At 47.2% G+C, this 57528-nt stretch carries 60 protein-coding genes and 1 pseudogene (2 of these 61 cut by a window edge); 56 read left to right on the forward strand and 5 right to left on the reverse strand.

The features are described from left to right. The 22 genes from fliL to I4W93_RS01475 form a co-directional block, all read left to right on the forward strand. Window positions 1–343 carry the 3' portion of a flagellar basal body-associated protein FliL gene (fliL, locus tag I4W93_RS01370; protein ID WP_205310220.1) on the forward strand. Its footprint begins 170 nt before the window's first position, so the window shows 343 of its 513 coding nt (coding positions 171–513); the start codon falls outside the window, past its left edge; its stop codon occupies window positions 341–343. A 12-nt stretch (window positions 344–355) separates the two neighbouring features. After that, window positions 356–1444, forward strand: coding sequence for a flagellar motor switch protein FliM (gene fliM / locus I4W93_RS01375; RefSeq protein WP_205310219.1), 1089 nt, complete (start codon window positions 356–358; stop codon window positions 1442–1444). A 6-nt stretch (window positions 1445–1450) separates the two neighbouring features. Further along, window positions 1451–1843, forward strand: a complete 393-nt coding sequence (gene fliN, locus I4W93_RS01380) for a flagellar motor switch protein FliN (protein WP_205310218.1) — start codon at window positions 1451–1453, stop codon at window positions 1841–1843. After that, window positions 1843–2421, forward strand: coding sequence for a flagellar biosynthetic protein FliO (fliO, locus tag I4W93_RS01385; RefSeq protein ID WP_224673209.1), 579 nt, complete (start codon window positions 1843–1845; stop codon window positions 2419–2421). Before fliN ends, fliO begins: the two co-directional genes overlap by 1 nt. 8 nt (window positions 2422–2429) lie before the next feature. Then, window positions 2430–3176 carry a flagellar type III secretion system pore protein FliP gene (gene fliP / locus I4W93_RS01390; protein WP_205310217.1) on the forward strand — a complete coding sequence of 249 codons (747 nt, stop codon included), beginning with the start codon at window positions 2430–2432 and terminating at the stop codon, window positions 3174–3176. After that, window positions 3173–3442 carry a flagellar biosynthesis protein FliQ gene (gene fliQ, locus I4W93_RS01395; protein ID WP_205310216.1) on the forward strand — a complete coding sequence of 90 codons (270 nt, stop codon included), beginning with the start codon at window positions 3173–3175 and terminating at the stop codon, window positions 3440–3442. The genes fliP and fliQ overlap by 4 nt, the downstream gene beginning before the upstream one ends. 6 nt (window positions 3443–3448) lie before the next feature. After that, window positions 3449–4222, forward strand: a complete 774-nt coding sequence (fliR, locus tag I4W93_RS01400; RefSeq protein WP_205310215.1) for a flagellar biosynthetic protein FliR — start codon at window positions 3449–3451, stop codon at window positions 4220–4222. 15 nt (window positions 4223–4237) lie between these two features. After that, the gene (gene flhB, locus I4W93_RS01405) at window positions 4238–5365 is read left to right on the forward strand and encodes a flagellar biosynthesis protein FlhB (RefSeq protein WP_205310214.1); all 1128 of its coding nucleotides are present in this window, start codon (window positions 4238–4240) and stop codon (window positions 5363–5365) included. Between the two features lie 97 nt (window positions 5366–5462). Beyond that, window positions 5463–7565: a flagellar biosynthesis protein FlhA gene (gene flhA / locus I4W93_RS01410; protein ID WP_205310213.1), complete on the forward strand. Its 2103-nt coding sequence runs from the start codon at window positions 5463–5465 to the stop codon at window positions 7563–7565. A gap of 12 nt (window positions 7566–7577) precedes the next feature. Continuing rightward, window positions 7578–8948 carry a flagellar biosynthesis GTPase FlhF gene (flhF, locus tag I4W93_RS01415; protein ID WP_205310212.1) on the forward strand — a complete coding sequence of 457 codons (1371 nt, stop codon included), beginning with the start codon at window positions 7578–7580 and terminating at the stop codon, window positions 8946–8948. Then, window positions 8941–9819 (forward strand): MinD/ParA family protein, encoded by an 879-nt coding sequence (locus tag I4W93_RS01420; RefSeq protein ID WP_438646771.1) that lies wholly within the window; start codon window positions 8941–8943, stop codon window positions 9817–9819. The genes flhF and I4W93_RS01420 overlap by 8 nt, the downstream gene beginning before the upstream one ends. Next, window positions 9816–10535 carry an RNA polymerase sigma factor FliA gene (locus I4W93_RS01425; protein ID WP_205310211.1) on the forward strand — a complete coding sequence of 240 codons (720 nt, stop codon included), beginning with the start codon at window positions 9816–9818 and terminating at the stop codon, window positions 10533–10535. The genes I4W93_RS01420 and I4W93_RS01425 overlap by 4 nt, the downstream gene beginning before the upstream one ends. A gap of 52 nt (window positions 10536–10587) precedes the next feature. Beyond that, window positions 10588–10959 (forward strand): chemotaxis response regulator CheY, encoded by a 372-nt coding sequence (cheY, locus tag I4W93_RS01430; RefSeq protein WP_205310210.1) that lies wholly within the window; start codon window positions 10588–10590, stop codon window positions 10957–10959. 24 nt (window positions 10960–10983) lie between these two features. After that, window positions 10984–11739, forward strand: a complete 756-nt coding sequence (locus tag I4W93_RS01435) for a protein phosphatase CheZ (protein ID WP_205310209.1) — start codon at window positions 10984–10986, stop codon at window positions 11737–11739. A gap of 15 nt (window positions 11740–11754) precedes the next feature. Beyond that, on the forward strand, window positions 11755–13935 hold the full coding sequence (locus I4W93_RS01440; protein ID WP_205310208.1) for a chemotaxis protein CheA: 2181 nt from the start codon (window positions 11755–11757) through the stop codon (window positions 13933–13935). 12 nt (window positions 13936–13947) lie between these two features. After that, window positions 13948–15087 (forward strand): protein-glutamate methylesterase/protein-glutamine glutaminase, encoded by a 1140-nt coding sequence (locus tag I4W93_RS01445; RefSeq protein ID WP_205310207.1) that lies wholly within the window; start codon window positions 13948–13950, stop codon window positions 15085–15087. After that, on the forward strand, window positions 15080–15823 hold the full coding sequence (locus tag I4W93_RS01450) for a flagellar motor protein (protein ID WP_205310206.1): 744 nt from the start codon (window positions 15080–15082) through the stop codon (window positions 15821–15823). The genes I4W93_RS01445 and I4W93_RS01450 overlap by 8 nt, the downstream gene beginning before the upstream one ends. 3 nt (window positions 15824–15826) lie before the next feature. Beyond that, window positions 15827–16807, forward strand: coding sequence for a flagellar motor protein MotB (locus I4W93_RS01455; protein ID WP_205310205.1), 981 nt, complete (start codon window positions 15827–15829; stop codon window positions 16805–16807). Between the two features lies 1 nt (window position 16808). Beyond that, window positions 16809–17585 (forward strand): ParA family protein, encoded by a 777-nt coding sequence (locus tag I4W93_RS01460; protein ID WP_205310204.1) that lies wholly within the window; start codon window positions 16809–16811, stop codon window positions 17583–17585. Between the two features lie 3 nt (window positions 17586–17588). Then, the gene (locus I4W93_RS01465) at window positions 17589–18401 is read left to right on the forward strand and encodes a chemotaxis protein CheW (protein WP_205310203.1); all 813 of its coding nucleotides are present in this window, start codon (window positions 17589–17591) and stop codon (window positions 18399–18401) included. 30 nt (window positions 18402–18431) lie between these two features. Further along, complete coding sequence (locus tag I4W93_RS01470; protein ID WP_205310202.1) at window positions 18432–18926, forward strand: chemotaxis protein CheW; 495 nt, start codon at window positions 18432–18434, stop codon at window positions 18924–18926. 1 nt (window position 18927) lies between these two features. Beyond that, window positions 18928–19359, forward strand: a complete 432-nt coding sequence (locus I4W93_RS01475; RefSeq protein ID WP_205310201.1) for a DUF2802 domain-containing protein — start codon at window positions 18928–18930, stop codon at window positions 19357–19359. Window positions 19360–19371: 12 nt separating this feature from the next. On the opposite strand, the gene I4W93_RS01480 is transcribed toward I4W93_RS01475, so the two are convergent. Then, on the reverse strand, window positions 19372–19686 hold the full coding sequence (locus I4W93_RS01480; RefSeq protein ID WP_205310200.1) for an EscU/YscU/HrcU family type III secretion system export apparatus switch protein: 315 nt from the start codon (window positions 19684–19686) through the stop codon (window positions 19372–19374). A gap of 8 nt (window positions 19687–19694) precedes the next feature. Then, the gene (locus I4W93_RS01485) at window positions 19695–21956 is read right to left on the reverse strand and encodes a flagellar hook-length control protein FliK (protein WP_205310199.1); all 2262 of its coding nucleotides are present in this window, start codon (window positions 21954–21956) and stop codon (window positions 19695–19697) included. Between the two features lie 65 nt (window positions 21957–22021). Between I4W93_RS01485 and ccmA the strand changes: the two genes are divergently transcribed. The 14 genes from ccmA to I4W93_RS01555 all read left to right on the forward strand — a co-directional run bounded on the left by ccmA (window position 22022) and on the right by I4W93_RS01555 (window position 33112). Then, entirely contained in the window at window positions 22022–22720 is a 699-nt protein-coding gene (gene ccmA / locus I4W93_RS01490) for a cytochrome c biogenesis heme-transporting ATPase CcmA (RefSeq protein WP_205310198.1), read from the forward strand. Beyond that, window positions 22714–23379, forward strand: coding sequence for a heme exporter protein CcmB (gene ccmB, locus I4W93_RS01495; protein ID WP_205310197.1), 666 nt, complete (start codon window positions 22714–22716; stop codon window positions 23377–23379). The genes ccmA and ccmB overlap by 7 nt, the downstream gene beginning before the upstream one ends. Window position 23380: 1 nt before the next feature. Further along, window positions 23381–24118, forward strand: a complete 738-nt coding sequence (locus tag I4W93_RS01500) for a heme ABC transporter permease (RefSeq protein ID WP_205310196.1) — start codon at window positions 23381–23383, stop codon at window positions 24116–24118. After that, entirely contained in the window at window positions 24118–24318 is a 201-nt protein-coding gene (ccmD, locus tag I4W93_RS01505) for a heme exporter protein CcmD (RefSeq protein WP_205310195.1), read from the forward strand. The genes I4W93_RS01500 and ccmD overlap by 1 nt, the downstream gene beginning before the upstream one ends. Continuing rightward, window positions 24318–24809, forward strand: a complete 492-nt coding sequence (gene ccmE / locus I4W93_RS01510) for a cytochrome c maturation protein CcmE (protein WP_205310194.1) — start codon at window positions 24318–24320, stop codon at window positions 24807–24809. Before ccmD ends, ccmE begins: the two co-directional genes overlap by 1 nt. Further along, complete coding sequence (locus I4W93_RS01515) at window positions 24810–26774, forward strand: heme lyase CcmF/NrfE family subunit (protein WP_205310193.1); 1965 nt, start codon at window positions 24810–24812, stop codon at window positions 26772–26774. Continuing rightward, entirely contained in the window at window positions 26767–27339 is a 573-nt protein-coding gene (locus I4W93_RS01520; protein WP_205310192.1) for a DsbE family thiol:disulfide interchange protein, read from the forward strand. Before I4W93_RS01515 ends, I4W93_RS01520 begins: the two co-directional genes overlap by 8 nt. Then, window positions 27336–27794: a cytochrome c-type biogenesis protein gene (locus tag I4W93_RS01525; RefSeq protein ID WP_205310191.1), complete on the forward strand. Its 459-nt coding sequence runs from the start codon at window positions 27336–27338 to the stop codon at window positions 27792–27794. The genes I4W93_RS01520 and I4W93_RS01525 overlap by 4 nt, the downstream gene beginning before the upstream one ends. After that, window positions 27791–28987: a c-type cytochrome biogenesis protein CcmI gene (gene ccmI / locus I4W93_RS01530; protein ID WP_205310190.1), complete on the forward strand. Its 1197-nt coding sequence runs from the start codon at window positions 27791–27793 to the stop codon at window positions 28985–28987. The genes I4W93_RS01525 and ccmI overlap by 4 nt, the downstream gene beginning before the upstream one ends. Window position 28988: 1 nt before the next feature. Further along, window positions 28989–29780 (forward strand): MlaA family lipoprotein, encoded by a 792-nt coding sequence (locus I4W93_RS01535; RefSeq protein ID WP_205310189.1) that lies wholly within the window; start codon window positions 28989–28991, stop codon window positions 29778–29780. A gap of 140 nt (window positions 29781–29920) precedes the next feature. Beyond that, a complete protein-coding gene (locus tag I4W93_RS01540) occupies window positions 29921–30562 on the forward strand; it encodes an energy transducer TonB (protein WP_224673210.1) in 642 nt (213 codons plus the stop codon). A gap of 35 nt (window positions 30563–30597) precedes the next feature. Further along, entirely contained in the window at window positions 30598–31191 is a 594-nt protein-coding gene (locus I4W93_RS01545; protein WP_205310188.1) for a sigma-70 family RNA polymerase sigma factor, read from the forward strand. After that, the gene (locus I4W93_RS01550; protein WP_205310187.1) at window positions 31178–31783 is read left to right on the forward strand and encodes a hypothetical protein; all 606 of its coding nucleotides are present in this window, start codon (window positions 31178–31180) and stop codon (window positions 31781–31783) included. The genes I4W93_RS01545 and I4W93_RS01550 overlap by 14 nt, the downstream gene beginning before the upstream one ends. Window positions 31784–31954: 171 nt before the next feature. Further along, window positions 31955–33112, forward strand: a complete 1158-nt coding sequence (locus tag I4W93_RS01555) for a serine hydrolase domain-containing protein (protein WP_224673213.1) — start codon at window positions 31955–31957, stop codon at window positions 33110–33112. A 47-nt stretch (window positions 33113–33159) separates the two neighbouring features. Here I4W93_RS01555 and rlmA read toward each other — a convergent pair whose 3' ends face one another. Next, the gene (gene rlmA, locus I4W93_RS01560) at window positions 33160–33954 is read right to left on the reverse strand and encodes a 23S rRNA (guanine(745)-N(1))-methyltransferase (RefSeq protein ID WP_205310186.1); all 795 of its coding nucleotides are present in this window, start codon (window positions 33952–33954) and stop codon (window positions 33160–33162) included. A gap of 265 nt (window positions 33955–34219) precedes the next feature. Between rlmA and I4W93_RS01565 the strand changes: the two genes are divergently transcribed. Beyond that, window positions 34220–34543, forward strand: coding sequence for a DUF440 family protein (locus tag I4W93_RS01565; RefSeq protein WP_205310185.1), 324 nt, complete (start codon window positions 34220–34222; stop codon window positions 34541–34543). A 145-nt stretch (window positions 34544–34688) separates the two neighbouring features. Here the strand turns inward: I4W93_RS01565 and I4W93_RS01570 are convergent, their stop codons facing one another. Together I4W93_RS01570 and I4W93_RS01575 are read right to left on the reverse strand one after the other, a co-directional pair. Next, complete coding sequence (locus I4W93_RS01570) at window positions 34689–36245, reverse strand: peptide MFS transporter (protein WP_205310184.1); 1557 nt, start codon at window positions 36243–36245, stop codon at window positions 34689–34691. A 148-nt stretch (window positions 36246–36393) separates the two neighbouring features. Beyond that, window positions 36394–36693: a DUF6170 family protein gene (locus I4W93_RS01575; protein ID WP_205310183.1), complete on the reverse strand. Its 300-nt coding sequence runs from the start codon at window positions 36691–36693 to the stop codon at window positions 36394–36396. A 101-nt stretch (window positions 36694–36794) separates the two neighbouring features. On the opposite strand from I4W93_RS01575, the gene wecB reads away from it, so the two are divergent. The 19 genes and pseudogenes from wecB to I4W93_RS01665 form a co-directional block, all read left to right on the forward strand. Further along, window positions 36795–37931: a non-hydrolyzing UDP-N-acetylglucosamine 2-epimerase gene (gene wecB / locus I4W93_RS01580; RefSeq protein ID WP_205310182.1), complete on the forward strand. Its 1137-nt coding sequence runs from the start codon at window positions 36795–36797 to the stop codon at window positions 37929–37931. A 17-nt stretch (window positions 37932–37948) separates the two neighbouring features. After that, complete coding sequence (locus I4W93_RS01585; protein WP_205310181.1) at window positions 37949–38953, forward strand: SDR family oxidoreductase; 1005 nt, start codon at window positions 37949–37951, stop codon at window positions 38951–38953. 56 nt (window positions 38954–39009) lie between these two features. Continuing rightward, the gene (gene tviB, locus I4W93_RS01590) at window positions 39010–40299 is read left to right on the forward strand and encodes a Vi polysaccharide biosynthesis UDP-N-acetylglucosamine C-6 dehydrogenase TviB (RefSeq protein WP_205310180.1); all 1290 of its coding nucleotides are present in this window, start codon (window positions 39010–39012) and stop codon (window positions 40297–40299) included. 171 nt (window positions 40300–40470) lie between these two features. After that, complete coding sequence (locus I4W93_RS01595) at window positions 40471–43266, forward strand: SLBB domain-containing protein (protein WP_205310179.1); 2796 nt, start codon at window positions 40471–40473, stop codon at window positions 43264–43266. A gap of 27 nt (window positions 43267–43293) precedes the next feature. Then, complete coding sequence (gene gspG, locus I4W93_RS01600; RefSeq protein WP_205310178.1) at window positions 43294–43713, forward strand: type II secretion system major pseudopilin GspG; 420 nt, start codon at window positions 43294–43296, stop codon at window positions 43711–43713. 11 nt (window positions 43714–43724) lie between these two features. Continuing rightward, window positions 43725–45422 (forward strand): GspE/PulE family protein, encoded by a 1698-nt coding sequence (locus I4W93_RS01605; protein WP_224673214.1) that lies wholly within the window; start codon window positions 43725–43727, stop codon window positions 45420–45422. Beyond that, a pseudogene (locus I4W93_RS20600) lies at window positions 45422–45535 on the forward strand (hypothetical protein); the annotation flags it as partial. The gene I4W93_RS01605 and the pseudogene I4W93_RS20600, both read left to right, overlap by 1 nt. A gap of 3 nt (window positions 45536–45538) precedes the next feature. Continuing rightward, window positions 45539–46612: a type II secretion system F family protein gene (locus tag I4W93_RS01610; RefSeq protein ID WP_205310177.1), complete on the forward strand. Its 1074-nt coding sequence runs from the start codon at window positions 45539–45541 to the stop codon at window positions 46610–46612. Continuing rightward, the gene (locus I4W93_RS01615) at window positions 46599–47018 is read left to right on the forward strand and encodes a pilus assembly FimT family protein (RefSeq protein WP_224673216.1); all 420 of its coding nucleotides are present in this window, start codon (window positions 46599–46601) and stop codon (window positions 47016–47018) included. The genes I4W93_RS01610 and I4W93_RS01615 overlap by 14 nt, the downstream gene beginning before the upstream one ends. Continuing rightward, window positions 46987–47388, forward strand: a complete 402-nt coding sequence (locus I4W93_RS01620) for a PulJ/GspJ family protein (protein ID WP_205310175.1) — start codon at window positions 46987–46989, stop codon at window positions 47386–47388. The genes I4W93_RS01615 and I4W93_RS01620 overlap by 32 nt, the downstream gene beginning before the upstream one ends. Continuing rightward, a complete protein-coding gene (locus I4W93_RS01625) occupies window positions 47367–48047 on the forward strand; it encodes a PulJ/GspJ family protein (RefSeq protein ID WP_205310174.1) in 681 nt (226 codons plus the stop codon). Before I4W93_RS01620 ends, I4W93_RS01625 begins: the two co-directional genes overlap by 22 nt. Next, window positions 48037–48933: a type II secretion system protein GspK gene (locus I4W93_RS01630; protein WP_205310173.1), complete on the forward strand. Its 897-nt coding sequence runs from the start codon at window positions 48037–48039 to the stop codon at window positions 48931–48933. The genes I4W93_RS01625 and I4W93_RS01630 overlap by 11 nt, the downstream gene beginning before the upstream one ends. After that, window positions 48930–49991 carry a hypothetical protein gene (locus I4W93_RS01635; RefSeq protein WP_205310172.1) on the forward strand — a complete coding sequence of 354 codons (1062 nt, stop codon included), beginning with the start codon at window positions 48930–48932 and terminating at the stop codon, window positions 49989–49991. The genes I4W93_RS01630 and I4W93_RS01635 overlap by 4 nt, the downstream gene beginning before the upstream one ends. Then, the gene (locus tag I4W93_RS01640) at window positions 49988–50536 is read left to right on the forward strand and encodes a hypothetical protein (protein ID WP_205310171.1); all 549 of its coding nucleotides are present in this window, start codon (window positions 49988–49990) and stop codon (window positions 50534–50536) included. The genes I4W93_RS01635 and I4W93_RS01640 overlap by 4 nt, the downstream gene beginning before the upstream one ends. Continuing rightward, window positions 50533–51009: a hypothetical protein gene (locus I4W93_RS01645; RefSeq protein WP_205310170.1), complete on the forward strand. Its 477-nt coding sequence runs from the start codon at window positions 50533–50535 to the stop codon at window positions 51007–51009. The genes I4W93_RS01640 and I4W93_RS01645 overlap by 4 nt, the downstream gene beginning before the upstream one ends. A gap of 14 nt (window positions 51010–51023) precedes the next feature. Further along, a complete protein-coding gene (locus I4W93_RS01650) occupies window positions 51024–53012 on the forward strand; it encodes a secretin GspD/PilQ domain-containing protein (RefSeq protein WP_205310169.1) in 1989 nt (662 codons plus the stop codon). Window positions 53013–53324: 312 nt separating this feature from the next. Further along, complete coding sequence (locus I4W93_RS01655; RefSeq protein WP_205310168.1) at window positions 53325–55250, forward strand: hypothetical protein; 1926 nt, start codon at window positions 53325–53327, stop codon at window positions 55248–55250. 140 nt (window positions 55251–55390) lie between these two features. Continuing rightward, a complete protein-coding gene (locus tag I4W93_RS01660; RefSeq protein WP_205310167.1) occupies window positions 55391–56299 on the forward strand; it encodes a Wzz/FepE/Etk N-terminal domain-containing protein in 909 nt (302 codons plus the stop codon). 12 nt (window positions 56300–56311) lie between these two features. Next, window positions 56312–57528, forward strand: the 5' end (the start) of a protein-coding gene (locus I4W93_RS01665) for a glycosyltransferase (RefSeq protein WP_205310166.1). Its footprint extends 1330 nt past the window's final position; only the first 1217 of its 2547 coding nucleotides appear in the window; its start codon is at window positions 56312–56314; the stop codon falls past the right edge of the window.

Consider the following 57528-nt stretch of genomic DNA (forward strand, 5'->3'; position numbering starts at 1 on the left):
CACTGAAACTGCACAGGCAACCGGAACCGCGCTGTACGTGCCGTTACCCCGGCCTTTTGTGTTTAATGTACCGGGTGCCTCTCGTGACCGAATGGTGCAAATTAAAGTGTCGTTGCTAGTGCGAGGCGACAATAACGAAACCATCGCTATGCGGCATATTCCACTTATTGAAGGTAGTTTGCTACAAACATTCAGCTCGGCCAATGCCGACGAAATGGTTACAGTGACCGGGCGTGATGCCTTGAAAAACAAAGCGTTAAGTGATTTGCAGCAAGCAATGATAGAAGTGGTAGGTTCGGTGGTGGTAGAGGAAGTCCTTTTCACCGGTTTTGTTATGCAATAAGAGTGAGCAGCCGTGACCGATTTACTGTCACAAGATGAAATTGATGCGCTGTTACATGGTGTTGATGACGTCGAAGAAGAAGAAATAGATGACGCTGGCGAGGGCCGGGGCCGTTCTGCAACGCAATACGATTTCTCGTCACAGGATCGTATTGTTCGTGGGCGCATGCCAACGTTGGAAATGGTGAATGAACGTTTTGCCCGCCATATGCGCATTAGCTTGTTTAATATGATGCGCCGCACCGCCGAAGTGTCAATTAACGGCGTACAAATGATAAAGTTTGGCGAGTATGTACACACCTTGTTTGTTCCAACCAGTTTGAATATGGTGCGTTTCCGGCCGCTAAAAGGCACCGGCTTGATCACCATGGAAGCGCGGTTAGTGTTTATTTTGGTGGATAACTTTTTTGGTGGTGACGGTCGTTATCATGCCAAAATTGAAGGCCGCGAATTTACCCCTACCGAGCGACGCATTATTCAGATGTTGCTCAAGCTAATCTTTGAAGATTACAAAGAAGCCTGGGCACCGGTCATGGATGTGTCATTTGAATACCTTGATTCCGAAGTTAACCCGGCAATGGCAAACATTGTTAGTCCGACAGAGGTGGTCGTAATAAGCTCTTTTCATATAGAGCTGGATGGTGGCGGCGGTGATTTCCATGTTGCTTTGCCTTATTCTATGCTGGAGCCAATTCGTGAGCTTCTAGATGCTGGTGTGCAAAGCGATAAGGAAGATACGGATCTACGTTGGAGTAAAGCGCTGCGTGACGAGATCATGGATGTGAAGGTTGACCTGACCACCAAGATGCTGGATGTGGATTTAACGCTGCGCGAGATCATGGAGCTAAAAGCTGGCGATATTATTCCGGTAGAAATCCCAGATCATATAACCGTGCTAATAGAAGATTTGCCAACCTACCGTGCCAAGCTGGGACGCTCACGTGATAGCGTTGCGTTAAAAATTATTGAGAAAATTAAACGGCCAGAATCGGTTAAGTCAGAACTGCATGTGTTCACCAAAGGTGGTCGCCGGCTTGACAGTGATGCCGATATCTCCGAATTAGAAGCGGATCTGAACCTGACAGATCGAGAAAGAAGGTAAGTAAAAATGGCTGATGATAAAGACACCATGGACGAATGGGCCGCTGCGATGGCAGAGGCAGAAGGCACTGACGATGGCGCCGAGGCATTAGCTCTGGATGAGCTACGTGACGAAAAAGCCGACATTACCGTTGATGAAAAACGCAAACTCGATACTATTTTAGATATTCCGGTTACCATTTCGATGGAAGTTGGCCGGGCAAAAATTAGTATCCGTAATTTGTTGCAGCTAAATCAAGGTTCGGTGGTTGAGCTGGAACGGGTTGCTGGTGAGCCACTGGATGTGTTAGTCAACGGTACCCTAATAGCCCACGGTGAAGTGGTAGTGGTAAACGATAAATTTGGTATTCGTTTGACGGATGTAATAAGCCAGATTGAGCGGATCAAGAAGCTACGCTGATGAAATTGGACGCTATAGGGAAAACCGTCTTTGTCGCCGCGCTCTTTTATGGAATGCTAAGCAGTGATGCGCTTGTGGCACAGGAGGATGCAACACAGAAGCTTTTGACACAAGATGTCGCTTTGCAGGATGAAACAACAGCGCAGGCTGAAACAGCAGAGCAACTTGAAGAGCTGCAGCCAGCAGCTTCGGCAGTGTCAGACGCTAAGCCTGCCAATAACACTGCTGCTAGTGTGCCTGAAGCACTTAAACCCAGCCCGGTGCGGCCTACTGCGGGCATCAGCCTCGGTAAAATGGCGTTGTCTTTGGCAATTGTAGTTGCCATCGTATTGGTGTTGGGCTGGCTATTCAAAAAATTGACGCTGCGCTTGCCCGGAAACCGGCATATTAAAATTATTTCTACGTTGGCATTAGGGCAGAAAGAGCGTCTGTTAGTTATTGAAATGCAAGGGAAACAGCGTGTCATCGGTGTGACTGCGCACAGCGTTAATTTCCTGTTTGAACTAGAAAATCCACTCCCTGAAGAAAAGTTGGCATCAGACTTTCATACACAGTTGCAATCTTTCCTAAAAAAATAGTGTGAACTATGTTGCGACTGTTGTTCGTGGTACTGGTGATACTGCTAAGTCCCGAGGTGTTAGCTGATAATGGCGTGTTGTCGGCAGTAACGGTAACTACCGCTGCTGATGGCTCGCAGCAATACAGTGTAACGCTGCAAGTGCTGGCGTTAATGACGGCGCTGAGTTTTATACCGGCTATGGTCATTATGATGACCAGTTTTACCCGCATCATCGTTGTACTAGCTATTTTGCGCCAGGCTATCGGGTTACAGCAATCACCGTCGAATCAGGTGCTGATTGGCATCACACTGTTTTTAACCTTCTTTATTATGGCACCGGTGTTTAAAAATATTAACGACAGTGCAATTCAGCCTTATTTAACAGAGCAAATTTCACCGGTTCAGGCGCTGGACGCTGCCATAGTGCCAATAAAAGCTTTCATGCTGCACCAAACCCGCACAAAAGATTTGGATACTTTTGCCCAGATAGCTGGCTTGGAAGTAGCCGAGCAACCACAGGATTATCCCATTACGGTGGTCATCCCGGCGTTTATTACCAGCGAGTTAAAAACCGCCTTCCAGATTGGCTTTATGTTATTTATCCCATTTTTGATCATAGACTTAGTGGTGGCCAGCGTGCTGATGGCGATGGGTATGATGATGTTATCGCCGATGATTATCTCACTACCATTTAAGTTGATGATGTTCGTGTTGGTGGACGGCTGGATTTTGGTAATGGGTACAATGGCAACCAGTTACGGAGTAGGCACATGAGCCCGGAGATGTTTGTCGACGTGCTTCGTGATGCACTGTTTTTGGTGATTTTACTGGTTAGCGCCATTATTTTGCCGTCGTTATTTGTCGGTCTTATTGTAGCGGTATTTCAGGCCGCTACGTCAATCAACGAACAAACCTTAAGCTTCTTACCGCGTTTAATCGTGACACTACTGGCATTAATTTTTGGCGGGCATTGGTTCACCCGGGTCATTATGGAATATACCCACGAACTTATTTTAAGCATTCCAACGGTTGTTGGATAAAAGCAGATGGACTTTCCACTTAGCGTGTTAATGCAAACAGTGGCAGACTTTTTACTGCCGTTGTGTCGGGTAACCGGGATGTTTCTGGTTATGGCCGGTATTGGCGTGCGAAACATTCCAATGCGAATAAAAACCGGCCTGGTGGTGTTTATTACGCTGATTATTATGCCAACCTTGCAGCCGGTACCTAGCCCGGATCTGATGTCAGGTCATATGTTTCTCGAAGTACTGCTACAACTGTTAATTGGTTTTGCACTGGGATTTATCTCACTGATGTTTATTACCACCTTTGTTCTGGCTGGTCAGCTACTTGCAACACAAACTGGTTTGGGCTTTGCATCGATGGTCGACCCGGCCAGTGGGGTTAACGTCGCGGCAATCGGCCAGTTCTATCTGATCCTGGCGACCTTGCTATTCTGGCTGTTTGATGGCCATTTAATTATGATTCAAATGCTGGTTTTTAGCTTTGACACTTTGCCGATTAATGGCCAATGGTGGGACGTGACCCATTACTGGACCGTGGTTGAGTTTGGCGGTTGGATGTTCGCTACGGCCCTGGCCATAGCGTTGGCGCCTATAGTGTCGATGCTGGTCGTTAATTTGTCGTTCGGCATAATGACGCGTGCAGCGCCGCAGTTGAACATCTTTTCTATAGGCTTTCCTATTACCATGCTAGCGGGATTAATCATTTTATGGTTAACGCTGGATACGTTTTTATTTCATTACGACAAACAGTGGCAGCATGCAATAGATTACAGCTGCCGGCTGGTTGGTTGTTAAACGGAGGGCTCTGCAATGGCAGATGATAGCGCCGAAAAAACCGAACAGCCCACCGCGAAAAAGCTGCAGGATGCAGCTGAAAAAGGTCAGGTTGCCCGCTCTAAAGATCTGGGCACGGCCTTTGTACTGATTGGCAGTGCAGCCTCTATTTTGGTGTTTGGTAAAGCACTCGCGATGGGGGTACTAGACGTTGGCCGCAGGCTGATGATGCTAAACCACAAAGACATCTTCGAGACCAATTCCATGTTTACTGCCTGGGGCGCTGTTGGAGAGCGCTTAGCTGCGCCATTAGCAGGCATCTTTCTCATCGTGCTGGCTGCTGCATTTGTCGGTAATACCTTACTGGGCGGCTTTAACTTTAGCTGGCAGGCCGCGGGCCCTAAACTGAGTAAAATGAACCCGCTGACGGGTTTTAAACGTATGTTTGGCTTGAATGCGTTGGTAGAACTACTAAAAAGCATTTTGAAAGTTATTGTGGTGATGGGCGTGGCTTATCTACTGTTGAAGTTTTTTTTCTTCGATATTATGGCGTTGTCGCTTATGAGTGAGCCCAATAATATTGAATCGGCCATGTATATCTTGGCGTGGCTGTTTTTAGGCCTATGTGCAAGTGTGTCAATTATTGCGGTCGTTGATGCGCCTTATCAAAAATGGGACCACATTAACAAGCTAAAAATGTCGATGCAGGAAATTAAAGACGAATATAAAAGTGCAGAGGGGGACCCGCAAATTAAGGCCCGCATTCGTCGAACACAAATGCAAATGTCGATGAAACGTATGATGCAAGAAGTACCCAAAGCCGATGTTATCGTAACTAACCCAACGCATTATGCAGTAGCACTTAAATATGACCAGGGTAAATTCAGAGCGCCGGTGGTGGTGGCCAAAGGGGTAGACGAGGTTGCAATGCATATTCGGCGTATTGCTAATGAACATAAAATACCCGTCATAGAATCGCCGGCTTTAGCTCGCTCCATTTTCCACACTACTGAGTTAGACAAGCCTATACCTGAACAGTTGTTTGCCGCCGTAGCGCAGGTGTTGGCCTACGTATACCAGCTGAAAATGTACAAAAAAGGTAAGGGTAGCCGGCCGAAAACGCTGGCAAAAGAATTACCGATCCCGGCTGACTTCCGCCATTAATATATAACTTAAATACAGCCTGCCAGGCATTGATTTGACGTGTTGGAATAGTTCTTGCTGATATCCAGCATTGCGCCAATTTACTGTCAGGATTGTCATGCAGTTAGCCAGCTATTTTTCCAAGTTCGACCGCTCCCGCTTTGCTTTTGCTCAGGGGCTCGGCACGCCGTTATTTATTCTTGCTGCGTTGGCAATGGTGGTGTTGCCGCTGCCACCGTTGCTGCTTGATGTTTTGTTCTCATTTAATATAGCCTTGGCACTTATTGTACTGTTGGTGACAGTGTATACCCTCCGTCCCTTAGATTTTGGTGCATTCCCTGCGATTTTGTTGGTAGCAACCATTATGCGTTTAGCGCTTAATGTGGCCAGTACCCGGGTAGTATTGCTAGAAGGCCACACTGGTGGTGACGCTGCTGGTAAAGTGATCGAGGCATTTGGTTCTGTAGTTATTGGTGGCAACTATGCTGTTGGTATAGTGGTGTTTTTAATTCTGATTATCATTAACTTTGTGGTGGTTACCAAAGGTGCCGGCCGGATTGCTGAAGTGTCTGCCCGCTTTACGCTAGATGCGATGCCGGGTAAGCAGATGGCGATTGATGCTGATCTTAATTCAGGTTTAATTTCACAAGAAGAAGCAAGAGAGCGGCGTGAAGAAGTCACCAGCGAAGCAGATTTTTACGGCTCGATGGACGGTGCAAGTAAATTTGTAAAAGGTGACGCCATCGCCGGTATCGTTATCCTGGTGATTAACCTGGTGGGTGGTTTGTTTATCGGTATGTTACAGCATGATTTATCGTTCGCGGATGCCATGGAAATTTATACACTACTCACCATTGGCGATGGTTTAGTAGCGCAAATCCCATCTCTATTGCTGTCTATTGGTACGGCTATTATTGTCACACGGCAGAATAAATCAGGCGATATGGGCCAGCAAATGACCGCCCAGCTGGGTAATATTCAAGTGCTGACTGTCGCAGCGTGCGTATTAACACTGATGGGTATTGTGCCGGGTATGCCGCACTTTGCCTTTTTATCGCTGGCAGCCATTGTTGGTGGTGCCGCCTATCTGATGTACAAAACCCGCAAAGATAAAGCCACTGAATTGGTTGGTCGGAACAAGTCAGATCTGGCCCCAGTGGAAACACAAAGTGTGAAAGAAATCGGCTGGGACGATGTGCAGGGCGTCGATACAATTGGTTTAGAAGTAGGTTACCGTTTAATCCCATTGGTCGACAAATCTCAGGGTGGTGAGTTATTAAGCCGGATTAAAGGTGTCCGCAAAAAGCTATCCCAAGAGCTGGGTTTTCTTATTCCGGCGGTACATATCCGCGACAATCTTGACCTGGAGCCCAATAGTTACCGCATGACGTTAATGGGCGTTACCAGTGGCGAGGGCGAATTGCGCCACGATAATGAGTTGGCAATTAACCCTGGACAGGTGTTTGGCACCGTAAAAGGTATCGCCACTAAGGATCCGGCGTTTGGCCTGGATGCGGTATGGATTGGCAAGGATCAGCGTGAGCATGCACAAACGCTGGGTTATACAGTGGTAGATGCCGCGACAGTCGTAGCAACCCATTTAAGTCAGATCCTTACCAATCATGCTGCCAGCTTGCTAGGCCATGAGGAAGTGCAAAATTTATTAGATATGCTGGCCAAGCACTCGCCCAAATTGGTCGAAGGCCTGGTACCCGACACACTGCCGTTAACCGTTGTTGTTAAGGTGCTGCAAAACTTGCTGCAAGAAGGTGTACCTATTCGTGATATGCGCACCATAGTGCAAACGTTAGTAGAGTATGGCGGCAGAAGTCAGGATGTTGATGTGCTTACTGCAGCTTGCCGAATTGCACTGCGGCGTTTAATTGTGCAGGAAGTGGGCGGTAGTCGTAAGGAAATCCCAGTTATTACTTTTGCCCCAGAGCTAGAGCAAATGCTGCATCAGTCTATGCAAGCCGCGGGCAACGATGGCGCGGGCATTGAGCCAGGCTTGGCTGACCGTATTCAGCAGTCGCTACACGATGCACATCAGAACCAGGAGTTGAATGGCGACAGTGCTGTTTTACTTACGTCAGGAATTTTACGCTCAGTAATGGCACGATTCGTGAAGTACACAATTCCCGGACTTAGGGTTCTGTCTTATCAGGAAATTCCGGATGATAAACAAATTCGTATTGTCAGTGTCATTGGTCAGGCAAATTAGGAGAAGTAACTCATGAAAATAAAACGCTTTGTCGCAAAAGATATGCGCAGCGCCTTACAGGAAGTGAAGGAGTTTCTTGGCCCTGATGCGATTATTTTGTCCAATAAAAAGGTAGCTGAAGGTGTTGAAATTGTCGCCGCTATTGACCAGGAGCCTGCCGCAGCGCCAGCTGTGCCGCAAAAGCCACTGCCTGCAGCACAGCAGAGTTTAACGCAGCGCAGCGCAGCAGAGGACACTGAAGCACCTGCGGATTCATTAAAGGCGTTACTTGCCCGGCAAATGATCAAACAACAAAAAACCACGCAGGTTAGCCAACCTACAGCTGAGCCTGCCGCGGTGCAGCGTAGCCCGCAGTTCGAGCGTCAAACTTCCGTCACAACACCTGGCGTAAGCAGCACGCAGCTAGGCGAAATAACGCGACAACAAGAGCAACAGGCTAAATTACTGCAACAGCAGATGAACGCCATGCGTAATGAAATGCTTTCGATGCGACAGTTATTGCAACATCAGGTATCGGGTTTAATGTGGCAGGACCTAGCCCGGCGCGAACCTATGCGAGCGATGGTAATTGAGAATCTTCAGCAGCTGGGTTTGTCTGAACAGGTGGCCGATCAGCTTGCCTGCTTTATGCCAGAAGAGCTCAATGCCACTGATGCATGGGACGCTGGTTTGGAACTGCTGGCTGGCCAGCTTAGCACCACCAATGACGATATTTTATGCCGCGGCGGTCTGGTGGCACTGATTGGGCCAACCGGCGTTGGTAAAACCACAACAGTAGCTAAATTGGCGGCAGAATTTGCCCGTCGCCATGGAGCTGACAAAGTGGCATTAATTACTACGGACAGCTATCGTATAGGAGCTTATGAGCAACTGGCGACATTCGGCCGTATAATTGGCTGCCCAGTGAAGCAGGCAAAAGATAGCGAAGAGCTAGCGTTGTTAATCAATCAGTTACAACAACGTAAACTTATTTTGATCGACACCGCCGGCATGAGCCAGCGAGACCTTAAGCTGGCAGAAAAACTTGCAGGCTTGGTACACAATAGTCGTGTCAAAATAAAAAGTTATCTGGTATTGTCTGCCACATCACAGGCAAAGGTTATGCAAGAGAGTGTCACGCACTTTAAACGTATACCGCTGTCGGGTTGTATTTTCACCAAGCTGGATGAATGTTTAAGTTTGGGCGAAGTGATTAATGTTGCTATTCAAAACGCGTTGCCAGTCAGTTATCTTACCAATGGACAGCGGGTACCCGAAGATATAGCAGTTGCCGACGCAAAAAAGCTGGTGCAACAAGCCGACAAGTTACGTATCGCGCAAAGCAGTACCGGCCATCAGTGGTATAACGACGGGATGAACCGGGCGGAAGGAACCTATGCATAGTCATGACAATATTGATGATCAAGCCAGTGGCCTGAGAAAAATGAATAAGCAGATGGTAAAAGTTATTTCAGTTACTGGCGGCAAAGGCGGCGTAGGTAAAACTAACGTTACGCTTAACCTCGCTATGGCATTGGCTCAGCTAGGTAAACGAGTGCTGGTGTTGGATGCGGATTTAGGTTTGGCAAACTGTGACGTTATGCTGGGCCTGCGAGTAGAGAAAAACCTGTCCCATGTGCTGGCAGGTGAGGTTGAATTGGACGATGTGATTATTGACGGTCCGTTCGGAATCAAAATTATTCCTGCCACTTCCGGCTCGCAAAATATGACAGAGCTGGCTCCGGCAGAGCATGCAGGTCTTATTCGTGCCTTTAGCGAATTAAGAACACAGGTAGATGTGTTGTTGGTAGACACCGCTGCTGGCATTTCGGACATGGTATTGAGTTTTTCGCGTGCATCTCAGGATGTGCTGGTGGTGGTGTGTGATGAACCATCGTCTATTACCGATGCCTATGCACTGATGAAAATTCTCAGCCGCGACCATGGTGTAGAAAAGTTTAAAATTGTGGCCAATATGGTGCGCAGCTTAAAAGAAGGCCAGGAGCTGTTTGCCAAGCTAACCCGTGTAACGGACCGTTTTCTTGATGTTAGCCTGGAACTGGTCGCAACTATTCCTTACGACGAAAACGTGCGTAAAGCGGCACGTAAACAAAAAGCTTTTATTGAAGCCTTTCCCAGAACGCCGGCCAGTATGGCGGTAAAATCTTTAGCCTTGAAAGCAGGGAAATGGCCTTTGCCTGCCAGTGCTTCTGGGCATTTGGAGTTTTTCCTCGAGCAACTGGTGCAACCTCAGGTTGATCGGGGGCTAGTGTGAACAGTAAAATTGCAGCTTATGGCGGTGTTGATCAGATACAACAACTGGTTGAACGTCATGCGCCGCTGGTTAAGCGCATTGCATATCATTTACTGGCGCGATTGCCTGCAAGTGTACTGGTAGATGATTTGATTCAATCGGGCATGATCGGCTTGATTGAGGCTGCAAAAAACTTTGATGGCAGCAAAGGTGCGAGTTTTGAAACCTTCGCTGGCATCCGAATTCGTGGCGCTATGTTGGATGAAATGCGGCGCGGAGACTGGACGCCACGGTCGGTGCACCGCAATGCCCGCCTGATTGCAGAAACCATTGCCGAGCTTGAAGGTTTGCATGGCCGAGATATAAAAGACAGTGAAGTTGCTGAAAAACTTGATATATCTCTGGATGAATACCATCATATGCTCAGTGACATCAGTAGCGGCAGAATAATTGGTATAGAAGATCTTGGTATTTCCGAGGATGTGCTGGTAACGTCGGGCGACTCAGAAGGTGATCATCTGTATGAATCTCAGGCAAACGAGAGCTTCCATCAGGATTTAGTTAAGACAATCAGTAGTTTGCCAGAGAGAGAAGCATTAGTTCTTTCACTATATTATAATGACGAGCTAAACTTGAAGGAGATCGGGGCTGTACTCAATGTGAGTGAGTCCAGGGTCAGTCAAATCCATAGTCAGGCATTGGTCAGATTAAAAGCCAGAATGCAGGATTGGTTGTAACCTATTCTGAGATAAAAATAATATCTCGTCGGAGGGGATTTTGGACAAAAACATGAAGATTCTTGTGGTAGATGACTTTTCAACCATGAGACGCATAATTAAGAATTTGTTACGCGACCTTGGCTTTACTAATGTGTCAGAAGCTGACGATGGCAGCACCGCATTGCCGATGCTGCAAAACGGTGATTTTGATTTTGTCGTAACCGACTGGAACATGCCGGGTATGCAGGGCATAGATTTACTGCGGGCTATCCGCGCTGATGCCAAATTAAAGCATATCCCAGTATTAATGGTGACTGCAGAAGCGAAGAAAGAGCAGATAATTGCTGCAGCCCAGGCTGGTGTTAACGGCTATATTGTCAAACCTTTTACCGCTGCAACCCTGTCAGAAAAGTTAGCTAAAGTATTTGAACGTATCGGCTAGCCGAGCTGACAAAGGAGTGAAGCCATGTCTGCCAACGCAGCACCTGTGATATCTCTGGAGCAGGCTCGGGAACTGGTACAGCTGCTCGAAATGGGCGAGAACGATGCTGTTAACGAGCTGGTACAACAAATTGTTGTACCAGGCTCATCTGAGTTGTTTGCCGAAGTCGGTAAATTGACCAGACAACTGCACGACTCGTTAAAAAACTTTCAAATAGATCCTTCATTGAATAATTTGCTAGCGGAAGATATTCCGGATGCAAAGAAACGTCTTTATCACGTTATTGACATGACTGAGCAAGCAGCAAATCGCACAATGGATGCAGTGGAATCTTGCTTGCCTATCGCTGACCAGTTAAGTCAGCAGCTCAATAAAATCCAACCGCAATGGCAAAAGTTAATGCAACGTCAATTGCAATTTGGAGAGTTTAAGGCGCTTTGCCATACGCTAGACAGTTTTTTTAGCCAAGCAACTGCTGACTCAGCGCAGCTTAATAGTTCGTTGACAGATGTGCTAATGGCGCAAGATTTTCAGGACTTAACCGGGCAGATATTGCGCCGGGTAATTGAACTTGTACGTGAAGTTGAAGAAAGTCTGATCGGTTTACTGACGGCTTTTGGTCAGACGTCAAGCATGATGTTAACTGCAGAGGCAAAACCTTCGAAAAGTAAACCCAAAGCTCATGAAGCCGAGGGGCCTATTATCGACGCAGCAGAGCGGGATGATGTCGTTAGCGGGCAGGATGATGTCGATGATTTGTTGTCCAGTTTAGGATTTTAACAGAGGTGTCGTTGCATGAGCTTTGATATGGATGAGGATATACTGCAGGACTTCCTGGTTGAAGCCGGTGAAATCCTCGAACTACTGCAGGAACAACTGGTCGAGCTGGAGAATAATCCTGACGACGCCAATTTACTAAATGCCATCTTTCGTGGTTTTCATACAGTAAAAGGTGGTGCCGGCTTTTTGTCTCTGACCGAGCTGGTCGACGCCTGTCACGGCGCAGAAAATGTGTTTGATATTTTGCGTACGGGCAAACGCCGTGTTACTCCGGAACTAATGGATGTTATTTTACAGTCGCTTGATAGCATCAACGCGATGTTCGTCGAAGTTCAAAGCCGTCAACCACTCACTCCTGCATCACCCGCCGTATTGGCCGCATTACACCATTATAGTGAGCCAGAGTCTGCGTCTAACCCAGCGCCTGTGCAGGCCAAGCCTGCTGCTCCTGTTGCACCGCCTGTTGTTACGCCAGCGGCGAACGCAACTGCTGCATCCGGTAATGTTGATGAGATGACAGAGGACGAGTTCGATCGGATGATGGACGAGTTACACGGTAAGCAAGGCTCGCCTACTGCCGCTGCACCTGCGGCTGCTGTATCAAAGCCTACCGTTACTGCGGCAGCAGGAGACGACATTACCGATGACGAGTTCGAAGCAATTTTGGATCAACTGCACGGCAAGGGCTCGTTTATTCCAGAGTCAGCGGCGTCATCAGGCGCTGCTATAACGCCTGAAAGTGTGAGTAAAACGCCTGCAAGTGCTGCTAAATCCAGCGATGAAATAGACGATGCCGAATTTGAAGCGCTGCTGGACCAATTACACGGTAAAGGTAAAGCACCAGAAGCTGTTGTACCGAGCCCTACAGCAGCGCCAGCTCCAGTTCCAGCGAAAGCTCCTGCAGCACCAGCACCTGCTCCAGTGGTAGCAGCACCTGCTGCTCCGGCAGCCGCGGCAGATAAAGCTGCAGCTGCACAGCAAGCGGCTCAGGCTGAAACCACGGTTCGGGTAGATACCAAACGGCTCGACCAAATTATGAATATGGTCGGTGAGCTCGTTCTGGTGCGTAATCGTTTAGTGAGTCTGTCCGGCACAGTGCAAAGTGAAGAAATGAGTAAAGCTATTTCTAATTTGGACGTGGTCACTGCTGATATTCAGGGTGCAGTAATGAAAACCCGGATGCAGCCAATTAAGAAAGTATTTGGCCGTTTTCCACGTGTTGTTCGTGACTTGGCTCGCTCGCTGCAAAAAGATATCGAATTGGTGCTGGAGGGCGAAGAAACAGACTTGGATAAAAACCTGGTAGAAGCGCTGGCTGATCCTCTGGTGCACTTAGTGCGAAACTCGGTTGATCATGGCATAGAAATGCCGGAAGTGCGTTTGAAAGCGGGTAAGAAACGTGTAGGTACAGTGAAGCTAGCTGCTGCTCAGGCTGGAGATCATATTTTGCTAACCATCCACGACGATGGTGCCGGTATGGACCCGGAAAAATTAAAAGGTATTGCTATCAAACGCGGCATTCTGGATACCGATGCTGCGGCAAGGATGTCAGACACCGAAGCTTTTAATTTGATCTTTGCTCCTGGTTTTTCGACTAAAGAGCAAATTTCAGATATTTCCGGCCGTGGTGTAGGCATGGACGTGGTTAAAACCAAGATCACCCAGCTTAATGGTACTGTGCATATTCACTCTAAAATGGGTGAGGGCACCTTGTTGGAAATTAAGGTACCGCTAACGTTGGCGATACTGCCTACTTTAATGGTTATTGTTGGCAAGCAAACGTTTGCCTTGCCGTTGGCTGGTGTTAGCGAAATTTTCCATCTGGATTTGAACAAAACTAATGTCGTTGACGGGCAGTTAACTATTGTTGTGCGTAACAAAGCGATTCCGTTGTTTTTTCTTGAGCACTGGCTGGTTAAAGGTTCTGATAAAAAACGTCGGCGTGAGCAGGGCCATGTCGTCATTGTTCAAATTGGCACACAACAAGTCGGTTTTGTTGTTGACTCGCTGATTGGCCAAGAGGAAGTGGTAATTAAACCGTTGGACGCCCTGTTGCAAGGTACTCCTGGTATGGCTGGCGCGACGATTACATCTGATGGTGGTATTGCGTTAATTCTTGATGTGCCTAATTTGCTTAAGCATTATGCGAAAAAATCAAAAATTAAATTTGATCGCTTCAATAAAGTTAACGCTTAAAGAGAGAAACCTATGGCGATTAGGGTGTTAGTAGTTGATGACTCGAGCTTTTTCCGTCGCCGTTTAACTGAGATCCTGGCAAAAGACGGCGACATTGACGTTATCGACACGGCTGTTAACGGCAGAGAGGCGGTTGATAAAGCGCTTGCTCTGAAACCCGATGTGATCACCATGGACGTTGAAATGCCGGTATTGGACGGCATTTCAGCAGTGCGCGAGATCATGCAACAGCAGCGTATTCCGATCCTTATGTTCTCATCGCTAACCCATGAAGGAGCCAAAGCCACGTTTGATGCGCTAGATGCTGGTGCAGTCGATTTTTTGCCAAAGAAATTTGAAGATATTGCCCGCGATAAGAATGAAGCCGGACAATTGCTACGTGACAGAGTCAAAGCCGTAGCACGTAAACGACAGCTTGGTAGAACGACATTTAGTGGTAGCTTATCGGCCAGGGTTGAGGCTCGGCCTAATTTGTCAGATAAGCCTGCACTCACCCGCAGCACCTTCGAGCGGCCTAAATTAAATGAGCGCGTCAGCGCCGCTCCTATCGGGCGGCATCAATGCAGTGGTAAGAGCTACAAACTGGTGGCAATAGGTACGTCAACTGGTGGGCCTGTTGCATTGCAACGAATTATTACAGCATTACCTGCTAACTTTCCATTACCGATAATCTTAATACAGCATATGCCTGCTGCATTTACCGGTGCTTTTGCTTCGCGGCTTAACTCGTTGGCAAAAATTGAAGTACGTGAAGCTCAAGATAACGACGTATTGCGCCCCGGAGTTGCTTACTTAGCACCAGGCGGCAAGCAAATGTTGGTTGAGGGCAATGAAAGTCAGGCCCGCTTACGTATCAAAGAAGATGACTCGCCAAGAATTACCTTTAAGCCTAGTGTTGATATTACTTTTGCTACTGCGGCGAAAGTTTACTCTGATAAGGTGTTAGCAATAGTGCTCACCGGCATGGGCGCTGATGGTCGCGAAGGTGCCAGGTTGTTAAAACAGCAAGGCGCAAAAATTTGGGCGCAGGATGAAGCGAGTTGTGTGGTATATGGCATGCCTCAGGCGATAGCGGCAGCGGGTTTAATGGACGAAGAAGTAGCCTTAAATGAAGTTGCAGGCAGATTAATAACGGAAGTCGGGCATGGATAAACTAGCCATCAGCGGATTTCTGCTGGCGCTACTCGCTGTCGCCAGCGGTTTCATGATCGAAGGCGGTAGTTTAGCAACACTTTTGCACTTTCCTGCATTTTTAATCGTATTCGGTGGCACTGTGGGTGCCGTTATGCTGCAGACGCCGATGAGTCAGTTTAAACTTGGCTTGAAGCTGTTACCCTGGGTTGTGCGGCCGGCGCATTTTCCCTTAGCGAATACGGCACAGCGCATTGTGCAGTGGGGCACGGCAGCAAGAGGCAATGGTTTTTTGGCGCTGGAAGAAGATGCACTGGCAGAGCCGGATGCTTTTTTATATCGCGGACTCAATCTGCTCGTTGATGGCGTTGAGCCGACGGCTATCCAAGACACACTGGATGCCGAATTAACACTGGAGCGCGAGCGGTTACTGCGCGCAGTGCGTATTTTCGATGCCATGGGCGGGTACAGCCCAACTATTGGTATTGTTGGCGCGGTACTTGGCCTTATTCAGGCAATGTCCAATATCTCTGAACCACAACTACTTGGGCAAGGTATTGCCACTGCCTTTGTCGCGACCATATACGGTGTTGGTTTTGCTAACCTGCTGTTTATTCCGGTAGGTAACAAGTTAAAGAGTCTGATACAAGAGCGTACTTTGTATCATGAACTCATTGTTGAGGGCCTGGTATCTATTGCTCACGGCGAGAACCCGCGCAATATAGAGCGTAAGCTGGCCGCTTACCATCCGGATTAAGCCATGTACAGGCACAGGCAGAAGCATACCCAGGTAGAACCGGAACAACTTGATCGTTGGCTGGTGTCTTATGCTGATTATATGACGTTGATGTTTGCTCTATTTGTAGTGCTATACGCTATGTCTATTGTTAAAGAAGAAGAATACAGCGTGCTGGCAGACAGTCTGACGAAAATGTTTGAAAAGCCGGAACAGCGTGGAACGTCTGTGCAACCTGAATCTTTGGTCGAGCTGGCACCACAAAGCGAGCAGATTTTAGACGGTACTTCACTAGAGCAAGCCAGGGGGCCCACACTGTTAGCTGATGCAAGGCAATTGTCAGATATCAACGAGCGCAGATTGGGCAGTCCATTACAGGCGCTAGAGCAACAACTTACGCAGGCTATGGCAAGTTTATTGGAGCAAGGGCTTGCTAAAATTGAACAGGATGATAATTGGTTAACCATAGAGCTTAGCAGCGGGCTGTTATTTGCCAGTGGTAGTGCAACAGCGACGGGTTCAGCGCGTACCTTATTAAACGAAATTACCAAAGTGATCAATCCGGTTGACAATTTTGTTCGGGTACGCGGTTATACCGATGATCTGGCTATTAGTAATGAAGTGTTTTCGTCAAACTGGGAATTGTCAGTTGCCCGTGCAACCTCAGTATTGCGTATTCTGGAACAGTTTGGTACTGCGCCAGCCCGCATGGCTATTGAGGGTTTTGGCCAATATTATCCCAGTGTCAGTAATGATACCGCAGCGGGGCGAGCGTCAAATCGAAAAGTGGTAATAGCTATTTCTCGCTATGCGTACCAGGCACAGGCTAGCGCGGCTAGCGAACCTCAAAGCGCAGGGTCCGCACAACAGTTGCAACAGCAGCTAGAACAAATTACGCAAGAGGATGGTAGTATTCGTGTAATTGCCTTGCCAGAGGGCGGTATTCGGATCACAACCCGGCAGGACAAGCCCAACAGCCCTCCGGCAGAACAACAGGAACCCTGACGTGGTCATTTGGACAGTAGCAAATCAAAAAGGTGGTGTTGGTAAAACCACAACCACAGTAACTCTGGGAGGCTTGCTAGCTGAGCGAGGCTTCAGAGTATTACTTGTAGATACCGATCCGCATGCTTCGTTAACTTACTATTTCGGTATTGATGCTGAAGAGCTGGAAGTCAGTGTTTACGATATCTTTATTCGCGGTAAGGACATCACTCAAGAAGAAATACTGCAGTCAATGTGCCCAAGTGGTGTGGCTAATCTTGATATATTACCGTCTTCAATGTCACTGGCTACACTAGATCGCTCACTTGGCAATAAAGGCGGCATGGGACTGATGCTAAAGAAAGCATTGGACAAAATTCGTCAGGAATATGATTACGTACTCATCGATTGCCCCCCGGTAATGGGAGTGCTGATGGTGAATGCTATTGCCGCTTGCAATCGCATTCTGATCCCGGTGCAAACAGAGTTTTTGGCGTTAAAAGGTCTTGAGCGCATGATTGCTACGATGGCATTGATGCGCACTTCCCAGCAGAAAGACTATGCTTTTACCATTATTGCGACTATGTATGACAAAAGAACCAAGGCGTCACTGGAAGCCTATAAAGATCTGAAGGCGAAATATCAGGATAGCGTTTGGTCGGCGGTGGTGCCTATAGATACTAAGTTTCGTGATGCCAGTTTGGCGCAAACGCCGCCAAATGTTTTTTCGCCCTCCAGCCGTGGCGTTTTTGCCTATAATACCCTGTTAACTTATTTACTGCAGTTAGCGACGGAGTAAGGCATGAGTAATTTAATTGCTAGCCAGAAAGTCATGCAGCACTATTTATCAGCTTTGTTGACTGAGGAAGAGGTTCAAGCTGAGGTCGGTATTGCTGAGCAGCAAAAACAGCAGCTCAATGCTTTATTGGCACAAGCCATAGTTACTAAGGCAGAGCCGCAGCCAAGTAGTAAAACAATCACACCGGTTGAAGTGCTCCAACCCCAGAGCGATGTGAATGCTGATGCGTTAGTGGCATTAAAAGCCAAATTCGCGGCTGCTGAAGCCGCACAGGCGTTACAACAGCGTGATATCCCGGTGAGCGAGCGCATATCCGGCGGCAATAAGCCAGAGCCGGTAGTTGCGGTCCAGAGTATTGAAAAAGAGTATCGGCAAGGCCGTTTTCAGGCGTTATTTTTTGAAATAGCCGGACTTAAAGTAGCTGTGCCGCTAAAAGAGCTTGGTGGTATTCATCAGCTGGGTACCATAAATAGTCTTATCGGCAAGCCCAGTTGGTTTAAAGGCGTTATGCTGTATCGCGAACAAAAAATTTGCATTGTTGATACTGCCCGTTGGGTTATGCCAGAAAAATATGATCAGAATTTGCAGCAAAAGCTAAACTATCAGTATGTTATTATGCTTGGCAGCAGCAACTGGGGCCTGTGTTGTGAATCATTGGTCAACACCTACGTTCTGGAGCAAGACGATGTGAAGTGGCGGGAGGCGGAAGGCAAAAGGCCGTGGATGGCAGGCTTGATCAAAAAGCACATGTGCGTACTGCTGGATGTTGACGCTATGATAGATTTATTAAACCGTGGTCTGGATATCAGTGAATAATCAGCCAAAGGATTTATATAGGAGCTGTGCATGAGTAATTTAACCAAGCAATCGACCAGGAAAAACGATGCTGCAGATATCGTATTGCAATGGGTTACCTTTAAGCTGCAAGAAGAGACCTATGGCATTAACGTTATGCAGGTGCAGGAAGTTTTGCGCTATACCGAAATTGCGCCGGTACCAGGCTCGCCAGACTACGTACTGGGTATCATTAATTTGCGTGGTAATGTGGTGACAGTAATTGATACCCGCTCACGTTTTGGCTTGGAGTCTGCAGACATTACCGATAACAGCCGTATTGTTATTATTGAAGCAGAAAAGCAGGTTATTGGCATTCTGGTTGATAGCGTAGCTGAGGTCGTTTACCTGAAACAGTCTGAGATTGATACCGCACCTAATGTAGGTACGGATGAGAGTGCGCGGTTTATTCAAGGTGTTTCTAACCGTGAGGGCGAGCTACTTATCCTGGTCGATTTAAATAAACTGCTCAGCGACGAAGAGTGGGAAGAGATCGGCGCCATCTGATATGACGCTACCGGTCTACATAGGATTGTTGCTGCTAGCTATATTGGCGTGTGCCGCGGCACTGTATTGGTGGTTTGCACGTATGCAGCGCAGTTTGCAAGAAAAATGGCAGCAATTTGAGCAGCAACTTGACTATCAGGCACAGCAACTGCAGCAAAGCCGGCATGAATTGGAAGAGTTAAGATCAGGGGTTATCGGTGTTGGACAGCGTGTTTTGCAGCTGGATAGTAGTTTGAGTATGTTGTCGCAACAACTCGGCGCACTGGCCGATAAACAACAAGCCCTTGAGCTTGTGGATCCGGAGTCTAAGATATATAGCCGCGCTATGAAGATGGTGCAACTGGGCGCCGATCTGGACGAAATTATGCGCGAGTGTGAGCTGCCTCAGGCTGAGGCTGAACTGCTGTTCAATTTACATCAGACAAAAACATAATCCTTAAGCTCTTCAGCTTTTAAGGTCAATGCGTTGGTGTATGTTATGCCAATTGTCTGGAAATTTCCCCTGCAACACATAGGAAAAAGCAATTAACTCAGCGATGACGATATACAGCTGAGGTGGGATTTGCTCGCCTAACTGTAACTGCGCCAGTAGTTTACTCAGCTCAGTATCCTGATGCACCAATACACCGTGTTGTTTTGCCAGTGCTATAATTTCATCTGCCAGGTCGCCATGACCTTTCGCAGTAACGGTAGGTGCGGTTTTACCTTCGTACTGCAGGGCAGTCGCCGAGCGGGTATTGTGCTCTGGTGGTGATGTCATATGACCTCCTATACTTTTAATGCTAACAAACTGTTAGCTCTGGGAAGAATGCTGTCTGGAATTTTCCCCAGCGTACACTCCGCTTGTGTTACCTCCAAGCCTTGCACACGGCAGCGATCTTTTAACAATGGCAAGAAACGTTGTGCCAGCTGTTGCGTGTGCTGTTGCTCGGTATAGAACTGTAACTGGAGTTGTTGATGTTGCAAGCGCGCCACCACCATAAGCTGCCCGAGACGACGCAAGTCAAATTTTAGCGTGAGTTGCCATAAGGTTTGTTTCTCATTATCTGTTTTGCCATCTGCCTCGCGTTGTTCCAGCATAATTTGGCTGAACACACTGTGTTCGCCCTGCTGCAACGGCAGTTGGAGTAGTAGCTGCTGTTGTTGTGGGCTATCCAGGGTTGCAAGTTGGCTATGTTGTAACTTACTACTATGTCCGGCAAGTTGACGTAACAGGCTACTGGCTTGAGCGGGTTCAAGTTGGCTAACCAGTTGCGCCAGTGGTTTGTTAGCGGGGGCCGCTGAGGCAGCTTGGGGTTTTTGCAACAGATGTCCCAATAGCAACTGAATAGCCACGGCTAAAGCGCCGCCGCTGGTTTGTATTGTTGCGGCAGGTTGTAACGGCTGAAATTGCAGCAAGCTATTTAGCTGTGATGTTAACTGCTGTGGCGACAGCCCTTTATTTACGCTGGGCTGGCTGTGCCGTATTAATTGTAATATGCGTTGCACCGGCTCTGGTAATTGCGGCAGGCTAGCTAATGGATCAGCTTGTTGCGGTAATAACGGTAATAAATTTCGCCACGCTTGTTGTAGTACCGGCAGTGGCTGGTGCGGCGTGCTATTTGCCGACGTGCGTTGCGGTGCCTGTAGTGGTCCCTGTAGCGTCACTTGTAAAGTCTCAGGTGTTTGGCGTGCGTCTATTGCGCCTGCAGTCTGGGGTAAGATTGAAGGCGACTGTGATTGCACAGACGTGCTCAAACTTACTGTTGTAGTCGTGGGCATCAGCTGTAGCGGCTTATTGAATGCAGCGGGTGAAACTGTCATATTGATTTGGCGCGGAATGGTAGTTAGTAGCAGCTGCCATTGCTGGGCGTGGCTTTGCAGTTGCAATTGATGTGTACCAGATGGTAATTGTGCTGCTGGCATTATGTTGCTCAGTATCTGTCGAATTGTAACCTGCTGTGGATCTGTCAACGCTTTGCTGGCTGCGGCCTGAGTCGTGTTTTGTGCTTGCTGATTAAACAGCTGCACCAGTTTTTGCAGAAGTTGCGACTGCTCAGCTTTAGGCAGGGTAATAGCCTTTACTGCTACAGATTTTGGCAAGGGTTGCTGGCGGGGCACAGTGCCAGCCTCGGCCAATGGTGTGGTGGTTTGTAAACGGTTTGCCGTGGCGCCTGGCTGTGCCGGTGTGTTTATAGTTTGTGGGCGGATAATGTTGCCTGGCTCCGCTAATTTGCCTGCTTGCGGCGCTTGTTGTGCTATGCCGGTCTGTGCTTTGTTTGTTTGTACTGTGCCGATTTGTGCTGTGCCTGCTTTAGCTGCAGTTGCTTGTGTTGTGTCTGCTTGTGCTGGTTGGCCCGGCTGCGACGGGCGGTTAAATAAAACCGGCTCAGTGGGTTGCGTGCGCAGTAAGGATTGGCTGCCTTCTGATAAAACAGGCCGCAGCAGTGTCAACTGTATACTCAGTGGCGACATCGTTGATTGCAATTGCAACATTGCACGCAGCCCGGTAGCGGGCATGGCTTGCTCAGATTGCGCCAACTGCTGTGTAATTGCCAACTGGGTTGCAGCAGATAATGGCTGTAGGCTGCCATCGGGTAACCGCATAGTTATACCTTGCGGTTGACGCAGCAGGCTGACGGGTATCTGTAGCAGATTTGCATTGGCAGTTGCCAGGCGACTGATGGTTATTTCTTGCGGGTCAACAAATACGTCCGAGGTTAGCACTGTCGTTAGTAGCTGGCTGGTTTGAGCCGGCGTTAACGGCAATTTCAGTGATTGCGTGACACCTTGTAATGTAAGATGTAATTGGCCGTTGTTAGCAGGTTGCAGTTGTACCTGCACGGCACCGCGCATATCTGCCGGCAAAGACGCTGGCAGTGCAATGCTTAATGCGCCGCCAGCAGTCGGCAGTTTTAAGCTAAAACTGCCTGAACTTAATTGTTGCACCTGAGCCTGATACACCTGTGCCACAATTAGCTTTAGCTGGGCCGTATCGGCTTTTTGTGCCGGGCTCAGTTGCAGTAATTTATCCAGGTTAATCGGGTTCATGTTTTTCCTGTTTTATGGCGTTGTCTGATATCAGTAGATTCGTATTATTACGTCAGTATGGTAATATGCGCCCAATTTTTCCCGTCGTCGATAGTAAGAGACCAGTGATAAAACATCAGCCTTTTTCTGTAATTGTCGGCCAAGAGCTGTTGCAGGCTCAAGCACTTAGCTGTATCCGGCAAGATCGGGTGCTGTTTGAGCAGCTGTCGTTCACAGTTCGGGCCGGCGATATACTGCAGGTCGCTGGCAAAAATGGTGCTGGTAAAAGCTCTTTACTAAGATTGCTGGCGGGGCTATCTGCTCCTGACGAGGGTACACTGCACTACCGCAGTCAGCCACTGAGTGATGTTGTTGATGACTATGCCGCCAATTTATGTTTTATCGGCCACCAAAGCGGAATACATGAGCAATTAACTGCATTAGAAAACCTGGCGTTCTGGCGTGCAGCTGCCGGGGTACCACAGCCGGATGATTACGCTTTGCTGGCGCAACTTGGGCTGGCTGGCTTAGAAGATATCCCGTGTAACATGCTATCGGCAGGCCAACAACGTCGGGTGTCGTTGGCCAGGTTGTGGTTTACATCTTGTCAGGTATGGATCCTGGATGAACCTTTCACGGCGCTGGATCAATCTGCTATTGCCATGTTGCAGCAGTATTTTCTGCAGCATTTAAACCGTGGCGGCGCCATTGTGTTGACAACACATCAAAACCTGACACTGCAATACAATAGCCTGACAACGCTGGAGTTGGCATATCGATGGTAGCACTGGCGACATTTTTGCAGCGAGAGCTTAGGCTACTGGCCCGGCAAAAAGCCGATTGGCTTAATCCGGTGTTATTTTTTGTTATCGTGCTGAGTTTGTTTCCATTAGGTATTGGGCCTGAACCTAATTTGCTACGTATTATCGCCCCAGGTGTAATATGGATTGCAGCGTTGCTCAGCGTGTTGTTGGCGGCAGAGCGCTTATTTAAAGATGATTACCGCAATGGAGTGTTAGAGCAACTGGTGGCTACACGGCAAGCACTTTGGCCTTTTGTATTTGCCAAGCTGATATCAAACTGGCTAAGTACCGGCCTGCCACTGGTATTGTTGTCGCCGTTGGTCGCTTTATTGCTTAATGTCGACAGTGCCAGTTTTTTGGCCATGCTACTGACATTGCTACTTGGCACACCACTGCTGAGCTTGCTTAGTGTGCTTGGCGCAGCACTTACGGTATCGGCCGACAAGGGCGGTATTTTGCTGGCGCTGCTTATTTTGCCGCTGTACATTCCACTGCTGATTTTTGCCAGCGCAGCTATGGAAGCGGCGGCTATGGCGTTACCTTATTACGGTCAGCTGGCAATAATGTTGGCGATGTTATTAGTTGCGTTAGCGCTGGTACCTTTTGCGGTAAACAGTGCCCTGAAAATAAATGTGAGCTGATATGTTTAAATGGTTGCATCCTCTAGCCAAACCCGAAACGGTTTACCAATTATGTGGTCGTTTATATCCGTGGCTGCTAACCGCGGCATTACTGTTATTACTGCTGGGTAATATTTGGGGCCTGGCCTTTACGCCGCCAGATTACCAACAAGGCGATAGTTACCGCATCATTCATATTCATGTGCCGGCAGCTATTATGTCGATGGGTGCCTATTCTGCTATGGCTATAGCTGCTTTTGTTGCCCTGGTGTGGCAAGTCAAAGTGGCACAGTGGTCTGTACTTGCTATTGCGCCAATTGGCGCCGTATATACTGCTATCGCACTGATCACTGGCATGGCCTGGGGCAAGCCAATGTGGGGTACCTGGTGGGTGTGGGATGCCCGATTGACCTCAGAGCTTATTTTATTGTTTTTATATTTGGGGGTTATCGCCTTAAGCGGCGCGTTTTCAGACCGGCAAACGGGAGCCAAGGTTGCGTCTTTGCTGGCTGTTGTCGGGGTGATTAATTTACCTGTGATACATTTTTCTGTGGAGTGGTGGAACACTTTGCATCAGGGCGCGTCTATAACCAAGTTTGCTAAACCCTCAATTGACCCCAGTATGTTGTGGCCACTACTGATTAGCATACTGGCATTTAAAGTTTTAATGCTGGCGTTGATTTGCTTGCGGTTGCGCACAGCAATTTTAGTTAATGAACAGCATAGGCCTTGGGTTCGAGCAATGGCGGGAGACCAATAATGCATTTTCAGTCATGGGCGGAGTTCTGGGCAATGGGCGGTTATGGGCTTTTTGTCTGGTTGTCGTTCGGCACAACGTATTTTTTACTGCTGGCACTGCTTTGTTATAGCCAGTTACAGCAGAAACAATTTAAGCGTCAGCTTGCAGCAAAGCTAGCGCGCGAACAACGAGTTAAGCAGTATCAGGAGCAGTCAGACTAATGCAGCCAAGACGTCAGAAACGCCTGTTAGCCGTGTTAACGGTAGTTGGGTTATTAACCGGTGCCGTTGCCGCCATGTTATATGCTATGCAGCAAAACATTGATTTATTCTATACGCCATCACAATTGGTCAATGGCTTGGGAGAAAAGCAAACTAAACCTCAACCAGGGCAGCGCCTGCGTATTGGTGGCATGGTTGTTACAGGTTCCGTAAAGCGAGATCCAGACTCATTGAAAGTGAGTTTTGATCTGGTTGATACCGGGCCTATCGTTACTGTCACCTATGAAGGCATTTTGCCTGACTTATTCCGCGAAGGGCAGGGTATAGTGGCACAAGGTGTCTTGCTGGATGCAACCACCGTTGCAGCTACTGAAGTTTTGGCCAAGCACGATGAAGAGTATATGCCACCAGAAGTTGCTGAGGCATTAAAAGGCATCAAACACGTACCTCCGTCACGCCAGGTTAATCAGCCAGACAGTGGGAGCTACTAAATGATCGTTGAAGCCGGTCAGTTAGCGCTGACGTTTGCGTTTGCGTTGGCCGTATTATTGGCGATACTGCCGTTGTATGGCAGTTTCGTGGCAAATAAACCCATGCTGTTGCTAGCCAAACCGTTGGCATTTGGCCAGTTTTTCTTCTGTTTACTGGCGATGCTGGCCCTTATTTATGCTTTTCGCACTAACGATTTTAGCGTAATTAATGTGGCACAAAACTCCAGTTCAACCTTGCCATGGTACTATCAAATTACTGCTAGTTTTGGCTCGCACGAAGGCTCAATGCTGTTGTGGGTACTGATGTTGGCGGGCTGGACCGCATTGGTCGCACAATTTTCTAAGGCTTTGCCGCTGCAATTACACGGCCGCATTTTGGGCATACTGGGCCTGATTAATGTTGGTTTTGTTGCATTTTCATTGATTATGTCTAATCCATTTGAGCGTAGCTTGCCGTTCTTTCCGGTTGAAGGGCGTGATCTAAATCCGCTGTTGCAAGACTTCGGTATGATACTGCACCCACCTACGTTATACATGGGCTATGTTGGCTTTGCGGTTGCGTTTGCATTTGCTATCGCCGCCTTAATGGGCGGTCGTTTTGACAGTGTGTGGGCGCGCTGGGTCAGGCCTTGGGCACTGGCCGCCTGGCTGTTTTTAACCCTGGGCATCATGCTGGGTAGTTGGTGGGCTTATAACGAATTAGGCTGGGGAGGCTGGTGGTTTTGGGACCCGGTAGAAAACGCCTCGTTTATGCCGTGGTTGGCCGGTACGGCATTAATTCACAGTTTAGCGGTAACCGAAAAACGCGGAACCTTTAAAAGTTGGACTGTACTGTTAGCCTTGGCGGCGTTTGCATTAAGCCTGGTAGGCGCATTTTTAGTGCGTTCCGGTGTGCTTGTGTCTGTGCATTCATTCGCCACTGATCCGGGCCGTGGGCTGTACTTGTTGGTGTTTTTGTTGCTGGTGGTCGGTGGGTCATTATTGCTGTACGGCATTCGCATGAACGCTGTGCGTTCTCAGGCCCGTTATCAGCTGTTTTCCCGTGAAATGATGCTGTGGGGCAATAACATCTTTTTGTTAACTGCCTGTCTGATTGTGTTTCTCGGCACCTTGTTCCCACTGTTTCACAAAGAGTTGGGCCTGGGCACTATTTCCATTGGCGAGCCGTTTTTTAACCAGATGTTTTATTATCTGACCATTCCGTTTGCGTTATTGCTGGGACTAGCGCCCTGGGTACGCTGGAAACAGCAGCAGTTGCTGCCACTGATCAAACCCTTTAGTTTGATTGCCATAGCCAGTCTAATGCTGGCGCTCGGCGTAATGGCCAGTATGCAAAGTGTGCAAGCTAATTTGGGCTTACTCGGTTTATTGTTAGGCGCTTGGGTGGGCATTTCTGCCCTGGCCGAAGTAATGTTACGCTTAAGGCAGTTTGGTTCTGTCAGTGCTGGGATAAGTAAGCTTAATGCCAGCCATTACGGCATGACACTGGCGCATATTGGCTTTGCGGTGCTGGTAGTCGGGGTGGCAATGACTAAAACTTACACTGTAGAACGCGATGTACGCATGCAAGAAGGCGATAGCACAAGCGTGGCCGGTTACGAGTTTACGCTGACAGATGTATACGATTTGAATGGGCCAAACTATGGCGGCCAGGCGGCAGAATTAGATGTAAGTAAAGACGGTGGCTATGTCACCCATTTGCATGCTGAGAAACGTTTTTATCGCATACAGCGCACTATTATGACTGAGTCTGCGGTGCATGCCCGCCTAAGTCGTGACCTTTACGTGTCGTTAGGTGAAGAGTTACCCGGCAACGCCTGGGCACTGCGCATTCAGGTCAAACCTTTTGTACGCTGGATTTGGCTTGGCGGTGTGTTGATGTCTTTGGGCGCATTGCTGGCGCTGGCTGATAAACGTTACCGGCGCAAGTCTAGTGTGGCAAAGCAAGAGGTTGCCAATGCGTAAACTATTTTTTTATGCGCCGTTGGCGCTGTTTTTACTGCTAGCGCTGTTTTTACTCAGTGGTTTGTTTTCTGATCCGCGCGAGCGTGCTTCGGCAACCCTTAACAAATCTTTGCCAGCGTTTGCTTTGGCAGATTTAATGCAGCCCCAGCACATTTGGACAGCAGAGCAGTTAAAAGGTGAAACTTTTTTATTAAACGTTTGGGGCACCTGGTGCCCAACCTGTAACGCAGAGCTGGGTTATTTAACTGAGTTGCGCCAGCAGGGTGTAAAAATTGTTGGATTGTACTACGAGCTGCCGCGAGATCCGGCGTTTGATGCGCCGTTTAATCTGCAAACCCTGCAGCAAGACGTTAGCCAAAAATTAGCCCAGCATGGCGATCCCTATCAGTTTAATATTTTGGATCTGCAGCGCAGCCTGTCATTGGATTTGGGGGTAAGTGGGGCGCCAGAGACCTTTATTATTGATGCCCAAGGCATAATCCGGCTGCATCATATCGGCGATATTAATTCGCAGGTATGGCGCAGTAAACTGGCGCCGTCATACCAGCAGTGGAGCCAGCCATGAAACGCTACGTAATCGGCTTGCTGTGGCTTATGTGCAACACCGTTAGTGCCGAAGAGGTATTAGCATTTGCCAATGATGCGCAACGTGAGCTGTATTATCAGCTAGCTGCAGAGTTGCGCTGTCCGCAGTGCCAAAACCAAAACATCGCCGACTCCAATGCCATAGTGGCGGTAGATATGCGGCAAAAAACCTACCAATTGGTGCAACAGGGTCAAAGTAGACAGCAGATCCTGCAGTATATGATTAACCGCTACGGTGATTTTGTGCACTACCAGCCCCCGCTAAATCGCGTAACAATATGGTTATGGCTGGCGCCGTTATTATTGCTGCTGGGCCTACTGGCCGTTGGCTTGTATCGGCGGCGCAATGAAGCGGCACAAACGCCAGACAATCTGGCGGGCACCCCGGATGAACTCGAACAGCTAATTGAAAAGTATCGGAGTAAAAAACCATGATCGGGCAGTTAGCCATGGCCGCTGTATTGATGTTGTTTTTCAGTGCAGCAGTATTATTTTGGCCGCGCAGAATAAAACAACTTCCGCAGCAAAGTACGGCGCAATTGTTTGAACAACGCCTGCAATTGTTAGCACAAGCCCGAGATGCCGGCGAGCTGGCCGAGCAAGATTTTGCCACTGCCGCACAAGAACTTAAAAGCCAGTTTATTGCCGGTCAATACACGGTTGTCAATTCCGACACGGCAGCAAGCTGGCGCTTACCGGCCACATTACTGCTAGTAGTAGCGCTGTTGGTTGCTGGCATTTATAGCGTCAACGGCCATTACCGCCAACTTGACGACTGGTTTCAAGCACAGCAGAAACTACAACAATTTGGCGAGCGGGCCTTGCTTAATCAAGGCGAACCGCTATCTGAGCAAGAAGTTGAATGGTTTGCTTTGGGCTTACGCACCCGTCTAGCTAATGAAGGCGATGACGCCGTAGCCTGGATGCTGCTAGGCCGTATCCGCATGTCGCAAGGCGCCGTTGAAGAAGCGGTAGCGGCGTTTGAAAAAGCCTTGCAATTAACACCGGAGCGCACGCCGTTATTGCTTAGCTATGCTCAGGCGTTAATTTTGCTGGGCGATGAAAGCAGTCTGGCACGCGCGGGGCGAGCCGTGGCTCGGATACTCACCGCTGATGCCGAAAACGCCGATGCTTTGTCATTAATGGCATTAATAGCCTACGAGAAGGGCGATTTAACTGAAGCGACAACCGCTTGGCAGTTATTGCTAAAGCGCCTGCCGACAGATGACCCACGTTATGCTGCAGTGCAACAGCGTTTAACTGAGCTGGGGGTTGGTGTGGACCCGGTAGGCCGGCAGATCCGTGTCACGCTGTATGTCGATCCTGCTCTGCAGCAAGCTAACCCGGGCGCGAGTTTATTCTTATTCGCCAAAGCGCTGGATGGTGTCGCCCTGCCACTGGCTGTACAGCGTATTCCTTTGCCTGCTGGTGAGCAGCAGCTGCTGTTAACTGAGCAAATGGCGATGCAGCAGGGCTGGAGTTTGGCCAATGCTGATCAGGTACAGGTTATTGCACGTATGTCGTTATCTGGCACGGTTGAACAACGGCCGGGCGATGTTCAGATTGCATCAGATATCTTGTCTTTTGACACGCCATCGTTGGCTATCTCTTTAACACTGGAACCTTGAAATGTTTAGATTGGGTCGTTTTGTTGCATTGCTTACTATCAGCTCGCTGACACTCGGCTGTGCCAGTAAACACCAGGTTGATACTAAGGCGGCAGCTAACACGGCTGCGGTATCCGGTTATGCTGACCAGCGTGATCCGTTGGAAACCATTAACCGCTCATTGTGGGATTTTAACTACGACGTTTTGGATCAGTATTTGTTACGCCCAGCTACCGTGGGGTATATGGCTGTTGTACCTAAGCCGGCGCGTAAAGGCCTGGTAAATGTAGCCAATAACCTGAATGAACCAGCCAGCTTTGTCAATGGGTCACTGCAGGCTAAGCCAGAACGTGCGGCCATTAGTGCCGGTCGCTTTTTAGTTAACAGCACGCTTGGATTGTTTGGTTTATTTGATGTTGCTACCGTTATTGGTTTACAGGAGCAGAACGAAGACTTTAGTCAAACAATGGCAGTGTGGGGTGTAGGCGACGGGCCGTTTTTGATGCTGCCCGCGCTTGGGCCGACAACGGTTCGCGGCACAACTGGTGGCGTGGTAGACAACCTGTATTTTCCCCTTGGCTTGTTAAATACGCCACTATCCATTACCCGAGCAGTTATTGGTGCTTTGGATAGCCGTGAGCAACTCATGTCGATGGAAAGTTTGTTAGAGGAATCATTAGACCCATACGCCTTCATCAAAGAGTCGTATTTTCAGCGTGCCGATTTTAAAATTTACGATGGAAACCCTCCACAGCAGGCAGAGCCTGAAGTTGATGAAGATCTCTTCGACGATGTATTTGACGATTTAGACTAAACCTTTACGCCGGTTTTATCGTCTTGATACGGCCGGTTACGGTAACCTTTACAGCTGCAGTGCATAAAAGTTTAACCCCTTCTGCCTTTCTGCTACGTCTAATAGGTAATTACAGCAGAAAACCGCGTTGAGGAGGCTTTATGCCAGCATTGAGAACCGCATTTACACCATTACAACCGGGCGTTAAATTCAGCAGTGCGCTGTTGTCCGCGACCGCTATTACATTTTTGTTGTTTGCGGCTATGCAGCAATTGATCAAGGCCGATGGTATGCAGCGCCCGGCGGCAATGAGTTACAAGCCGGTGCAGCTTTACGACATTCCCAAAGATACGCCCACTAACGTGCGTCAGCCGCCACCGAAAATGCCAGAGCCTCAGGTGCGGGATTTACCCAAGCCGCAATTACTGAAAGAAGATTTAACACAGGTAGGTCCGGATAGTATTGGTATCGCGCCGGTAGAATTACCGGCGAATAACGGCACTATGGGCCGCTGGGAACAAGGCGACCGTGGAGCTACACCCTTGGTAAGAGTGGAGCCACGTTACCCGATAGCCGCAGCGCGGGACGGCATCACTGGTTGGGTGCAGTTGAGTTTTACCATCGATAAAACGGGTGCGGTAACGCAAGTCGAGGTGTTATCTGCCGAGCCGGCGAATGTGTTTAACCGCGAAGCGATAAGAGCATTGAAACGCTGGAAGTATCAGCCGAAAATAGTTAATGGCGAGGCGATTAATCAGCCGAATATGCAGGTACAGCTCGATTTTAGTTTACAAGCAGACTAGGCTGACATTATAAGCGACGCACAAGGAGTACGCGGATGGCATTATCGTTTTTTATCAGTGGCTTCAGCGCTGCAGAACACAATGCCGAACAGCTTTTTACCCTGTACAGGGATAGCGCAAACACGGCTTATTTGGAAAAGTTAATCGCGTTGTATGGTGACGCGCTATACCACTACCTGGCGCGTCAATCTAGCCGCAGTTTGGCTGAGGATGTCAGCCAGCAATGTTGGTTAAAACTGCTGGAGCAGCCATACAGTTTTCGTGGCAACAGCAGTTTTAAAACCTGGCTATTTAGTGTTGGCCGTAACTGCTTGATTGATGAAATGCGCCGGCACAAATACTGGCAGACGGAACTGGATATGGCGTTGTTAAGTGCTGAAGTGGCCGGCGATGACGGTAGTTGCCCGGTAGCGCAGTTAAGCCAATCGCAGTGTCAGCTTAAGTGGGCCGAGCAGTTGGCATTATTGCCGTTTTTGCAGCGTGAGGCTCTGATGTTGCAACTAGAAGGCTTTTCACTGGAGCAAATAAGTACTATTACCGGGCAGGGAGAAGAAACTATTAAAAGCCGTTTGCGCTATGCCCGCCAAGCGCTACAGCCATTAAACGGAGATTCGCATGAACAGGCCTGAGCAGACTGAGCAAAAGCTGCAACAACAGTATCAGCATGATAAAGCTTGCCATGTGTTGCCAGCCCATGTCCGCCGTGCCGTGCTAAAACAGGCGGCCGGTCGCCAGCGCAAAAATTGGCACGGTCTGTGGCGCAATACACAGCTGGCGCTGAGTTGTGCCTTTATGCTGGTATTGGGCTATTTGTTGCTGCAGGTCACGCCAGAAGCACAGTGGTATTATCAAATTGCCCTTAGCGAGGATGCACAGTACCGCCAGGTTCAGCATCATGGTGTCACTGATCAACCTGGCGTTTTGCGGGTAAACGGTAAAGATAGCGCCAGCAGCGCATACCAGCAGTATTTGGCTTCTGAGCAGCGCGATAAAGCGTTTTATGCCCAAACCGGTTTATTACAGCAACAGGCGGATCAGTGGCAAATTAGTGTCTGCAATGAGTTATTGCTAACCATAGACAAACAATTGCTGCATCATTTGCAATTATCTGCCGATCTCGGTGCAGTTGAGCGGCAATGGGTAGAGTTTATCAGCGATCCTGCAGGTCAGTTGGTCGCTATCAGGCCGGTTAGTGATGCTGTTCAGTGCCCTCAAAGTTGACGTTGTGCCAATTTAAATGCTGCTACGGCTATGTTGGCGCCGGTAAAAATTAAAGTGAACATATAACTGTCTGCGCGCTTGCCGCATTGGGTTGGCAAGTGCAGCTAAAGCCAATACAATGGCCAATCGATTAGAATAGCTGGTTTGGCAACAGACAGAAAAGGTAATCCATTGAAGCAGTATTTTCTGGCAGTAGCCTGTTTCGCAGGCGCATTTAGTCTGAACGCGCAACCAGAAATGGCGCCGTTAGTTGCTGATTTTGATCAGTACTACAGTGCCAAACTCACCGAGCACAAAATACCAGGTGGCGCTTATGCCATAGTACAAGGCAATAAAATTATCGCCACCGCCGGTTTTGGCGTGCGCCAGCAAGGTAGTAAAGCTGCGGTTGATCCTCATACGGTATTTCGCATTGCTTCGGTATCAAAGACATTTGCTGCCGGGCTGGCGAGTATAGTGGCATCGCAGGGCCATTTTAGTTGGGACGATAAGGTTACACAGTATTTGCCGCAGTTTTCATTTAAATCGGCGCGGTATAATAATCAGCTAAAAGTCGAACATTTGTTGTCACAAAGCACTGGGGTTATGCCAAACGCTTATGACAATCTGATTGAAGCGAATGTACAGCCGAAGCTCATTTTGCCACAATTCAAAAAAATTGATCCCCTGTGTCCACCCGGTCAGTGTTACGGTTATCAAAATGTATTGTTTAGCCTGATCGAACCCATAATGCAGCAAACTACCGGTAAGACTTATGCTGAGCTGATGCAGGAAAATATCTTTACTCCACTACAACTGCCTACCGCGTCAGTAGGGCTGGACGGTTTTTTTAGCACCGAAAACCGCGCTATGCCGCATGTGCGTGCGCGTGGCAGCTGGCACAGTACTAAAGTGGCTGAAAGTTATTACCGTTTTGCACCGGCGGCGGGCGTCAATGCCAGTGCTGTCGATCTGGGCTACTGGCTTGTCGCGCAGTTAGGGCATAATCCGGCAGTATTTTCCGATACTCTGCTGGCACAAATTACCAGTAAACGGGTAAAAACCCGGCGCGACTTACGCCGCAAAGATTGGCGCCGCTATTTAACCGATGCGCATTATGCACTGGGCTGGCGGGTGTATCAGTTTGGTCAGGATGAGCTTATCTACCATGGCGGCTGGGTTAAAGGCTACCGGGCAGAAATTGCTTATTCGCGCGAACATCAGCTGGGTTTAGTTATGCTAATAAATGCTGAGTCAAACGTAATGAATGAAATGGGCACGTATTTCTGGTCAGCAATGCTAAGTGCTATTCATCAATATGAAGCAGAGCAGCAGCCCCAGCCGTTGTAGCGCAGCTGCAATCAAGCAAAGGTGTCTAAGTATATTTATGTCAAAGCTCAACTGAGTTGATAAAGGTTCAGCAGAAAATCAATGCTGATAGCCGGCAGGCTGTCAGCAAACTGCTGTTTTTGCTCAGCGCTGAATTTCCATGCTAGTGGCACCATTTGCACCAGAGCCAGTAAATCTGCTGCGTGGTCAAACGTTAGCTGAAATTGCAATCGCTCACGGCTAAGATGCGCAAAACCATCGAGGCTGGCGATAGTGTCGTCGTGCAGCTGCACCTGTGCATACACCGCTTGCTTTATTTCAACTAAATGCGCAGGTCCGGGTGTAACGGTAATTAAGTGGCCGCCTTTGTTAATTAAGCGTGTTAGCTCCTCTGCCTTAGACGGTGCATAGATGCGCACTATGGCGTCAAAGCTGTTATCGGCAAAAGGCAACTGGTAAGCACTGGCGACACTAAAGGCAATATCGCGATGTGATTTTGCGGCAAACTTTATTGCCGTTTTAGAAATGTCGACACCAAATAACCGGAGCTGTGGCAAAGCCTGTTTGAGCAAGGCTGTGTAGTAACCTTCACCACAACCCAAATCTAGCAGCGTATTAGCACCAAGCGGTTTAAGCGTGTTAATAATGGCCTGCGCCAACGGCGCATACCAGCCCGCTTGTAAAAATGCGCGACGTGCCAGCATCATCTCTTTGTTATCGCCGGGGTCTTTCGAGTTTTTTTGCTGCACGGGCAGTAAATTAACATAACCTTCGCGGGCTATATCAAAGCTGTGGCGATTCCCACACTGATACTGTTTGTCGTTAAGCATAAGCGGCTGTTGGCACAGCGGACACAGGTACATAGCAACTTCCGGCCGGAAAAAAGGCCGACAGTGTAGCAGCACAGCAGTGTTTTCGGCAAAGGCTTGCTATACTGGCGGCATTGTTAATTTAGCCTCGTGTCGGGTAATAAGCTGCTGACATGAACAAGCTGGCCGGTTAGAACCTGCAGCGCACAGCCAAAGAGTGTCTGAGTGAGCGCGCAAGCGTGAGCGAGTTGCTTTGGCGAGCACAGCAGTGTTGTAACGCAAGGCCTGCGATTACACTGATGTTAATACCGGAGCACCAATGCAGGATTTAGAATTGTGGACGCTGGACGAGTTATGTGACCACGCATTTGATATTTTTGAAGAATTGGCGTCAGAAAACCTGTCGGCAGAAGATTATGCGCTTTACCAGCAAAATTATGAGACCCGCGGTTATGTTGACTTGGCGACACCGGGTGAAGACTGGGTAGAAATGATGATGCAAGACCTGGAGCCGGAGCTGCACTACGAAGCACAAATAGGCTTAACCGGAGAAAACGGCGCAGCAGACATGGTATTAGCGCGTATTTTACTAAGCCGCGAAAAACACGAAGCACTATGTCATGCCCAATGGCGTAGCCATTAGAGATGCAGGGAGCGGCGCAGCCATTAGAGATGCAGGGAGCGGCGTAGCCAACCTGTAGGGGCGCATTATTGCGCCTACTAGTTTACACACAATCAGCGATAAAAAAGGGCGTAATAATACGCCCCCTACATTAACGTTCTGCGGCTCAATGCACGCCGTGCATGCGCTTTTTCAGCCAGGGGCTGATACACAGCATAAACACACCAATACCAATACCAACATACAACAAAAAGCTGAACAGTTCGGTGTAGCCAGCCAATGCAGCACTTACGTCAACCACTTCGCCGGCCGGTACTTCAATAGCCGCCAGTTTTGCCAGTTGGGTGGCTAACAGTTCTGAGTATGCTGTAGCCAGGAACCAGGCGCCCATCATTACACCAACCACTTTATGCACCGCCAGCTTGGTTACGGCTGATAAGCCAACCGGTGACAAACACAGCTCGCCCATGGTGTGTAACATATAAGCCAGTACCATCCAGCCTGCACCAACCATACCCGCTTCATTCGGGAACTGCGCACCCAGTACCAATGCACCAAAACCTAAACCGGCCTGCATAATACCCAAAGCAAATTTAACCGGGGTGCTGGGTTCCAAGTTGCGTTTAGCCAGGAAAATCCACAGCCAAGCAAAAAATGGTGCCAGGGTGATAATAAACATTGGGTTTAGAGCGCCATATTGGCCGGCAGTGGTTTCAAAACCAAACACATTGCGGTCCATTACGCGATCAGCATATAAGGTCATCGAAGACGCCGACTGCTCAAACAGTGCCCAGAACACCACTGTTGAAATGGTCAGCACTATTAATACCATCATGCGGTCACGTTCTTCTTTGGTACACTGTGTAACCATAAACCAAATAATACCTACCAACACCACCAAGGATAATCCCAACAGGGTGTTATGCACCACCGGGTTATACTGCACCAATTGCCACACAACAAACAGTGCTGGTAAGGTTGCCAGATAAATCAGCCATTCGCGGTCAATGCCGGCAAATACTTTTTCTTTCAGCAAGCCTGGATTAGAGGGTTCTGCATAGCCATACAGGTATTTCTGCCCGGCTAAAAACACAATTAAACCCAATACCATACCAATACCGGCTAAGCCAAAACCGTAGCCCCAGCCATAACTTTCGCCTATGTAGGTAACCAGTAAAGTTGCAATAAAAGAGCCGGTATTAATACCCATGTAAAAGATAGTAAAGCCTGAATCCCGCCGTGCATCTTCTTTACCGTACAGTTGGCCGACAATAGTAGAGATATTTGGCTTTAAAAAGCCGACACCCATAATAATCAGCGCCAGTGAGAAGTAAAATACCTGTATGGCACCAGTATCTTGTACTACCACACCATCCTGAAGGTAGGCTTGGAAGCCCTCATAGGCCAGGCCAAGGTGACCTAAACAAAGCAAAATGGCACCAAAGGTTACGGCTTTACGCATACCTAAATAGCGGTCGGCTAACATGCCGCCAATGACTGGCATGGCGTACACTAAACCAGCATAGCTACCCAACACATCAAGGCCACCTGCATCACTGAATAAGTGATACTTTGTTAAATACAACAACAGCAAATATTTCATGCCGTAAAAAGAAAAGCGTTCCCACATTTCGGTGAGAAAGCACACATATAGCCCGACCGGATGGCCGAGAAATTGCGGCTGATTGGCTGGCGCCACCGCAGCAGTGCTTGATTCAGTCATGGATTCCCCAGTTTTTATTAGAATTATTTGCTTCATTATTCAGCTAGAAGCTTGCCGGATTATGCAGATGTTAGCCGGGAATGTCATCACTGCTACTGGGGCAATAAGTTGAAAAGCACAAAAATCGCCGTTATTGCGCTGGTTTTGGTTAAGATGGGTACAATTGTTTGCGCAACCGGGCAAAATCTTTTTGACACAAGGCAAACGTCAGCGGCCGGGTAATCGCCGGATAAGCCACTATTAGTAACACTATGTAGCCTGCAATTGCCCAACCATCAGCGCGGGCGATCAGTAAAAACAGGGGTATTAACACCAGCAGTTTAATAATGTTCAGGGTGATTTTTGTTGGCACAGGTAAGTTGTCTGCTGCCTTGCGGATCACGGCCATGCGCTGAGCAAAGCTTAAGCCAACAAGTTCAGGAATATTCCTGCTGTTCAAATATAACATGGTAGAGTCCTCTAGTTCTGTGCGTTAGTTTACCGGTTGTGGCTATCGCTTTAAAAGCGCTTTTGGTAAGCTTTACGCCATTAAAGGAATAGGGATCTGTGATGATTAAAGTTCTCAGTGTGTTCGGTACCCGGCCCGAAGCGATAAAAATGGCGCCACTAGTTAATTTACTGAAACAACAAACGGATATTGACAGTCGGGTCTGCGTTACCGGGCAGCATCGTGAAATGCTGGATCAGGTATTGCAGTTATTTGCCATAAAACCAGAATACGATCTGGCTATTATGAAAGCGGGCCAGGATTTATATGATGTAACCACCAGTATACTGCTGAACATTAAACCGGTACTGCGCGAGTTTAAACCTGACGTGGTATTAGTGCACGGTGATACCAGTACTACCTTTGCCGCCGCATTAGCCTGCTACTACGAAAAAATTGCTGTGGGCCATGTCGAAGCAGGTTTACGTACGGGCAATATTTACAGCCCGTGGCCGGAGGAGGCGAACCGTAAGCTTACCGGTGCTATTACGCGCTTTCATTTTGCACCTACCGACACATCCAAACAAAATTTACTCAATGAGCAGGTTAACCCGGCACATATTGTGGTAACCGGTAATACCGTTATTGATGCGCTGGTGCAGGTAGTGGCAAAAATTGAAGATGATGCCGTGCTAAGTAAGCGCTTTGCCGATGCCTTTCCGTTTGGTCAGCATGGCAGACGGCTTATTTTGGTCACCGGCCATCGTCGTGAAAGTTTCGGCGCCGGTTTTGACAATATCTGTGCGGCACTAAAACAAATTGCCGACGACTTTCCAGATTGCGATATCGTTTATCCGGTGCATCTAAATCCAAATGTGCGTGAACCGGTATTCCGTTTATTGTCAGCGGCAGCCAACGTACACTTAATTGAGCCGCAGGATTATCTGCCCTTTGTTTATTTGATGAGTCGCAGCACTGTGGTGCTAACTGATTCTGGCGGTATCCAGGAAGAAGCGCCGTCGTTGGGCAAACCTGTGCTGGTGATGCGGGATACTACAGAGCGGCCGGAAGCCGTTGCCGCAGGTACAGTGAAACTAGTGGGTACAGACCGGGCAAAAATTGTAGCAGAAGTTACTAAACTGCTGACGGATAAGGCATACTATGACAGCATGAGTTTCGCCCATAACCCTTATGGCGATGGACAAGCTTGCCAGCGCATTATAGATGTTATTAAAACAGCTGTCGGCGTAACACGCTAACAGACGGAGACAAGAATATGGATATTCTGCAGCAATTGCAGCAAGCGCCTAAACGCTGGTTAGTTACCGGCTGCGCTGGATTTATTGGTTCTAACTTATTAGAAACCTTGTTAAAGGCCAATCAAAACGTAGTAGGGTTAGACAATTTTGCTACTGGCCATCAGCGTAACCTCGACGAAGTGCAATCATTGGTTAGCCCACAACAATGGGCAAATTTTAACTTTATCAATGGTGATATCCGTCAGCTCGACGACTGTCACCGAGCGTGCAGTGGGGTAGACTATGTACTGCATCAAGCTGCGCTTGGCTCAGTGCCGCGTTCTATAAACGACCCTATAACAACCAATGCGACTAATATTAGCGGCTTTTTAAATATGTTGGTTGCGGCGCGCGATGCGGGCGTGAAACGGGTGGTTTATGCGGCGTCTAGCTCTACCTATGGTGACCATCCAGCCCTGCCAAAAGTTGAAGATGTTATTGGTAAGCCGCTGTCGCCGTACGCTATTACCAAGTATGTCAATGAGTTATACGCTGATGTGTTTTCACGCAGTTATGGTTTCCACAGTATTGGCCTGCGCTACTTTAACGTTTTTGGTCCACGACAGGACCCTAACGGCGCTTATGCCGCCGTGATACCGAAGTGGACAGCCGCTATGATTGCCGGCGAAGACGTAGTGATAAATGGTGATGGTGAAACCAGCCGCGATTTCTGTTTTGTCGCAAATGCCGTACAAGCTAACATTCGGGCCGCGTTGGCCACTATAGCGCATAGCGAAGTCTTTAATGTTGCCTTGGGCGATCGTACTACGCTGAACGAATTATTTACTGCACTGGCACAAAGCCTGGCAGACAATGGCATTACATATAACAAAGCTGCGCAGCATGCTGATTTTCGCGCCGGCGATGTGCGCCACTCGCAAGCTGACATCAGCAAAGCCAGGGCAGCCATCGGCTATGCGCCGCAATTCCGTATTCGTGATGGTTTAGCGCTGGCGATGCCGTGGTATATTGCGCAGCAATAAACACAAACGGCCTACTTTTAATTATTGAGTAAATGGACTTACACAGGATTTACAGCATGAAAAACGTAGCACATAGCGTAGAGCAAAGTACCATCGCCATTATCGGCCTTGGCTATGTTGGGTTGCCGCTGGCAGTAGAATTTGGTAAACATTACGCAACCATTGGCTTTGATATTAATCAGGCCCGCATTAGTGAACTAAATCGTGGTGAAGATCATACGCTGGAAGTCAGCCCTGAAGAGCTGGCCGAGGCAACACGATTAAGTTACAGCGCCGATTTAGCCGATTTAGCCCGTGCCAATGTCTATATTGTCACGGTACCTACGCCAATTGATGAGCATCGCCAACCCGATTTAACGCCGCTGATTAAAGCTTCAGAGACCTTGGGCAAAGTGATTAAAGCCGGTGACGTGGTAATTTACGAGTCCACCGTTTACCCGGGTGCCACAGAAGAAGATTGTATCCCGGTAATCGAGCGGGTGTCGGGACTTAAATATAATGTCGACTTCTTTGCCGGTTATAGCCCTGAGCGTATTAACCCGGGTGATAAAGAGCACCGTGTTACAACCATTAAAAAAGTGACCTCTGGCTCCACACCAGATATTGCTGAATTTGTCGATAGCTTGTATCGCAGCATTATCATCGCCGGTACTTATAAAGCCAGCTCAATCCGGGTAGCAGAAGCGGCAAAAGTGATTGAAAATACTCAGCGTGATTTAAACATTGCCCTAATCAACGAACTGGCAGTAATTTTCAACAAATTAGGCATTGATACGGAAGAAGTATTGATAGCCGCGGGCACAAAGTGGAACTTTTTACCCTTTCGTCCAGGTTTAGTTGGTGGCCACTGCATCGGTGTCGACCCTTACTATTTAACGCATAAAGCTCAATCAATAGGCTATAACCCTGAGGTTATACTGGCAGGGCGGCGTATTAACGATAGCATGGGACGCTATGTGGTTAACGAGTTGGTCAAAGCTATGATCAAGCGTCGTATTCACGTGGCCGGCGCCAAGGTGCTGGTTATGGGCTTAACCTTTAAAGAAAACTGCCCGGATATCCGCAACACCAAGGTAGTTGATATTCTTAGCGAGCTGCAAGAATACGGAGTAACGGCTGACGTATTCGATCCCTGGGTGGATACTGCAGAAGCGCAGCATGAATATGGCATAACGCCAATTTCAAGCCCGGAACAACACAGTTATGATGCCATTATTCTGGCCGTAGGCCACAAGCAGTTCCGCGAATTGGGTTCCGAAGGCATTAAAAAATTGTGTAACAACAACAGTGTTATTTATGACTTGAAGTATATCTTGCCTGCTGGTGAAAGTGACCTTCGGTTATAACCTGACCCGCTTTGGCCATCTGATAATTGCAGCTTACTATGGCAAAGTAGGCTGCAAAATACCTGTCGATAAAATCGGAGAAAAACGGTAGAGTAACGCCTTATTTGCTTGGGCAAAAATCGTTTTTTCAGACACACCACGCCAGACAGCAAGGGATCCCGGAGCCTTATTGTGAAAAATTTAGTTTTGTTGCTGACGTTAGTTACGGCATTAGTTTCACCTGTAACCCTATCTCAAGCCATTACGCCCTCACCGGCGATGATTGAACAGTTAAAAAATTTACCTCGAGCAGAGCAGGAAAAAATTGCCCGGCAATATGGCATAAATCTGACGCAGCTCACTAATGTGATGCCACAGCAAAACAACGATGCGATAAACGAAAATGACTCACCGCGCATAATGCAGCGCCAGTCTACAGTGCCTTCAGCCAAAGTTGAGCAACCTGATTTTGAGCCAGACCAGCCGGTACGTTTTGGTTTAAAGCTGTTTGACGCACAGATCAGTAGTTTTGCGTCGCTATCCGCCATGCCAGTACCCGATAGCTATCGTTTAGGCCCAGATGACAGCATACAACTGCAGCTGTACGGCAAAGTAAATCAGCAATATGAGCTTAGCGTCAACCGGGAAGGGGAGTTGCAGATCCCCGAACTGGGTAATGTCGTTGTCGCCGGTCTGAGTTTTCCTGAGGTGCAGCAACTGATCAGCGAAAAAGTAGGCCAGGCGATGTTAGGTGTCAAAGTCGCAGTCAGTATGGGTAAGCTAAGGTCGATAAACGTCTTTATTGCCGGTGAAGCCAAGCATCCCGGCACCTATACATTGTCTGCGCTCTCTAGTGTTACGCAGGCGTTGTTTGCTGCCGGTGGTGTCAGTGATATTGGTAGCTTGCGGCAAATACAGGTAAGGCGACAGGGCAAACTAGCAGCAGAATTTGATTTGTACGCATTGCTGTTACAGGGCAAAGCCGAGGGAGACATAGCGCTGCAACATGGCGACGTTATATTCGTCAGCACCCTTGAGGGGGTTGCTCAGGTTGATGGTGAAGTTAGACGGCCCGCGTTGTTTGAAATTAAGCCCGGTGAGACCATTAGCAATTTGTTGAGCATGGCAGGCGGTGTTAATCCCGACGGCTATAACAAGTCCGCCACGCTCGAGCGTTTAAACAAACAGCGGCAGCGCGAATTAGTGAATATTGACCTCACCGTTGAGCGCGATCTTAAACGTAAGCTGCAAGCCGGTGACTTTCTTAAAGTTAATAGAGTGTCGCCGCGGGTGAATAACCAGGTGGCTCTGTTAGGTGCTGTGGTACGGCCAGGCTTTTACGCCTACCAGCCTGACATGCGTATTAGCGGCCTTATTCGTTCATTATGGGGTGACTTGCACGCCACCGCTGATCCAGATTATGGTTTGGTATTGCGTCAGGAAAACCTTAATCAACCCGATATCAGTGTGTTGCAGTTTAACGTTAGCAAAGCCGTTAATGCCCCGGGGTCAGAATATGATGTAGCGTTAGCTCCAGGTGACAAAGTACTGGTGTTTAATTACGCAAACGACAGCTACCAACGTACGCATTTGAAAATGCATTTTACTAAGCAGTATCAACGGCAGCAGTCTTATCAGCAAGAATTTGCCAGTTTGCAGGATTTTGAGCAACAAGCCACCGATGTGTTGTCAGCAGAAGCATTACAACAAAATAAGCAACGCACCCATGTGGCTGACATGCGGATAAATGACAATTTATCACCGTCTAACAACACAAAAGCCAAACCCGATTTTGAACCATTGTCGATAGAAGAGATGCGCTATCAACAACAGGATTGGCTGAAAGAATCGTTTCGTATTTTTCTTAGCCAGATCCTTTATGACAAGACGCTAATGCACCTTTCACCGCACCTTACCCGTCGAGAATTGCTGTATCCGGTGTTACAACAATTGAATAAGCAAGCCCGCAATGGAAATCAGCCGCATATTGCCAGCATCACCGGCGAAGTAATGGTGCCTGGTGAATATCCCCTGGCAATTAATACCGATTTGTATCAGCTGATTAGTGCTGCCGGCGGCGTAAAAGCTTCAGCTAACTTAGCGCGCGCCGAATTAACACGTTACTGGAAAGAAGATAGCGATAATCAGACACGACAAGTTACCCATTTGGATGTGTCGTTAACTGCGGTACTGAACAAAGACCAAGTCGTAGGCCTGCAAAGTAGAGACAACCTGAATGTGTTCGCTTTGCCAGACTGGAATCAAGCGCGGGTAGTCGAAGTGCGCGGCGAAGTGCGCTTCCCCGGGCGTTATCCGGTGCGCAGTGGCGAAACACTATCGTCATTGTTAAGCCGAGCTGGAGGGCTTACATCAGGTGCGTTTACACAAGGCGCAGTATTTACCCGCGAAATGATTAAGGAACGCGAAAAGCTACAACTTAATAAATTACTGGAACAATTAAAAGCTGATGTCGCAACCAGGGCGTTATCTGCTGAGAAAAGCATGATTAATCCGGCCGATGCTATTGCGATGGTAAAAGAGTTACAAAACCAAACACCGGTTGGCCGCTTTGTCGTTGATTTGCCCGGGGTAATATCAGGTAATGTGAATGCAGATCTGGAGCTCGAAGAGGGTGATGTATTATATATTCCGCGCAAAAATACCGCTGTTACTGTGGTAGGCGAAGTTCAGCACGCCAGCAGCCATCGTTACAAATCCGGCATGAGTGTAGACTATTACCTGCAGCAAGCTGGTGGTTTTCGTAAACGTGCTGATGAGGATGCGGTGTACGTAATACGTGCCGACGGTTCTGTGATGTTACCGGAACAAGGTCGCTGGTTTGCTGTCAATAGCAATGAGCTGGCTCCAGGTGACACTATTGTGGTACCTCTGGATACTGAATATAAAGATAATTTGAGCCTATGGTCTCAGGTCACACAAATTTTCTATCAAAGTGCAGTTGCGTTGGTCGCAATCAGTTCGTTGTAGAATGTATATCAATGTTTGGGAGTTAAGATGTTAAGTCAACGCGTTATTAAATCGTCAGTACGTCGTGGTTTCACGTTAATCGAGTTACTTATCGTTATGGTGATCCTTGGTCTGCTGGCATCGTTGGTGGCGCCCGAAATGTTTTCAAAAGTAGACTCATCACAGCGTAAAACCGCCACCGCGCAGATGCAGATGCTACAAACCGCAATTTCAGCCTACCGTTTAGACACCGGTACCTACCCTGCGTCGTTAAGCGAATTAAGACAGTCCGAGCACGCGCGTTGGGACGGCCCATATTTACCCAAAGATGTGCCGCTTGACCCTTGGGGCAACGCTTATATCTACAGATTTCCTGGCAGCGGCTCTGCAGCGTATGACTTGCTAAGTTATGCCGCCGATGGCCGAGAGGGCGGAGAAGAACTTAACGCTGATATTTTCGTTGAGTAACTGAGCGTATTATGTCGAATGTCGATTCTCAAATGTCTGATGTTTCACCTACCGGTGGTATTGCGAGTTATTTGCTTAGCTGCAATATCATTAGTGACGAGCAGTTGCAACGAGCCTTGGAATATCGTCGTCAGTTAGGCGGCCGGGTTGAGCACATTCTGGTCAACCTTGGTGTTATGCAGCAAGAAGAGCTAGCGTCAGTTTATTCAGGTTATCTTGATTTACCTCTTTATGTTCACGATGCCACTAGTGTTAGCTTACCAGCGGGTTTTTTTAGTCAGCTCGACCTAGAGCAGGCTATTCGGCAAAAGGCGCTGCCATTTAAGCAAGATGACGACGTTATTTTTCTAGCCGTAACAGACCCGTTCTATTTGCCGCTATATGATTTTTGGGGGCGATATTTTGCTGAAGTTAAGGTATGTGTGTGTCGTCAGGCTGATTTTGACGCTTTGCGTGTATTCTTACAGGCAGAGCAAAGTCAGGATGTGTATGGCGAAGGGCAAGGCCTCAATGAGCTTGAGCGTTTACGTGAATTAGCCTTTGGCGCGCCTACAGTCAATTTGGTGAATAATCTTATTGTGCGAGGGATCAAGCTTAGGGCATCAGATATGCACCTCGAGCCACTAGCCGGGCGTTATAGAGTGCGCTACAGGGTAGATGGTATGTTGCATGCGGGGGATTCCATTCCAATGGACTTGCAATTGGGTGTGGTGTCTCGGATAAAGATTCTGTCCGGTATGGATATCGCCGAGCGGCGCAAACCGCAAGATGGCAAAATTGAAACCAGCGTCGCCGGCAAAGCACTAGACATCCGGGTGTCTTCTTTACCCCTAGGTGAAGGTGAAAGCGTGGTAATGCGTTTTCTGGTAAAAGACGCAGTACGGTTCGATTTAACCGCTGTGGGTTATGAGCAGGATCTTATTGACCATATCAGCAAAGATTTGACCAGAACTACCGGTGTTATCCTGATGACTGGCCCTACTGGTTCAGGTAAAACTACCAGCCTGTATTCGTTTTTATCACGGCTTAATCAGCCACACGTCAAAATTATTACCCTCGAAGACCCCATCGAATACCAGCTTGACGGGATTAATCAGGTACAGGTAAATGCGGATATCGGCTTTGATTTCTCTCGCGGCCTGCGCAGTATAGTGCGACAAGACCCAGACATTATCATGGTGGGTGAGATCCGTGATCAGGAAACAGCACGCATTGCTATGCAGTCGTCGCTTACCGGGCACTTAGTGTTTAGCACTGTGCATACCAATGATGCACCAACCACCTTTACCCGACTAATTGACTTAGGTGTAGAAGAATTTTTATTAAATGCGTCGGTTATTTCGGTAATGGCACAACGGCTTGTCAGGCAGTTATGCCCACATTGTAAAGCCGCTGATCCGCAACAAGAACGTTTGCTGCAGTTACCCGAGCTCAATCAGCTGGTACCGTTGTTAAGCCAGCCGGTAAATATTTGTCAGGCAACGGGATGTGAAAAATGTGGTGGTAGCGGTTATTTTGGTCGTTTGGCCATTCTGGAATACTTGCCTAATGACGAAGAAATGCAAAGTTTTGCTAAAGATCAGCATTTTATGGCAAAAGTCAGTGGTTATCGGCAAAAGCATCAACTTAGAACACTCAAGCAAGACGGTTTGCTAAAAGTACTAAAAGGTACCACGACGCTTGACGAAGTAATGCGGGTTGCAGGGTAATGGAAATTTGGCAGTATGAAGCATTAGACAACAATGGCGGGCGTGTTAAAGGTCGGGTGAAAGCCATTAACAAGGTTGCAGCTTTGCTGGCAGTCAGTCAGCAACAGCTGACACCGTTGACCGTTGCCCCGCTAAAGGTTACTGATGGTTTTTTTAAAAGTATCTCTGCAGCCGAGCTAGAGCAGTTAACGTCTGAATTGTCTATTTTATTACGCAATGGGGTACAGTTGGACCGTGCGCTTGAAATGATGGCTCAAGCTAATCCAAATGCTACAATAGCAGCTCTTTTGGCTGATTTAACTGAACAAGTTCGTGCTGGTACCCCCTTACACAAGGCATTTAGTTGTTACAGTCGTTATTTCGACAATTTATACTGTGAAATGGTACGCATTGGTGAAGAGTCTGGGAAATTAGCTGAGACCTTACAACGACTTACCCAAAATCTAAAATTTCAAAACGAATTGCGTAGTAAGGTTACACAAGCATTGGTTTACCCTGGATTTATTATGGCAGTATGCTTGGTTTCATTATTTGCTATTTTTAATTTTATCGTGCCTAGTATGGAAGGGTTGTTTAGCAATAGAGATGATCTCCCCGCTTATACCGCATTTTTATTATCATCCAGTGCTTTTGTACGTGAAAATCAAATGCTTATTATTGGCAGCTTTGTCGTTTTTGTTTTTTTTGTATTGAGTAGCAGTCGCAAGCCCTGGTTTCGAAGCATGATGCTAGCGGTTGCCGCCAAGACACCTGTAATTCGCAGCGGTTTGTTACTGAGTGAGCGGATCCGTTTTGTGTCGGCAATGCAGCTTATGTTGCAAAGTGGCCTGCCGTTGTCTCAATCACTGCATTTTGCTCAAGGGGTGTTTGTCAGCCCGGCTATGGGGTTACAAGTTCGCCGGGTGAAGGATGACATTGCGCACGGTCAAATGCTATCACAGTCACTTGCCTCCACGGAATTGTTAGAACCGGTAATGATGTCATTGATTAAAGTAGGCGAAGAAAGCGGTAACTTAGAGACGGTATTTGCAGAAATTAATAATAGAGCGCGTTGGCGTTTTGAACAATGGGCGTTAAAACTTACCAGTATGTTAGAGCCATTGCTAATTATTATTATGGGTGGGCTGGTTGGTTCTGTTGTCGTAACAATGCTCCTTAGCATAGTGTCCACATCAGATGTCCCTATATAGATACAACAAACTCAATGGCTTTACACTTATTGAACTACTCATTGTCATGACTATTTTGGCTTTGACGTTGGCGCTGGTTATACCTTTTAGCGTTAAGCAAGTGGATAATTCACTAGCCCGATCTGAGCGGCAGATGGTTGTTTTAATGCTGAACCGGTCAGCAGACTTAAGTTTACTGCGTTCAGCACCTGTTAGGTTAAAACTTGCCGGGCGAAAAATCTCGGAACATGCTGTTGAAACACCTCGGGAGTTAGCTTTGGACTTTATCAGTTTTACAACTGAAACAGAACTCACTATTCGGCCTTTAGGCCTGATTAATCCCGTGCAAATAGAGGCTGTAATTGACGGTCAGTATTGGCTATTGAAGGTAGAAAATGACAAAGCAATCTGGACTCACCTTAATTGAGGTGCTTATTGCATCGCTTATTCTATTTATGGTGTTAGGTGTTGCAGCGTCTTTTTTTCAGCAACAGGTACTAGTTCAGCGCCAATCACAAAGATATGTTCAGCTTGCTGCTCAACAAAACAATATCTTAAATAGAATTCAATTCAGTTTTAGAGAAGGCGTAAATGAAGGTGAAATTATTGTCGGCAACAGCAAATATAATTGGAAGGCAACAGCAGTAGTTAAACGCTCACAGTATGGCGGCGCCGGGGAAGGGTTTAGCACTCAATCTTCACGTATCGTGACTTTATATAATATTGAAGTACAAGGCGAAACTGCTTCAGCAAATTATCAATTTAGGCTGGTAAGATGGAACGACAAAGCGGTTTAACCTTAATTGAGATGTTAGTCTCGCTGGTGTTGTTGGCATCAGTGTTAACCTTATCGTCCGAAGCATATCGTTTTTACATTGAGGGCGCCCAGCGAGATAGCAAAGGTCTAGCCCAAGAGTTTGATAAATTGCGAAATCAGCAATTGCTATCAAATCAGTTTGGTAGTGCAGTGCTCTATTACGCCAATTATGACTCAGTTAACGCGCCTTTATTTGTCGGTGAACAAAGTAAGGTCATGTGGATAAGTCAAACATCTGTGCAATCGTCGTTAACGTCATCGTTATCGGTATTAACTATTCAAGACGGCAAGCTGCTATATTGCGAGCAGTTGTTAGCTGACACCATTATTCGACGAGTGCCTGAAAACCCAGACCAAGTCTGCAGCGTGTTTAGTGTTGAAATAGCTAAAACTGAAGCTGTTAAATTTAGTTACTATGGATGGTCTAGTGTATTGGCGCAACTAGATGGCGATACAAGCAGTTACGCTATTAGAGGTGCTCCAGAGTGGTCATCTACTTATTTGGGAAACCAGACCGGCTCTTTACCCCTCTATATTAGCGTCGAGTCTGAGGTAAATAGTGAATTAAGTTGGTATTTTCAGTTAGCAGACATTGACCCCTCCAGAGTAAATTACACAGGTGCAAACCATGGTAGTTAAACAACGGGGGGTCGCGTTAATTTTAGTGTTGCTGTTTTCAGCGGTGTTAACAACGGTCATAGTTGTCAATCGATATAAAATGCAGCTCACGCTAGCCATAGGTTATGACAGTAAGAACTATGTTTTGGCAAAGTCGTTGGTGATGTCCAAACGTTCAGAGCTGCAATTTTTATTGGCGACATCAGATTTATGGTTTAATGGCGTCTCGTCTCAGACCCTGTCTTCGTTAGCGTTGCCGGCGGATTTGAATTTTTGGGGAGCAGCGTTTCTATGGGATGATGTTTCTGTCAGTATTAAAGATACGTCAGGCTTGTTGTCATTGATACCCTATGAATCTGAAGCTTGGCGGGCCATGTTAAAGGGATTGCAAATTGGTCATGCAGACAAACTCGTTGATGAGTTAAGTGACTGGATTGATCCGGATGACTTTATTCATCTCAATGGCGCTGAGCAGCAGGATTATCCGGCTGAAGTTTCAGTAAGGAATGGTTTACCGCAAACAATCGACGAAGTACAACAACTCCTTAGCATGGATGAAGATACCTGGCGTAAATTGCATCCAATTATTACCTATATAGGGCCCGGATTTCCTCAAGCCCCTTTTCTTTCAGACCATTTACTCGAAGCGTGGTTAGGTAATGAGCGTGCGAGTCAAACTCGCGAACGACGTAAAGGTAGTAGCGAAAACATTATTGGTAACTATGAGAGCGGCGGTGGTAGTATTGGCGGCCAATATCCGAGCAACCGATTAATGGTTCAAATAAAAGCCACTGTAGGGAACAGTAGCTACCAAGAGTCGTTCACTTTGGTTCGAGGGTTAAGTACTCGTGAGTTTTTATATACAACAGAAGTGAAAGCAGGATTTGCTGAATTGGAGCAACAGTGATTGAGAAATTAAGGGCAATTTTGCAAGGCCAATGGCTTTCTATGCAAATTGAACAGGCAGAGCATTCAACTGTACTTTTTAACTACATTCACCGGCAGTATTACACTGAGTTCACAAAAGATGTTGCAGTATCTTGGAATGAACTGTACCAAGTTATTAAGAATGAAAAGATGATGCTGGAGCAGCGTTTTAGCACGGTGCTTTGGCGTGTTGCTAAGCTTAGCAATGATAAATATCGAATACAGCTTGCTGCGGTGTCTGCAGAGTATTCTGCATTTTTGCCAAAAGGCTTTTGTATTTTAATTCCTGAAACCTGGCTGTTAACTTTTATTGTCCAGCCAGAGCAGCTATTCAGGGTAGAAGGCTCGGAGCCTTACTGGGTGTATAAAAGTGATACTCATACCCTACACACAACGGCTATACGTGGACTAATGCAACCAGAACGTATTTTTTTGGACGCAATAGGCGCCAATAATAGCCAGCCGTCTCAGCTTTTGTCGCTAAATGAAATATTGTTGTCAAGGCCAGTACCCTTACCATGGTACGAACTAATAGGCCTCGTGCACTGGAAAAAAAACGTTCAACAGAAAAATTATGGTTCATTTGCTGCGCTATTTAAGTTTTTTGCCTTACCCATCGCAGCCTACTGCGTTGCTTTAACTATTGGCATAAGTTGGTATGAGTCACGATTACAGGGGCAGGTAACTGAGCTGCGGACTCAGCTAAATACCGTAGCACAACAACAAAATAAGCTAGATGTGAAAGCGCGAATTACCAATGACTATTACCAGCAAATTGACCGGTTTCCTGCCCAATCAAATCTGCTACATAAATTAAGTAGTCTGCTCGGAGACATAGCTGCGTTACAACGTTTAGATATTAGTGGCAGCATCATCGTGTTAACGGGGTCGGCAAAATCTGCAACTGACGTATTGTCAGTGTTAAGTCAGCAGCCTGATATTTCAGAGGTTAAATTCGATCAGGGCGTTCAATCTGTAAATGGTCGCGAACAATTTGTAATTTCACTTGTGCATAAACCAGATCAGGGCGCTGAATGATGATGCAATCATTGGTAAAACATAAACTGGCTTTGACATTGATTGGTATTTTACTGCTGGTTAAATTTTTCTTGTTGCCTTGGCATCAATGGCTGATCGAAAAGGCAGAAAACATTAACCAGCTACGATTTTCTCAGCAGCGACTTGGTGATATCAGCCAACGAAATCAAGAGCTAGAACTGGCTGAACAAAGTATTAGTCAAAAATACGATGCTTTGATGCAGGTACTTGGCTCGTCACAGAGCTCAGCGAATGTTGACTTGCAGCGTCATATTGAAGCTATAGCCGTAAAATATAAAGTAGAAATAACGAATAGGTTGCCAAGAGAAGTGGTAACTACACCGGTTACTCATTTACCAGCAGTGTATTATTTTAATGCAAGACCTGAGCAGATCGCTGCATTTATTTACGAGCTGGAAAGACTTGCACCGAAGATTATTGTCACCAAATTAGCACTGAATAAACGAGGCCCCTCATCGCCAACACTAAGCGCATCAGTGGAGTTGATAATGTTGTTAAAACCTTTGGAGCCAGTCGCTTCATGAGCCAAAATATTGCTAAGTATTTTATAGTAGCCATCTTAATTACTCTGTTAGCGCAAGCTTGGCAATTGTGGAGCACAGCTGAGCAGAGCCAGATTGCAACTCGTGCTACTACATCTGAAGCTCGGCGGCAAACACTGCTGGTTCCGCCTGCTTTTGAGTTTAATAACGATAAATTGTCAATGTTTTTTGGTGTTGAACCCGTAGCTGAACTCGCTACTGAGTCTAATGTAAGCAAGGCTGAGCAAATTAATTTTCGCTTAGTGGCGGTAGATAAACGAGAGGATGGATTTAGAGCGGTTATTGACGCATCGTCAACGAAGCAAGCAAAACAAGTGTTTGTGCGCCAGGGAGATGTGATAGAAGGTTTTACGGTTCAGTCAGTTTCAGCCAAAGAGGTAATATTGGTAGGTGATGAACAAGTAACTCTCAAGCTGTTTTCTCTGCCAGAAGCAAATCTGGCAAAAGGTAGTTAGGAAAATGCATTAATATGAAAAATATAAGTAAGAAAAAGACCACCATGCACTTGGCAATGCTGGTAATGCTAAGCAGTTGTGCCTCCACAACAGAGCCTGTTGATAAAGACCGTTATTCCGATCGCTTTAAAATCGACTCGTCTTTTTTGCGAACAGAGCAACAAGATAATCGAGGTCAGCAGCAGGACGACGCCGATACAATTAGTGACGCTCGTACAACAGAAACGCAAATACGTTCTATGGCAGTACTCGAGAACGGTTCACCACTGCTTATTGAGCCACCACGTTTTGTAAACAACACGCCAATATCCATTGCAATAAACGAAATGGCAGTGCCACAGTTAGCTCACTATGTTTTCGGCGAAATCTTAAAACTAGATTATATACTGTCAGCAGACGTTGAGCGTATGCAAGAGCGTGTCGCGTTGAATATACAGTCTGAGTTAGCGCCACAGCAGCTTTATCAAGTGGTCGCAGAGGTGTTGTCACGTCAAGGTATTGAGTTATACAGCAAAGACAATATTATTTTTCTTAATAAAAAAAGTGGCCGATCAGCTAATCGCTCAGTAGGTATTGGCTCGCGGTTGGAGGATATGCCATCAAGCGGTGACGACATAATACAGCTGGTGCCATACACGTTTAATTCGGCTCGTAACATTATGTCTATTGCCGGCAAGTTAAGTAATGCTACATTAACACCTGATAATAGCAATCGCTTACTTATGGTTGAAGGCAGTCGTAATGACGTTGAGCGTGTATTGCAGATTGTCGAAATGATGGATGTTCCACACGCCAGAGGGCGCGATATTCGTTTGTTTTCTATGGTGTATTTGTCGCCTGATGAGATGATCACTGAAATTAACAAACTAATGGCAGCCGAGGGTATTAACATTACCGAAGACGTGTTGCTTGTTCCATTGATGCGACTAAATAGTGTTGTCGTGTTTGCAACAAACACCACTTTGGGTAACCGCGTGGCTATGTGGGCAAAGACACTCGATGTAGCAACGGGCGGAGAAAAAGAGCGATACTATGTGTACCGTCCAAGTTTTGCCAAAGCAGAAGAGCTAGCTGGCAGCATAGCAAAGCTTACAAATGCATCAAATGAAAAAACTACGGCCAGTTCAGAAGGAAAAGGATTTAAAATATCCGACGATAAATCTCAGAACGCCATCATTATTCACGCAACACCAAGTAAGTACCAGGAGGTATTAACACTGTTGCGGCAACTAGACCGTTTGCCCGGTCAAGTAGCAATGCAAGTTGTCATTGCAGAGGTGGAGCTTGGCGACAATATGTCGCGGGGGATCGATTGGTTCTACAACTCAGCCAATAATGCCAATGGCAGCGCTGTAATGGAACTTAACTCCGGAACTGGCCTGTTTTCTTTCAGTGGTATTAAAGGTGACTGGCGGGTAGCGCTTCGAATGCTAGAGTCACAAACCGACATCAGGGTCTTGTCACGACCTTATCTTGTCGTCAGAGACGGCGAGAGTGCCTCCATTAATTCCGGCCAACAAGTGCCTATAATTACAGAAACAAGTAGCAATGATAACTCGCCTGATACAGTAAGAAATCAAGTACAATATCGCTCTACCGGTGTGTCACTGTCTGTTACTCCGATCATCAATGCGGATGGTTTGGTTAGCTTACAAATAAGTCAGGAAACATCTAAAAGTGAGCCTAATACAACATCGAATATCAGCTCACCGACTATTTCAACCCGCAGTCTTTCTACCAGCATACTTGCTGGCAGTGGGCAAACCGTCATCCTTGGTGGACTAATAAAAGAAGATTTTAACGACACAGAGTCAAGTGTGCCATTACTAGGCAAACTACCACTTTTAGGCCATCTATTCAGAAGTAAAGGCAAGAGCTTTAGTCGCACCGAACTTATGGTGTTAATTACGCCGAGAATAGTGACTCAGACAAATGAATTAGAGGAATTTGGCCGGAAATTGTCTGAATTATATACGATACCTTCACCGTACCAATCCAATTAGGGACAATTTTAAATTTTTTTGCAGATATTTTTTATAATGTTGAAGCAAAAACAGTGATTTAATTTTTTTAGATGTTGACTCTATTGCAACTGGATAGCTATGATTAGCTCCGTCGGTTTTCGGAAGGCGACTTTTGCAGGTGGTGAACGCATGCAAGCGCCGACTGCTGTAATAAGTCGCAGTTTGCAAACCACACTTGGGGGGGTAGCAATGCTGTGGAAATACAGTATGTTGCGTTCCTGGGACACGTGTTCCAATGGTAACCAAGAACAGGTTTCCATAAAATAATTTGGAGAAAATGGAATGAAATTAATGAAAAAAACCCTAGTAAGCGCAGCGATTTTAGCTGGTCTTGCTTCGGCAAATGCTTACGCTGGTACTAAAGCGTGTTTTGAAATCAGTGATGGCCTTGTGTCTGCTGACGTATGGGCAACTATCTATACTGGCGCTGCTTGTGATTATAACCCTGCTGTAGCTGGTATTGATGCGCCAGGTACAGATACCGAACTTGCTACTTCTAGCCCGGTATCTGTAGCACAGGAATTAACTCGTACGTTAAACCTGGCTATCGGTGATGCTGCTTTAGGTCAGTCAGCAGTGCCTTATGCAGATTTAGGTACAGGCGCTCAGCGTCAATTGTTCTTCGTTCCTACCAGTAACATTCCAGGTGGTTCACGGTTTACAGTTGATCTGACAACTAACGCTACTACTGAACGCAATGACGGTAAAGCAGTAAGCTTCCAGGATGACCAGTTATATTTCTTATTGTTAAAAGAAAACCTGGACGGTGCTGGTCAGTTTGTTAGCTTCACGTTAACTAACGTAGCGTCTACTGACGGTGCTGTTAAAGACCAGAGCCAGATCACTTTTGTAGTTGATGCTACTACTAGCATCTCTGCAGGTAGCCGTCTGTTAGTGTCTAGCCTGTCAATCAACCCACAAACCTTCAGTGGCACTCGCGCAGCTGCGCTGGCACAAGCTGATGCGTTCCTGGCTAACTCTGGCGATGTTAAAATCCAGATGTTAGACGATGTAGACTGTAATGCACCTTGGATCAAGATTGCTTCTACAGCTGCTCGTACAGACGGCGGTAGCCGAATTCAGGGCGGTGAATCAGATGCTAAAGACGTAGTATATTCATTTGAACAGTTTACTGGTTTCCACCTGTTAGGCGGTACTAACCCGTTAGTAAACGCTTCAACTCCTGCAGCTCGTGGTGCAGTTGACGCATTAGACCCAGCTCGTTTAACTGAATTCGATCTGAGCTACTCAACTTCTGACTACGTAAACGTAGGCGGTGTTGACGAAGTTCATTACAACAAGATCCTGAACAACGCTCGTCCAAATCTGGACCTGGCTGTTGTAATTCAGAATACTGACAGCTTCATCCTGAAACCAATGTCAACTAAAGACACTCGTGCTGCACGTTTTGTATCACGTGACCGTTTCGGTGTTAACGGCCGTTCAGCTTTCGATCCGTTCTGTTTCTCAACTACTGCAGCGGGTATCGGCGCAGCATGTTCTGCAACTCACACCACGTTAGATACCGAGGAAACTCTGTACTACCGTATGGCTGAGCAGTTCTTAAACGCTGGTGGTATGCAAACTAATACCTACGCTATGGCTGAAGCGCCAGGCGCAACTACTCCTTACGACATGGCGCGTATCATGGGTTATACCTATGATGTGACCTTGAACTGGGGCGTAGAGTTCTCAGCTACTCAACTGAAAGATAAAGCGTTAAGTCGTAGCTGCCGCTTCGACCCGACTTCACACCAAATCCGTGTGAACGGTACTCAGTTAAAAGTGCCTTACGTGTTTAACACAGCAGATCAAATCGTTCGTATCGCGAACGAGCACGATACCACTGCTGAAGTTTATTTCGACATTTATGGCGAAAAAGGCACTGATGCAACTCAAACTGAAAACGTATTTGTTGCAACTATCCCAGCTAACTCAGCTAAAGTATTTACAGCTGACGAACTGGTACGTTTAGCTGTAGCGCAAGGTTATGCTGATGACAAGGCAGAAGGTCGTTCAGACTCTAACCTGACTGGTCAACAGTACCAGAAACGCCACACTATCACGTTCCTGGTAACGGCACCAAGCGACAAGGTACACGGTTTCTCTAACCAAAAAGTACCTGGTGGTCTGGACCGTCAGATCCCAGTTCTGCGTAACGAAGATGAAATTCTGGAAGGTGGCTTAGTTGTTAAGCCGTCAATCTGGAAACAGTAATAGCGATATAATCGTTTTTACTCAAAACCCCCGCATAGCGGGGGTTTTTTATTGGCAAGCTTACTCAGCCTTGTTAGCATAGCCGGTCTTATCTGTTGGCTAAATTTTGTCGCTGTTTTGCGTTGAGGGTTGTGCTTTAAATGAATATTCGCTCTGACAATAATTACGAGATTAATTTGGCTGACATTTGGCAAATTCTGTGGCGAGCTAAAATATTTCTACTTGGGCTTGCCGTTATTACTGCCATCGTATCAATTTGTTATGTTCGCCAGTTGGCTAATATATATGAAGGTAAAGCGGTATTAGTCATCGTTAATAAAGCAGGCTCAAGTTCGCTGGCCAGATTAACTGGGCAATTAGGCGGTTTAGCGTCGTTAGCTGGGATTAACTTAGCTGATAGTGGCGCTGATAAGTCTAAGTTGGCTCTGGAAATTGCTAAATCCCGTGAATTTATCTACCGGATGATTGTTGAGCAGGATATGCTGGTGCCATTAATGGCTGCTACCAGTTGGGATCCACACACCGACACGTTGTACTTGGACGAACGGCTCTATCACGACGGCAAATGGGTAAGAGATGTTGAGTTCCCTTTTGATGCCAAGCCCTCTAGACAAGAAGCATTAAAAGCGTTTGATGAGGTGTTTTTTCTACATCACTCCAAAGAATACGGCACGGTAACAATAACGTTTCAGCATTATTCTGCTACTTTGGCGGCCAAATGGGCGAATGCTTTTGCTCGTATGTTAGACAACGAGATGAAGCAACGCGATGTGCGGGAAGCTCAGCACAGTTTGCAGTATTTGCAAAAACAGTTGGAAAAGACAGAGTTAGAAGCATTGAAACTGGCGTTGTACCAGTTGATAGAAGAGCAAAGTAAAACGCTGATGCTTGCTGAGGTGTCAGAGGAGTATGTGTTTAAACTTATCGACCCGGCAGTGCGTGAACTTTTACCAGCAGCCCCCAAACGAACTTTTATCGTTGTTCTAGCCATTTTACTAGTGCAGTTAATTAGTTGCTTTATCATTTTACTGGTCCGATTAAGACAGTAGCAGACCAACAATATGGCGCTTAAAGTTAATATAATAGCCAACTACATTGGTACCGGGTATAACCTGCTAATTGGTATAGTCATTTTGCCGTTGTACCTTGGCTACATGGGAGCTGAAGCCTATGGCTTGGTTGGTTTTTTTACCTTGATGCAAGTGTGGCTAAATATTCTTGATTTAGGTTTAAGTCCAACACTCAATCGCCAAGCTGCTGCTGCATCTTCGTCGCCCAATGGCTATCAACATTTTGTCTCCCTGCTTAAAAGTTTTGAGCTGATCTTTTTTTTCTTAGCATTGGTTACCGTCAGTTTGGTATACATCGGTAGCGAGTGGATGTCGCATCACTGGTTTGACGCTCAGATCTTAACACCAGAGGATGTCCAGCACTCTGTACAGCTAATGGGCGTGATTATTGCGTTGCGTTGGCAAACTGCGTTATACCGCAGCGGAATATTGGGTTTTGAATATCATGTTTGGAACAATATGGTATCGGTTACCTATGCCAGTTTCCGATTTATTGGCTCCTTGCTATTGGTCATGTTTGTCAGCAATGACATTCTGCATTTTTTTTATTACCAGTTATTTTTATCCGCTATCGAATTCTTGGTACTACGCCATAAGCTATATCGCATTTTGCCAGCAAATATAGATAAGCGTTTACAGATAGATATACCGGCAGTTCGAAAAGTGGCGCCTTTTGCTCTTGGAGTTGCCTACAGTGCGTCGCTGTGGGTAATAGTAACTCAACTGGATAAGTTGATGTTGTCAACATTGTTGCCGTTAACTCAGTTTGGTTATTTCTCACTTGTTACCGTTATATCAAGCGGTTTGTTGCATATTACTTTTCCTGTTAGCGTCGCCATTCAACCTCGCCTTACTGCACTACTGGCAGAGGGAAAAATAGCCGAGATGCAACAGTTGTATCGAAGTGCTACCCGTTTTGTGGCCTTTATGAGTGGTGCGGTGGTCGTTGTAATGGTGGTGTACTCCGAGCCGCTACTGTATGCCTGGACAGGTGATCGTGAGGCAGCTAAATGGGGGGCTCCGGTATTAGTATGGTTTGCCCTTGGTAATGCCATGCTTACGCTGGGAACGTTTCAATACTTCTTGCAGTTCGCTTTTGGTAGTATGCGACTGCATGTTATCGGTTCAACCATTAGTGCTGTGCTTCAGGTTCCTATCATTCTGTATGCAGCTATTTATTATGGTGCTGTCGGGGCGGGGCTTGCCTG

Origin of the sequence: Rheinheimera maricola (assembly GCF_016918075.2) — a bacterium.
In the GTDB taxonomy this organism is placed as follows: Bacteria; Pseudomonadota; Gammaproteobacteria; order Enterobacterales; family Alteromonadaceae; genus Alishewanella; species Alishewanella maricola_A.

Bases quoted from the DNA above. Each gene is read 5' to 3' on its own strand.
- I4W93_RS01575 (WP_205310183.1), bottom strand. From the start codon at position 36,693: ATGTTATATTTGAACAGCAGGAATATTCCTGAACTTGTTGGCTTAAGC.
- I4W93_RS01640 (WP_205310171.1), top strand. From the start codon at position 49,988: ATGATGATGCAATCATTGGTAAAACATAAACTGGCTTTGACATTGATT.
- ccmI (WP_205310190.1), top strand. From the start codon at position 27,791: ATGATCGGGCAGTTAGCCATGGCCGCTGTATTGATGTTGTTTTTCAGT.
- ccmD (WP_205310195.1), top strand. From the start codon at position 24,118: ATGCATTTTCAGTCATGGGCGGAGTTCTGGGCAATGGGCGGTTATGGG.
- I4W93_RS01630 (WP_205310173.1), top strand. From the start codon at position 48,037: ATGGTAGTTAAACAACGGGGGGTCGCGTTAATTTTAGTGTTGCTGTTT.
- tviB (WP_205310180.1), top strand. From the start codon at position 39,010: ATGAAAAACGTAGCACATAGCGTAGAGCAAAGTACCATCGCCATTATC.
- I4W93_RS01420 (WP_438646771.1), top strand. From the start codon at position 8,941: ATGCATAGTCATGACAATATTGATGATCAAGCCAGTGGCCTGAGAAAA.
- I4W93_RS01440 (WP_205310208.1), top strand. From the start codon at position 11,755: ATGAGCTTTGATATGGATGAGGATATACTGCAGGACTTCCTGGTTGAA.
- fliR (WP_205310215.1), top strand. From the start codon at position 3,449: ATGGACTTTCCACTTAGCGTGTTAATGCAAACAGTGGCAGACTTTTTA.
- ccmA (WP_205310198.1), top strand. From the start codon at position 22,022: ATGCGCCCAATTTTTCCCGTCGTCGATAGTAAGAGACCAGTGATAAAA.
- ccmB (WP_205310197.1), top strand. From the start codon at position 22,714: ATGGTAGCACTGGCGACATTTTTGCAGCGAGAGCTTAGGCTACTGGCC.
- I4W93_RS01645 (WP_205310170.1), top strand. From the start codon at position 50,533: ATGAGCCAAAATATTGCTAAGTATTTTATAGTAGCCATCTTAATTACT.
- I4W93_RS01570 (WP_205310184.1), bottom strand. From the start codon at position 36,245: ATGACTGAATCAAGCACTGCTGCGGTGGCGCCAGCCAATCAGCCGCAA.
- I4W93_RS01475 (WP_205310201.1), top strand. From the start codon at position 18,928: ATGACGCTACCGGTCTACATAGGATTGTTGCTGCTAGCTATATTGGCG.
- fliP (WP_205310217.1), top strand. From the start codon at position 2,430: ATGTTGCGACTGTTGTTCGTGGTACTGGTGATACTGCTAAGTCCCGAG.
- flhF (WP_205310212.1), top strand. From the start codon at position 7,578: ATGAAAATAAAACGCTTTGTCGCAAAAGATATGCGCAGCGCCTTACAG.
- I4W93_RS01535 (WP_205310189.1), top strand. From the start codon at position 28,989: ATGTTTAGATTGGGTCGTTTTGTTGCATTGCTTACTATCAGCTCGCTG.
- I4W93_RS01500 (WP_205310196.1), top strand. From the start codon at position 23,381: ATGTTTAAATGGTTGCATCCTCTAGCCAAACCCGAAACGGTTTACCAA.
- flhB (WP_205310214.1), top strand. From the start codon at position 4,238: ATGGCAGATGATAGCGCCGAAAAAACCGAACAGCCCACCGCGAAAAAG.
- rlmA (WP_205310186.1), bottom strand. From the start codon at position 33,954: ATGTACCTGTGTCCGCTGTGCCAACAGCCGCTTATGCTTAACGACAAA.
- I4W93_RS01650 (WP_205310169.1), top strand. From the start codon at position 51,024: ATGAAAAATATAAGTAAGAAAAAGACCACCATGCACTTGGCAATGCTG.
- I4W93_RS01655 (WP_205310168.1), top strand. From the start codon at position 53,325: ATGAAAAAAACCCTAGTAAGCGCAGCGATTTTAGCTGGTCTTGCTTCG.
- I4W93_RS01485 (WP_205310199.1), bottom strand. From the start codon at position 21,956: ATGAACCCGATTAACCTGGATAAATTACTGCAACTGAGCCCGGCACAA.
- flhA (WP_205310213.1), top strand. From the start codon at position 5,463: ATGCAGTTAGCCAGCTATTTTTCCAAGTTCGACCGCTCCCGCTTTGCT.
- I4W93_RS01470 (WP_205310202.1), top strand. From the start codon at position 18,432: ATGAGTAATTTAACCAAGCAATCGACCAGGAAAAACGATGCTGCAGAT.
- ccmE (WP_205310194.1), top strand. From the start codon at position 24,318: ATGCAGCCAAGACGTCAGAAACGCCTGTTAGCCGTGTTAACGGTAGTT.
- I4W93_RS01565 (WP_205310185.1), top strand. From the start codon at position 34,220: ATGCAGGATTTAGAATTGTGGACGCTGGACGAGTTATGTGACCACGCA.
- I4W93_RS01450 (WP_205310206.1), top strand. From the start codon at position 15,080: ATGGATAAACTAGCCATCAGCGGATTTCTGCTGGCGCTACTCGCTGTC.
- I4W93_RS01545 (WP_205310188.1), top strand. From the start codon at position 30,598: ATGGCATTATCGTTTTTTATCAGTGGCTTCAGCGCTGCAGAACACAAT.
- fliN (WP_205310218.1), top strand. From the start codon at position 1,451: ATGGCTGATGATAAAGACACCATGGACGAATGGGCCGCTGCGATGGCA.
- fliQ (WP_205310216.1), top strand. From the start codon at position 3,173: ATGAGCCCGGAGATGTTTGTCGACGTGCTTCGTGATGCACTGTTTTTG.
- fliO (WP_224673209.1), top strand. From the start codon at position 1,843: ATGAAATTGGACGCTATAGGGAAAACCGTCTTTGTCGCCGCGCTCTTT.
- I4W93_RS01540 (WP_224673210.1), top strand. From the start codon at position 29,921: ATGCCAGCATTGAGAACCGCATTTACACCATTACAACCGGGCGTTAAA.
- gspG (WP_205310178.1), top strand. From the start codon at position 43,294: ATGTTAAGTCAACGCGTTATTAAATCGTCAGTACGTCGTGGTTTCACG.
- cheY (WP_205310210.1), top strand. From the start codon at position 10,588: ATGAAGATTCTTGTGGTAGATGACTTTTCAACCATGAGACGCATAATT.
- wecB (WP_205310182.1), top strand. From the start codon at position 36,795: ATGATTAAAGTTCTCAGTGTGTTCGGTACCCGGCCCGAAGCGATAAAA.
- I4W93_RS01445 (WP_205310207.1), top strand. From the start codon at position 13,948: ATGGCGATTAGGGTGTTAGTAGTTGATGACTCGAGCTTTTTCCGTCGC.
- I4W93_RS01585 (WP_205310181.1), top strand. From the start codon at position 37,949: ATGGATATTCTGCAGCAATTGCAGCAAGCGCCTAAACGCTGGTTAGTT.
- I4W93_RS01455 (WP_205310205.1), top strand. From the start codon at position 15,827: ATGTACAGGCACAGGCAGAAGCATACCCAGGTAGAACCGGAACAACTT.
- I4W93_RS01660 (WP_205310167.1), top strand. From the start codon at position 55,391: ATGAATATTCGCTCTGACAATAATTACGAGATTAATTTGGCTGACATT.
- I4W93_RS01605 (WP_224673214.1), top strand. From the start codon at position 43,725: ATGTCGAATGTCGATTCTCAAATGTCTGATGTTTCACCTACCGGTGGT.
- I4W93_RS01465 (WP_205310203.1), top strand. From the start codon at position 17,589: ATGAGTAATTTAATTGCTAGCCAGAAAGTCATGCAGCACTATTTATCA.
- I4W93_RS01435 (WP_205310209.1), top strand. From the start codon at position 10,984: ATGTCTGCCAACGCAGCACCTGTGATATCTCTGGAGCAGGCTCGGGAA.
- I4W93_RS01480 (WP_205310200.1), bottom strand. From the start codon at position 19,686: ATGACATCACCACCAGAGCACAATACCCGCTCGGCGACTGCCCTGCAG.
- I4W93_RS01520 (WP_205310192.1), top strand. From the start codon at position 26,767: ATGCGTAAACTATTTTTTTATGCGCCGTTGGCGCTGTTTTTACTGCTA.
- I4W93_RS01625 (WP_205310174.1), top strand. From the start codon at position 47,367: ATGGAACGACAAAGCGGTTTAACCTTAATTGAGATGTTAGTCTCGCTG.
- I4W93_RS01525 (WP_205310191.1), top strand. From the start codon at position 27,336: ATGAAACGCTACGTAATCGGCTTGCTGTGGCTTATGTGCAACACCGTT.
- I4W93_RS01615 (WP_224673216.1), top strand. From the start codon at position 46,599: ATGTCCCTATATAGATACAACAAACTCAATGGCTTTACACTTATTGAA.
- I4W93_RS01515 (WP_205310193.1), top strand. From the start codon at position 24,810: ATGATCGTTGAAGCCGGTCAGTTAGCGCTGACGTTTGCGTTTGCGTTG.
- I4W93_RS01620 (WP_205310175.1), top strand. From the start codon at position 46,987: ATGACAAAGCAATCTGGACTCACCTTAATTGAGGTGCTTATTGCATCG.
- I4W93_RS01550 (WP_205310187.1), top strand. From the start codon at position 31,178: ATGAACAGGCCTGAGCAGACTGAGCAAAAGCTGCAACAACAGTATCAG.